The sequence below is a fragment of the Haloferax prahovense DSM 18310 genome, from assembly GCF_000336815.1.
Lineage (GTDB): Archaea > Halobacteriota > Halobacteria > Halobacteriales > Haloferacaceae > Haloferax > Haloferax prahovense.
Window position 1 is genome coordinate 1 of sequence record NZ_AOLG01000046.1, and the last position, 54,314, is coordinate 54,314.

A 54,314-nucleotide genomic window follows, 5' to 3' on the forward strand; every position below is an offset into this window, starting at 1 on the left:
CCGTTGACGTAGCCCTGATGGTGGGTGTCGTGATGCCACGTCAGCACCTGCTCGGAGATGTGCGGTTCGAGGGCGTCGTACTCGTACGGAAGCGGGTCGAGTTCGTAGCTCATACTGTGTAACCTCCGTATCACGGGTCGGGCGGAATCCTGTTAAAACTTGAGGAGAGGTATGCTAGCACAAACCACGCCGTGCGGGTCGCTGTCGGTCGATTTCCCCGATTCGAGAAACTCCGTTTCGCGCGAGCGTGTCAGCCGTCGAACGGGTCAGCTCGGCGCTCGTACTCGATTTCGGTCGAGACGGCGTCGGCGATGTCCGACCCGAACTCCCGTTCGACGACGTGTAACGACAGGTCCAGTCCGGAGGTGACGCCGCCCGCGGTGAGCACGTCGCCGTCGTCGACGACGCGGGCGGAGACGACTTCCGCGGCCGTCTTGCGGAGGTCCGAGAGCGCGCCGCCGTGGGTGACCGCGGGGCGGCCGTCGAGGATGCCGGCGCGGGCGAGGAGCATGCCGCCGGTACAGACGCCGGCGACGGTGGTTCCGGCCTCGTGGAGCGCCGCGATGGCGTCCGGAATCTCGCCTTTCTCGGCTTCGGCCCACGCGCTCTGTGCGGCCCGAGAGTTCCAGCCGCCGCCGGGGACGACGAGGAGGTCCGGGCGGTCGGTCTCGGGGTCGAGGACGCCGTCGACGCCGACGCGCATCCCGTGGCTCGCGGTCACGAACTCGCGGTCGGAGAGCGCGACGAGTTGGGCCTCGCAGTCGGCCCCGGCCGCGCCGGCGTTCTGGAACACTTCGAACGGCGCGACGGCGTCGAGTTCGTCGAAGCCGTCGTAGAGGATGATAGCGACCTGCATGCTTGCGGAGTCGGTTTCCGGGGAGAAAGTCGTTCGCGCCGCGGCGACCGAGGGTGGAGAACAGCGGACGGGCTCGGTCGTCGGTCAGTCGTCGCCGCGGGCGGCCTCGAACATCGAAATCGCCCGCTCGCGGCGCTCGGAGTGGTCCACGATGGGTTCCGGATAGTCGGGCGCGAGGCGCTCGCGTTCGAGGTCGGTCAGCTCGTGCCACTCGTGGATGGTGTTGGCCGTCACGTCCGATAGCTCGGGGACGTACCGCGTGATGTACTCGCCGTCGGGGTCGTAGCGCTCGCCCTGCGTCATCGGGTTGAAGATGCGGAAGTACGGTTGGGCGTCGGTCCCGGTCGAGGAGGCCCACTGCCAGCCGCCGTTGTCGTTTGCGGTGTCGTGGTCCGCGAGGTGCTCGCGGAAGTGCGCGTAGCCGTGTCGCCAGTCGCACAGGAGGTCCTTCGTGAGGAACGACGCGACGATCATCCGGACGCGGTTGTGCATGTACGCCTCTTCGCGGAGCTGTCGCATCCCGGCGTCGACGATGGGGTAGCCGGTCTTCCCCTCCTTCCACGCCGCGAGTTCATCGGCGTCGTCGCGCCACGCGATGTCGTTTTCGTACTCCTTGTAGTTCTCCGTGACGACGTTCGGATGCTCCCGGAGGACGTGGGCGTAGAACTCCCGCCACGCCAACTGCGACTGGAACTCCTCGACCGACTCGTCTCGCTCCCCGCCGACGCCCTCGCGGGCCGCCGCGGTCGCCGCGTACACCTCGCGGATGCCGATGGTCCCGAACTTGAGGTCCGTCGAGAGCCGCGACGTGGCGTCCCGCGTCGGGTAGTCGCGGTCGTCGGCGTAGCGGTAGATGGCGTCCGAACAGAACGCCGAGAGGCGCTCGCGGGCCGCCTCGGTCCCCGCCGGCTGGACCGATGCCGACGGCTCCTCGAAGCCGAGGTCCGAGATGGTCGGCAGGTCGCCGGCGGCGACGTCGAACTCGGCGTCAGCGAGCGCTTCCGCCGCGGTTTCGAGCGTGTTGGCGTCGGCGAGGTCGTCGGCGTCCGGTTCCGGATAGGGGTCGGGTTTGTCGCGGTCGCGCCACTTCTTCCAGAAGTAGGTGTAGACGGAGTAGGTGTCGCCCGCGTTTGTCGTAATGCTCCCCGGCGGGTGGAAGATGGCGTCGTGGACCGGCTCGCGGGCGACGCCGGCGTCGTCGAGGGCGAGTCGCACGTCGGCGTCGCGCTCGCGGGCGAGTCCGGAGTAATCGATTGCCCAGGTGGCCCGCTCGGCGTCGAGCGCCGCCGCGACCGCCGGGACGACGGCTCGGGGGTCGCCGCGGGCGACGAGCAGGTCGCTCCCGCGCTCTTGGTACGCGCCGCGGAGTTCGGCGAGCGCGTCGAGTAAGTACCTGACGCGGGGCGCGCCGGCGTGGTCGAGCACGTCCCGGTCGAAGACGAAAAGCGGGGCGACGGGGCCGGCCTCGGCGGCCGTCGCGAGGCCGCGGTTGTCCGCGACTCGCAGGTCCCGGCGGTGCCAGTGCAGTTGCATAGCCGCGCCTCAGGACGGCGGCTATGTCAATGTAGCGGCAGTCCGACCCCCGACGCGAGAGCGAAGCCGCCTAACCCGTCCGTTCGAACGAACTTAATCAGCCTACGGCTCGGGAAACGGTATCCTACCGCGTCTAACGGCCGTCACTGCCCCGTTTTCGGACGCCTGCTGGCATGGATATGGTACGGTGGCCGACCCTCGGGACGGCGCGACTGTCTCGGGTAATATGATGTTATCGACCGAATTCCGGGACGGGAGCACGTTTACGTTCTTGCTATCTGGTGTACCCGGTTCATACCTATACCGCGTCGAACCCACGGTTCTGGTATGTCCGGGCATCGCCTCCTTCCTGACTCCGCGGTCCGACAACCGCGTCTCCGCTCCCCGCTCGTGTTTCCGCTCCTCCTCTTGACGTTCGTCTGCGGAACGCTCGGGTGGCTCGTCTGGGTTCCCTACGGCGTGTTCCTCGGTGTGCTTCCGCCCCTGATCGTCTTCGGCTTCGCGTTCGTCGAACTCTCGTCGGCCTCGCCGTCGCCGCCGATGCTCCCGTCGGCGCGTCCCTCACCGCCGCTCTCGCTCGACGGTCGCGTCGACCTCGCCGCCGCGCTACACGGTGCGGGCGTCTTCGCGACCGACGCGGACGACAACCTCTCGCTGTCGCCGCGGTTCGCTGAGGACTGGCGTGCCCGCATGCTCGAAACCGACGGGCGGGACCACGACCGCGAGGCGCTCGCGGCGCTCCTCGGCGTCGACCCAGACAGAATCGAGATGGGGTGGAACGAGCGGGGACTGTTCGCGCGACTCGACCGCGGAACCGTCGGCCAGTGGACCTCCCGGGCCGCGTTCGTCGCCGACCTCACGGCCGTCGCGACGTTCCGCCGGTACTACCCCGAGTGGTGGCGGTTGCCGACGGCGGACCGGAACCGCGTCCTCGGCGCTCTTCGGTTGTGTCTCCCCACGTGCCCGACCTGCGACGGTGCAGTCGCGGTCGAGAGCGAACGGGTGGCACGGCCCGACAGCGAGCGGACGAAGCGACGCGTCTCGGCGACCTGTCAGGGGTGCGATTCGGACCTGTTCGACGGCGTCGTCGAGCAGTCGGCGGGCGTGCCGTCCGGGTCCGACGAGGGGGCCGGCGTTCACCCGCAGAACACGCGCTGAGCGCGACGCTCCGCCCGACTGAGCCGCGACGGCGGGAACTCGGACTCGCGGCGGACCGCCGCTCTCAGGGGAGCGGGTCGATGCCGTCGCGTCGGCCGTCGAGAACCGAAAGACGCTCTCCGCGGCGTCGTTCGAGCCACCGGAGCAGGCGCTCGGCCCACCGGAGCTTCTGCGCTTTCATCGCCCCCACGCTCGGGTCGTCGAAGTCCCAGCCGACGAAGACGAGCCGTCCCGCGCCGAGTTCGTCGGCGATGAAGGCCGCTCGGTCGCCGTCGGTGAAGCCGCCCCAGTTGACGACGGGGCCGACCGGGGCCGCCTGCGTCGTCCCGAGGACGTTGTCGGCGTCGAACCGCGGCACCCACTCGCGGACCGCGGGGAGGTTGTCGCCGTGGGCGTGGGCCGCGACGGGCACGCCGGATTCCGTTAGCTCGATCGCAGTCTCGGGGTTCTTGTCGAGGTCGGTCACCATCAGGTCGAGGTCGAACCCGGCGGCTCGGACTGCGTCGGCGGCGGTGGAGGCGGCGACGACCACGTCCACGTCGGGGGCGTCGAGCCTGTCGAGTTCGTCGTCGAGCGTCGGGGCCGCCCCGCAGACGGCGACGGTCGCGTCCGCCCAGTCCAGTCGGTCGCGGTCGAAGGGGCTCACGAGGTCCGCGAGCGCGTCTCTGGCGCGCTCGTCCCCGGCTCGGTCGAAGCCGAAATCGTCGAGAATCCGCTCGTAGACGGGTTCCCAAGTGGTGAAATCCATGGTGTAGCTGTCGCTCAGAATGTAACTGTATGGGCCGGAATGGCACTCGTGTACCCCTACCCGCGTGCCCTTCCGGCGTCCACAGGACCGTTTTAGAGTCGGATGGTATAAGTTTTCTCTTAGTAGAACGGTCAACGTCTGCCGAACGTCAGACGGATAGACGGGTCTGGTACGAGATAGCGTACCAGTTAGTTCGTCGCCCGCTCGACGGTCTCTAAGGCGGCTTCGAGGGCGTCTGAGGCATCCGTGACGAGGTCCGAAAGTCGAGTGAGCGCGGCGGGACTTCCGACCAGAAGCGCCCCGGTGTCGCCGGCGGCCAAGACGGCTCCCGCGTCGCCGACGGCGGCGGCGAGAGATTCCCGGTCGTCGGACCCGAGCCCCTCCAGTTCGAAGACGCGCGTGACGCTCTCGGCGGCGACTTCGCGGTTCGCACCGACGCGGTCGAGGTGTCTGGCGGCCTCGCCGGAGGTCGTCACGTCGAGTTCCTCGACCGACACGTCGCCGGGTTCGCGGATGCGGCGGCGCTTGAACTCGTGGCCGATGAGGGCGGCGTCGCGGGTCTCTCTGACGTCGTGAGTCCGGACGACGTGCGCGCCGCGTTCGACCGCCATCGACGTGGCCGCGAGGCTGACGGGCAGCGCCTCCTCGGTCGAGCGGCCGGCCACGTCGCGGAGGAAGTTCTTGCGGTTGATGGAGACCAAGATGGGGTGTCCGTAGCCGCGGAACTCCCGCAGTCGGTCGAACGTCTCGCGGTCGTGTTCGAGCGTCTTCGCCTCCGACCAGCCGCCGAAGGCGGGGTCCACGATGGTCTTGTCGGTGAAGCCGTTCAGTTCGAGGGCGTCGTAGATGTCGTCGACCTCCGCTATCGCGCCGGGGCGGGTGAGGTCCGGCGGGCTCGCCATCTTGGCGACGGCGGCGTCGTGCGCCTCGCAGACGCGGGGCATCTCCGGGTCGGCGAAGCCGCAGATGTCGTTGACCATGTCGAAGCCGCCGTCGAGCGCCGCCTCGGCGACCTCGTGGTAGCGCGTCTCGATGGAGAAGACGGCGTCGCCGGAGACGCTGTCGAGGACCGAAAGCGCCGTGTCGAGCCTGTCGAGTTCGTCTTCGGCCGACAGCACGTCGAGGCGCTTGTTCGCCGATTCGAGGCCGACGTCGACGATGTCGGCCCCCTCGTCGATGAGTTCGCGGTCGACGTACTCGGCGGCCTCGCTCGGGTCGTTGAACACGCTCGGCTTGTACGGGGACTCCTTGGAGACGTTCAGCACACCCATGATTCGCGGCGGGTGGTCGTCGCCGATTTCGAGTCCTGCCGCATCGACGGTTCGCATACCCGCCGGTTGGACCACACGAACATATGCCGACCGGTCGCGGAAGACGCGTCGAGTCGCCCCCGCGGTGGCGGCTCGCCGTCTCTGGCGGACGGCTGACCGGCATCACGCCATTTTTATCCGCCGCTCGGCTATCTCGGATCATGGCGAAGGTCAGCGTCGGACTCCGCGGATGGCGGTTCGAAGAGTCCGAGATATTCACCGACGAGGGCGAGTTCAAACCGCTCGACGAGATTCCCGAGGACCCGCGGGAGCGACTCATGCGCCTCGTCTCGCTCGTCGAGGAACCGTGCGACGCCTGCTATCTGGTCCACGGCGACGAGGGGATACAGCAGTGCCGACAGGCGTCTATCGTCTACGGCGAGCCCCGCGAGGAGGTGCTCCTCTGCGAGCGCCACGAGCCGGACTTCCTCTACTGGTTCCGCGAGGAGGACGGCCGCGACCTCGTCGGCGACGCGGTGTTCGCCGACGCCTTCCACGAGTGGTTCGCGGACGGCGGTCGCGCCCCCGACGGCTACGGCGGACTGGACTACGTCGACACCGACCCCGACGAACTCCCGTCGCCGCCGGACGCCAACGAAATTCAGCGCCGGCTGGAGGAGAACTTCGTCGAGGGCGAGCGCATCAACCTCCGCGACTACGGTCCCGGCGCGGACGACGACGAGGACGTGACGCCCCTGACCGAAGACGACCTCGACGCCGTCGACCTCGACACGGACTACCCGAACAAATGAGCGGCGACCGAGACGCCGGTGCGGGCGGGAACCGCGAGTTCGTCGTCGTCGTCGTCGAACCCGAGACGCCCGGAAACGTCGGCACCATCGCGCGGGCGATGAAGAACTTCGGCATCTACGACCTCCGTCTCGTCGACCCGCCGGAGCTGGACCCCGACGGCGAGGCGTACGGCTTCGCCGGCCACGCTCGCGAGGACGTGCTCCCGAACGCCACCGAGACGACCCTGAAGGAGGTCGTCGAGGAGTTCCACACCATCGGGACGACCGCGGTCTCCCACGAGGACTCCACCCGGCACATCCGCTACCCGTTCAAGACGCCGGTCGAAATCGCCGACTCGCTCGAGTCGGTGGAGACGAAGACCGCGCTCGTCTTCGGCCGCGAGGGGACCGGCCTCGACAACGAGGAGTTGGCGATGCTCGACGAGGTCTGTTGCATCCCCGCCGACGACCGCTACCCCGTGCTCAACCTCGGGCAGGCGGCGACGATTCTCATGTACGAGCTTCGCCGCTTCACCGTCGAGGAGACGCAGCTTCCCGACGTGGAGCGCGAGCGCGCCTCCGAGGCCGAAATCGAGGTCGTCTACCGCTTCTTCGACGAGTTGCTCGACGCCGTGGACTACCGCGAGCACAAGCGGACCAAGACCTCGCGGATGATGCGGCGACTGCTCGGCCGCGCCCACCCGACCGAGCGCGAGGCCGCGACGCTCACGGGCGTGTTCCGCCGCGCCGCCGAGGCCGTCCGCGACCCGGACCGCTTCCGCGACGACGAGAACTGACGCGCCCCGCGCTATTCGCCGCCGTCTCGCCGGGCGAACATCACGTAGCTCACGAACGAACAGACGTCCTCGACTTCTCCGGACTCGCGCTCGGCGCGGGTCGTCGTCCGAATCTCCACGAGCCCTCGGTCGTCGGTCTCGGCGGTCGTCTCCAGCACTTCGGTTTCCACGACGAGCGTGTCGCCCGGGTACACCGGTTTCCACCAGCGGAGTTCGTCGACGCCCTTCGCGCCGAGGGACGCCGAGTCGGCCAGGAAGCCGTCCACGAGCAGGCGCATCGTCATCGCCGTGGTGTGCCAGCCGCTGGCGATGACGCCGCCGTACATCGACTCTGATTCGGCGCGCTCGGGGTCGGTGTGGAACCACTGCGGGTCGTACCGCCCGGCGAACTCCAGAATCTCCGATTCGGTCACGTCGTACTCGCCGAACTCGTGGGTGTCGCCGACCGCGAAATCCTCGAAGAACTGCATGACTCCTCTTCGGCCGCCCCCGTGGAGAAACTAGCGGTGCCGGCGGTCCGGGCGGCGCGGTCGCTCGGCCGCGTTCGACGACTCCGCTCCGCCGGCGCGCCAGACAGCTTTTGCGACCCGACGCCCTAACGTCACGCGAGATGGCATCGCCCCCGCGCCGCTCTCGCCTCCCGATGGTCGTCGTCGGCGTCGTCGTCCTCGCGTTCTACCTCTCGCTCAGCGCGCTCAGCGCGTTCGCGGTGGTGACGCTGTGGCGGCTCCGTCCGGACCCCCTGACCGCCGCCGTGGTCGGCGTCGTCGTCGCCGTCGTCCTCGGCTACCTGAGCTTCCGCTTCGGCACGGTGCGACTGCTCAGCCAACTCGACGCACGCGACATGTCACCCGCAGAGTCGCCGTCGGTCCACCGCCTGCGCGACCGCCTCGCCGAGCGGATGGACCTCGACCCGCCGACGCTGAAGCTCGCGCGTTTCTCCGCGCCGAACGCGATGGCGCTCGACCCGATGGGGCGCGACGTGGTCGTCCTCGACGCCGCGCTGTTTCGCCTCCTCGACGCCGACGAGTTCGAGGCGCTGCTCGCGCACGAACTCGCGCACCTCGAACGGAAAGACGGGTTGGTCCAGTCGCTCGTGGCGAGCGTCCTCCAGACGGTCGTCGGCGTCGGCTACCTGTTCGTCTCGCCGGTGACGTTCCTGACGACGGGCGTCGCCCTCGGCTCGGCGTGGATTCGCGGCCAACCGGGGTCGTGGCACGAGACGCTCGCCGGGCGGCTTCGCCTCCGACTGGACGAGTTCGTCGGCCTGTTCGGCTTCGGACTCACCGTGTTCGTTCGGTCGCAGTCGAGAAAGCGGGAGTTCGCGGCCGACGCGCGGGCCGCCGAGGTGACGGGTAAGCCGATGGCGCTCGCGTCGGCCCTGCGAAAGTTAGAGCGGGCCGCCCGGCCGCAGTTCGGCCTGTCGCCGCTGTGGGTGTACGGCGAGGTCGAGGTCGAAGACCCGGTTTCGGACCTGCTTTCGACCCACCCCTCGACCGACGAGCGCGTCGAGCGACTGGCCACGATAGCCGAGGAGTCGATGACGCGAATCGAGGTGCGGTGAGATGCCCGGTTCGCCCGACCCGGTGCTCGGCGACTGGCTTCTCACCCACGTCGTCGCCGTCGCCGCCGCGCTCGGCACCGTCGGCGTCGTCTACGCGACTCGCGCCCGGAGCGCCCGTGGCTTCCTGATACCCGCGCTCCTCGGCGGCGGCTACGCCGTCGCCACGCTCGCCGTCTGGACCGCGGCGCGACTCGCCACCGACGCGTTCCCCTCGGGCTTCGTCGAGGACTCGCTGGCCGCGGCGGGCTTCTTCGGGTTCTCGTTCCTCCTGCTCGCCGGGTTCGTCGTCGTCGCAGCCCTGCTGTTCGCTCGCCGGGGACTGGTCGCGCCGCTCGTCGGCCTGTTCGGCGTGACGGAACTCGTCTGGTGGGCGTTCCTCCACGTCCGCGGCGAGACGGACGCACTCGGGATGTTCCTCATCGTCGGGCCGGCGCTGTTGGTCCTCCTCTTCGTCGCGGCCGGCGTCGAGTACGCGGGTCGATGGGTCTGGCGGCGGTTCGTCCGCGGTGGCGGGCGCTCGGCGTCGTGAGAACGGAGAGAAAATTGGATGCGGTCCGAAGCCTCGGCGTTCAGGCCCGCTTTTGAATCTCCTCGCGGAGCACGTCGCTGACGACGCCGCCGTCGGCCTTGCCGCGGAGCGCGCCCATCGCCTCGCCCATGAGCGCGGAGAACGCGCCCATGCCCTGTTCTTCGACCTGGTCGGCGTTGCGCTCGACGACCTCCGCGATGGCCTCGCGGACCTCGTCCTCGGAGACGCCGGAGAGGCCGGCCTCCTCGACGGCTTCCTCGGCCGTGAGGCTCGGGTCCTCGGCGATGGTGGCGAGCACGTCGTTGACGCCCTCTTTGGCGAGGTCGCCGTCCTCGACGAGGTGCATGACCGCGAGCAGGTGGTCGTCGGTGAGTTCCGAGACGGCCACGTCGTCGCGGCGGAGTTCGGTCAGCGTCGATTCGAGCAGGCCCGCCGCGAACGTCGCGTCGATGCCGGCGTCCACCGCTTCTTCGAACAGCGGCATCTTCCGGCCGTAGGCGACCTGTTCCGCGAGGCCGGCGTCGAGGCCGAACTCGTCTTGGTAGCGGTCGACCTTCTCGGTCAGGAGTTCGGGCGTCTCCACGTCGCTCGGGTCGAGGTCGACGGTGAGCACGTCCGTCTCGGGGTACATCCGGGCCGCGCCGGGGAGCGGGCGGAGGTAGCGCGTCGTCCCGTCGTCGTTAGCGCCGCGGGTCTCCTCGGGGACCTCCTCGATGGCGACGGCGGCGCGCTCGGCGACCGCGTCGATGGCGAGGTCGGCCGTCTCGGGGTCGTCGGCGACGATGGCGACCGCGTCTTCGGGACCGGCGTCGACCGCCTCGCGGAGCGCTTCGACCTCGGTCTCGGTGACGCCGTACGCCGGGAGTTCGTCGGTGTGGAAGATGCCGCCCGCGCCGTGGCGCTTGGCGTGGTCGGAGAGTTCGGTACCGAGGCGGCGGTCCGGCTGCAGCTCGCGGCCGACGAGGCCGTCGAAGCCGTACAGGGGGACGGCCGTGACCTTTCCGCCCGCGTCCAGCGCGCCGCGGATGACGCCCGAATCGCTGTCCTCGAACACGTCGGTCACGTCGGCCACGTCGCCGACCGAGGCGTCCCGCGACTGGAGTTCGTCGCGAATCTCGACCAGTTCGGCCTGTCGGCCGACCTCGAAGCGGACGATTTCGTCGATTTGGTCGAGCGCCTGCACGCCCTTGATTTCGACGCGCGCGCCGTCGGCGATGGAGACGTTCACGTCCTGCCGGATGGTGCCGAGGCCGCGTTTGACCGTGCCCGTCGAGCGCAGGAGCATGCCGATGGTCTGGGCCGCCTCGCGCGCCTGCTCGGGCGAGGAGATGTCCGGCCCGGTACCGATTTCGACGAGCGGGATGCCGAGGCGGTCGAGGCTGTAGAGGACGCCGTCGTCGCGCTCTTCGACCCGCTGGGCGGACTCCTCTTCGAGCATGAGGTCGACGACGGAGACGGGGCCCTCGCTGGTCTGAATTTCGCCTTCCTGCGCGATGAGCGACGAGCGCTGGAACCCCGAGGTGTTCGAGCCGTCGATGACGAGCTTGCGCATGACGTGCGCCTCGTCGACGACGTTCATGTCGAGCAGTTCGGCGATCTGCATGGCGACCGTGCGCGCCTCGTGGTCGAGTTCGTGCGGCGGCTCGTCGTCCTCTTCGACCAGACAGGTCGAGTCGTAGGCGAGGTACTCGAACTCGCGTTCGACGCGGCTCTCTTCGAGCGCGGCGTCGTCCAGTTCGCCCAGTTCGCTCTTGGTCGGGTGGAGGAAGCGCGTGAACGTGCGCGCCGCCTCGTCGGGCTCGCGGAGGTCGGTCGGACACCCGCAGAACAGCTTCGTCTCGGTGTCGAGTTGCTGGTGAATCTCCAGCCCAGCCACGAGGCCGAGGTCCTCGTAGTCGTAGTCGTAGTCGGTCATTGCTACTCCCTGCGTTCGGGGGGAGTAAAAAAGGATTCAGTCTGCCGTCAGAGGCGACGAAGCCCCTCGCCGATACCTTCGACCTGTTCACACTCGGGACAGACGTACGTCCACCCGTCGTTCGTCGCTCGTCCCTCCGGGAATACGGCCCCACAACCTCGACACTCCAACATGTCTCGCCCGCGGGCCCGCTGCTCTTGCAGTCCGGCCATACTGGTATAATCGTCAAAATCAGGCTTCAAAATACCGATTTTTGAGATTTCGTGACAGTTCTTCACTCGGGGGTGACTGTCACGGCGGTGCCGGAGTGCGATTGCTACCGCGAGCCGAGTAAATATAACGGTCTCTACGACTGAACCGACTGAAATCGTCGAGCGCGCGCCTCGAATCGGGGCGTCCACCCGCCCGCCCCGACGTATCAAAAAGTGGACTGCTTTTTCTCGGCCGGACTCAGTCGTCGCCGAGGATGCCGCGGTGGGTCATCTTCTCGGGGTCGAGCACCTCGTCGGCTTCCGCCTCGGTGAGGTAGCCTTCGTCGACGGCGACCTGCCGGACGCTCTTGCCGTCCGCGAGCGCCTTCTTGGCGACCTTCGAGGCCTTGTCGTAGCCGATTGCGGGGTTGAGCGCCGTCGCCAGCGCCATCGACTGTTCGACCCGCGTCTCGCAGTGTTCCTCGTTGGCTTCGAGCTTGGCGACGAACCGCTCGGCGAACACCTCGGAGGAGTTCGCCAGCAGCTTCGCCGATTCGAGGAAGTTGTGCGCGAGGACGGGCTTATAGAGGTTGAGGTCGATTTGGCCCTCGGCGGCACCGGCGGAGACGGCGGCGTCGTTGCCGACGACCTGCTTGTGGACCTGATTGACGGCCTCCGCGACGACCGGGTTGATTTTGCCGGGCATGATGGAGGAGCCGGGCTGGTTCTCCGGCTGTTCGAGTTCGCCGAGCCCGTTGCGCGGGCCGGACGCGAGCAGGCGGAGGTCGTTGGCGATTTTGTTGAGGGAGCCGGCGACCGTGCGGAGCGCGCCGTGGGCCTCACTCATCGCGTCGTGGGCCGCCTGCGCCTCGAAGTGGTTGTCGGCCTCGCGGAACTCGACGCCGGTCTCCTCGGACATGTACTCTGCGGCCTTCGCCGGGAACTCGGGGTGCGTGTTCAGCCCCGTGCCGACCGCGGTGCCGCCGAGCGCGAGTTCGCCGAGGTGTTCACGGACGTTCTCGACGCGGCGGATGCCCTTTTCGACCTGCGTGCGGTAGCCGCCGAACTCCTGTCCGAGGCGGACGGGCGTGGCGTCCTGCAGGTGGGTGCGACCGGTCTTGACGACGCCGTCGAACTCGTCTTCCTTGTCGCCGAGCGCCTCGGCCAGCGTCTCCAGCGCGGGGAGGAGGTCCTTCTCGACGGCTTCGAGGGACGCGACGTGCATGGCCGTCGGAATCACGTCGTTCGAGGACTGTCCGTAGTTGACGTGGTCGTTCGGGTGGACGACGCGGTCGCCGATGCCCTCGCCCATAATCTCCGCGGCGCGGTTGGCGATGACCTCGTTGGCGTTCATGTTCGAGGAGGTCCCGGAGCCGGTCTGGAACACGTCCACGGGGAACTGGTCGTCGAGTTCGCCGGCGATGACCTCGTCGGCGGCCTCGACGATGGCGGCCGCGACGTCCTCGTCTATCATGCCGAGGTCGCGGTTAGCCTGCGCGGCGGCCTTCTTCACCACGCCGAGCGCGCGGACGAAGCGCCGCCCGAAGGTGATACCGGAGATAGGGAAGTTCTCGACCGCCCGCTGGGTCTGTGCGCCCCAGTAGGCGTCGACAGGAACTTCCATCTCGCCGAGACTGTCCCGCTCGATTCGATAATCATCGTCGCCCATGGTTCGGGGGTCGTTTTGGCAGGGGGNAGACAGCGCTGGGTCTGTGCGCCCCAGTAGGCGTCGACAGGAACTTCCATCTCGCCGAGACTGTCCCGCTCGATTCGATAATCATCGTCGCCCATGGTTCGGGGGTCGTTTTGGCAGGGGGTAAAATCCATTGGTCCGTGTGTCTGCCCCTCGTTCATGAAAATTTACTCATGTTTAAATACTTATTAATTGGTCTCGTGACTGGGTGCAGTCTTCCGATTCTAACCAGACAGTTCCTTGATGACAAAAAAATTTACTCGATTTCGAATTGTTGATTTGGAAAGTCTTAAGTAAATCGTGTAAAATTCATTGTCTGGACTTGTCACGGACCAACAATCATGACTGACACACCTGATTCGGACGACGTTTCCCGACGCACGTATCTCAAACTCGCCGGCGGTGCCGGAACCGCGACGTTCCTCGCGGGCTGTACCGGCGGCGGAGAGTCGACGACGGAGTCCACGGAGAGTTCCGGCGACTCCGAGAGCACCGAGGAGACGAGCGGTGACGACTCCGACTCTTCGACGGAGTACAACGCGCTCGAAGTGCAGCACTGGTGGACCGGCGGCGACGGCGGCGCGGCGGTTCAGGCGCTGTTCGAGGGCTTCGAAGAGCAGCACCCCGACATCGAACTCACGGAGAACCCCGTCGCGGGCGGCGCGGGACAGAACCTCCGCGCGGTCATCAAAAAGCGCATCCTGAACAACGACCCGCCGAGCTCGTGGCAGGCGTGGCCCGGCGCGAACCTCCAGCCCTTCACGGACGCCGACAAACTGGAGGATATCGAGGAGTCCGTCTGGGGACACAACGACATGAAGAACGCCTACCTCGACGGCCCCCAGGAGGCGGCGCAACCGGCGGGCAACTACGTTTCGGTCCCGCTGAACATCCACCGCCTCAACAACCTCTTTTACAACGTCGAGGTCGTCGAGGACGCGGGCGTCGACCCCGCGAGCATCGACTCGCCGAGCGCCCTCGTGGACGCGATGGCGACCGTCGACGAGGCGGGCTACGTCGGGATGGCCCAGCAGACGAACTCCGCGTGGTCGACCGGCCAGCTCTGGGCGCAGGTGCTCCTCGGCGAGTACGGCGCGGACGTGTACGCCGACGTGACCGCGGGTAACGTCGAGGCCAACGCGGACGCCGTCCGCGACTCGCTCGACATCGTCAAGCAGTACTCCGAGTACTACCCGAACGACGCCGGCTCCATCTCGTGGCAGGACGCCAACTCGAAGATTATCGAGGGCGACGCGGCGTTCTTCCACCAGGGCGACTGGGCTGCGGGCATGTACCGCGGGCAGGACGGCTTCGAGTACGAGTCCAACTGGGACCACGTCCCGTTCCCGGGTACCGAGGGACTCTACTCGCTCAACATGGACTCGTTCCCGATGCCGACGAACAACCCGTCGCCCGAGGCGACGAAGGCGTTCCTCCGCTACGTCGGCTCGGTCGACGCCCAAGAGCGGTTCAACCCCAAGAAGGGCTCCATCCCGCCGCGCACCGACGTGCCGCAGGACGCCTTCGGACCGTTCCTCCAGAACCAGATGGACGACTTCTCCAACTCCGAGGCCCAGCCGCTTTCGATTCAGCACGGCCTCGCGGTCGCCCCCGACGCGCTCACCGCGTTCGAGGACGCGATGGCCTCGTTCATCTCCAACTACGACGTGGAGGCGGCCTACAGCGCCGTGCAGTCGGCGTTCCAGTAAGGGAGCACTCCCCCATTTCCGATTATGTCAACTCACATCCTCAAGCGACTCCTGGACCGTCTGCGAGACGGCGGTCCGCCGGTTCGAACCGACGGCGGGACGGCCGCCGCGGGGAGCGAAACGGCCGGGGGCGACTCCGACGTCGGGTCGGCGCTGTCGTCGCTCCGCGAGAGCGACGCGGTCCGCTCCGCGCCGTTTTGGCTCCCGCCGTTCCTGCTGATGGGCTTTTTCGTCTACGGCGCTATCAGCTGGAACATCGTCATCTCCCTCACCGACTTCGGCGGGCTCACACTGCCGACGTACGACCCCTCGACGTTCGACCTGGAGATGTACCGGCGGGCCTTCTCGGACGGCCAGTTCTGGATCGCCACCCGGAACACGTTCGTGCTCCTCATCTCGTTTACCGGCCTCTCGCTGGCCGGGGGGCTCGGCCTCGCCATCCTCGTCGACCGCGGCATCCGGTTCGAAAACTGGTTCCGCACCGTCTACCTCCTGCCGTTCAGCCTGTCGTTCGTCGTGACGGCGGTGTTCTGGCGGTGGATGTACAACTTCGACTCGGGGCTCATCAACGCGTTCCTGCGGGGAATCGGCCTCGACTTCGTCGCGTCGAAGTGGCTCACCGGCAGCATCGACACGGGCGCACTCGGGGCGATACCGCTCGTCCCCGACACGTTCTACTTCAAGCTGTTCGCCGTCATCTTCGCGCTGCTCTGGCAGTTCAGCGGCTACGCGATGGTCGTCTACCTCGCCGGTCTACGCGCGATTCCGAACGACCAGTACGAGGCCGCGCGGGTCGACGGGGCCTCCATCCTCCGGATGTACCGGCGGGTCATCCTGCCGCAACTCCGCGCCTCGACGGTGAGCGCCGCGGTCGTCCTCATGGTGTTCGCGCTCAAGGCGTTCGACTTCCTGTACGTCCTGTTCGGGAGCAACCCGGGCCCGACAGCGGACATCCTCTCGACGATGATGTACCGACAGGCCTTCTCGGCCAACGAGTGGGCCTACGGCTCCGCAATCGCCGTGGTGCTCTTCGTCGTCGCGCTGACCGTGGTCGCGCCGTACCTCTACGGCGAGTACCGGCGGGGTGAACTATGAGCGTCCGCGACGACCTCGCAGAGCGAGTCGGCGTCGACCTCGAAGCCATCGACCCGCTGCGCGTCGCCCTCTACGCGACGCTCGTCGGACTGGTGGTGTTCTACCTGTCGCCCCTCGAATCGGGGCTGATGACCGCGCTGAAGACCGAAGCCGAGTTCGCCACGTCGCCGCCGTTCGTGCCGCCGACGGTCGAGGGCTTCACGCTCGAACCGTTCGGCGTCGCCATCGACACGCTGTCGTCGGCTATCCTCAACAGCATCATGCTGGCCGTGCCGGCGACGGTGCTGTCGGCGCTGTTCGGCAGCTTCGCGGCGTACGGCCTCACGAACTTCGAGTGGCGCGGCCAACTCGGCGTCGTCGCGCTGTTCATCGCGGGTATCTTCATCCCGTACCAGGCGGTGCTCATCCCGCTGTCGCGGCTCTGGGCCATCGTGGACACACAGGAGTTGCTCGCGCCGCTTCTCGACATCACGGTGTTCTCGGCGCAGGTGCCCGTCCTCGGGACGGTCGAACTCGCCACCCACCCGCACTACGCGAGCATCATCAACCTCATCATCACCCACACGGCGTACGGGATTCCCATCACGACGCTGCTGTTCCGAGGCTACTACAAGAAGCTCTCGACGGAGATGCTGGAGGCCGCTCGCCTCGACGGCGCGGGCGCGTTCACCGTCTACCGCCGCATCGTGCTCCCGCTTTCGATGCCGATGTTCGCGGTGACGCTCATCTACCAGTTCACGCAGGTCTGGAACGACCTGCTGTTCGCGCTCATCATCATCCCCTCGGGGTCCGGCCCCGCGGCGGTGGCGACCATCGCGCTCAACGAACTGACCGGCGGCATCATCCAGACGTTCAACACGCAGATGGCCGGCGCGTTCGTCGCCGCCCTGCCGACGTTGCTCGTCTACGTCCTGTTCGGGGACAAGTTCGCGAAGGGGGTCGCGGGCGGCACATGAGCCGACTCGCACGCGGCGCGGTCGGCTTCCGCCGCTCCCGTCGCACCTCCCTCGTCGCATCGCAGACGACCACCACGACACGCACACAGACCCATGGCTGACCTCACGCTCGACCACGTATCGAAGTTCTTCGACGACGGCGGCTCCAAAGTCGTCGCCGTCGACGACGCCTCCGTGACCATCGAGGACGGCGAGTTCCTCGTCCTCGTCGGTCCCTCGGGGTGCGGGAAATCGACCACGCTCCGCATGATTGCGGGGCTGGAAACCGTCTCCGAGGGCGAGATTCGACTCGGCGACGACCGGATGGACAACCGCCCGCCGCGCGACCGGGACATCGCGATGGTGTTCCAGTCGTACGCGCTGTACCCGCACATGACCGTCCGCGGGAACATGCGCTTCGGGCTGGAGGAGTCGACTGACATGGGCGACGCCGACATCGACGAACTCGTCGAGGAGACGTCGTCCATGCTCGGCATCGCCGACCTGCTCGACCGCAAGCCCGGCGAACTCTCCGGCGGCCAGCAACAGCGGGTCGCCCTCGGGCGCGCCATCGTGCGCGACCCCGAGGTGTTCCTGATGGACGAGCCGCTGTCCAACCTGGACGCCAAACTTCGCTCGCAGATGCGGACGGAGCTCCAGCGCCTGCAGGAGGACCTCGGCGTCACCACCGTCTACGTCACTCACGACCAGACGGAGGCGATGACGATGGGCGACCGAATCGCCATCCTCAACGACGGCGAACTCCAGCAGGTCGCCACGCCGCTGGAGGCGTACCACCGTCCGGCGAACCGCTTCGTCGCGGGCTTCATCGGCGAGCCGTCGATGAACTTCTTCGAGATGGACGTCCAGGGCGACGAACTCGTCGGCGACGCCTTTTCGTACGAACTCTCGGCGAAGTCCGCGGAGGCGGTCGAGGGCTCGGAGCGCGTCACCCTCGGTATCCGCCCCGAGGACGTCGAAGTCATCGACGACGCGGCCGCGGACCACGCCTACGAGACGACCGTCGACGTGGTCGAACCGATGGGTAACGAGAACGCTGTCTACCTCGAACTCGGCGGCGAGCGCCGCTTCGTCGCCACCGTCGGCGGCATGCGCCGAGTCGAAGCCGGCGAGTCGGTCGTCGCCCGCATCCCCGAGGACGCGGTTCACCTGTTCGACGCGACCACCGGCGAGACGCTCCAGAACCGGTCGTTAGAATCGGCCGACCTCGACGCGCCGGAAGCGAACCTCTGAGCGGGCCGTTCGGGTTCAGTCGGGTTCAGGCGGGTCGGTCTCTTTTCGGTCCGGTCGCCGTTCTCAGTACGTCGGTCGCGGTGGTTCGTTCACTCCTCCAGCGCTGCGTACTCCTCGGGCGTGTACGTCTTCAGTTCCATCGCGTGGATGTCCGTCGTCATGTGGTCGCCGAGGGCGTCGTAGACGAGTTGGTGCTGCTTGACCAACGACTTCCCCTCGAAGGCGGGCGAGACGACGACGGCGGCGTAGTGGTCGTCCTCGTGGTTCTCGTCGACCGTTCGCGGCCGCGAGACTGTCGCGTCGGCGTCCTCGATGTTCGATTCGATGAGTTCCTCGATGGCGGCGAGTTCCATGTGCGTACTGGCGGCCCGCGCCGGCAAAAAGCGTCCGGGAAGTGACGGGCGTACTCGCGGAGGTTTTTATACGGCGACGACCCACCACGGCTCGTGACTGACGTGACATCTCACGACGGACTCGCCGAGGAGGCCGCTCGCGTGCTCCGCGACGAACACGAGCGACTGTTGACCGTCGTCGGCCAGTGCGCCACCGCCGTCGCCGCGGAGTGGGACGGCGATTCGGTGGCGGACCGCGAGCGCGTCATGCCGCCGTTCAGGCGCGCGCTCGACGGCTCCGGCGCGCTCTCTCGACTGCCGCGGGCGCTCGCCGACGCGGTGACGGCCACCGGCCGACCGATGGCCGCGCCGCCCGTCGCGTCTCCGCCGTACGTGGTCGTCACCGGTGAGGGCGTCGTCCTCCGCGCCAACCTCGGCGAGGAGCGACTGGTGGTGCTCCTCCGGGCGTTCGAGGTCGTCCGCGACGGCGACGACGGCTCCCACCGCTACCGCCGCATCGACGGCGTCGAAATCGAGGCCGAAATCGTCTGAGTCGAGCCGTCCCGTCTCGACCGCGGTTACATCTGGTAGCGGCGCACGTCGTCCCGCGGCGGGGCCTGCGACTGCCCGGTCATCTCCTCGTAGGTCATCCCCGCGAGGTACTCGTCGTAGGTCACGTCGTAGCCCTGCCGGAGGTGGAAGTCGAGCTGTCCGCGGTCGAGTTCCGACTGGAACAGCGCGTGGACCGCCCGGCGGACGAGTTCGTCGGCGTCGTCGGGGTCGAACAGGGCGACGAGCATGGCGAGTTCGTGTCGCGTCTCGCGGTCGAGCGACACGTCGAGGCTGTCGCCGAGGTCTCCGTAGGCCGCGTCAACGTCGTCTGTGAGTTCGTCGAGCGTCATCGCCCGGCGATGGGGTCGTCACGGGGATACGCGTTTCGACCGCGGTAGCTGTTCGCTGTGCGTCCCGCCGGTCGGTCGGCGGTCCCCGACAGAAGACACTTACTGGTGATTCGGCAATTTCCGCGCATGTCCCCGGAACTCTCTCGACGGTCCTTCCTCGGCGGCCTCGTGGCCGGTTCGGCCCTTCTCTCGGGCTGTCTCGGCGGTGGATTAGCCGGCAGTAGCTGTCCCTCCAGTTACTCGCTCGAAGCGACGGCACTCTCCGACCCCGAACTGGTCGATACCGTGACGCAGGACTTCCACGAGCACGCAGACACGGTGTCGAATCTCGTCGCAACTGCGGCCAACGAGGGGGAAGCTACGTACAGTACGTACCGCCATCTCCCGCTCGATTCGGGCGACTACGTCGAACACGACGGCGCGTACTACCGCGTCGAACGCGAGCGAACCGAGACGCGAGAACGCACCGCCCGCGAGGTCGGAATCGAATACGACCGAAACGAGTCGCCGCCGACCGGGGCGACCGTCTTCGACTTCGCCGAACTCCCGAAGGCCGACCGCGAGGCGTTCCTCGCCGCGTATCCGAGCGAGAATTTCGAGAACGGCGACGGCCCGCGAGGATTCTCGGTCGGCGGATACGCGTACGTCTATCCCGACGGTGCCGACTCTCGACTCATCGACGCCGGAACCGTCTGGGTACGCTACGATGGGCGACCGTTCGAGGTGACCGTCGGCGAGACGCGAACCGTCGAAGAGGAGACCTTCAGATACACGCTCGAACAGGTCGGCGAAGACCGGGCGACGTTCGCCGCCTTCGTTCACGAGGAACTCGTCGTTCCGCTCGACGACCTCTCCGACGCCGAGCGCGCGGTGTTCGAACGCGCAATCGAGGGAGAGGTAGACGAGTGCGAACCGCTCTCCGACGACTTCGCCGCGCTCAAAGACCGGCTATACGAGATATCGGAGAATCGGGCGACCGGCCACGGTCCCCCGCTCGTCGAGTACGAGGGAACCACGTACGAAGTGGACCTCGTAAACGCGGTCGTCTGATAACCGTTCGGCATCGCCACGGCTAAACGCGGGCCGTCCCAAGCCGGGGCGATGAGCGACGCGCCGTCCGAACTCCCCGCCGACCTCGACCGCGAAGCAGTCCAGTCCGCGCTCACCGAGTGGTACGAGGCCGACCACCGGGACTTCCCGTGGCGGCGCACCGACGACCCCTACGAGATTCTCGTCTCCGAGGTGATGAGCCAGCAGACCCAACTCGGCCGCGTGGTCGAGGCGTGGGAGGCGTTCCTCGACGAGTGGCCGACGACGGCCGACCTCGCGGCGGCCGACCGCGCCGACGTGGTGGGCTTCTGGACGAACCACCGACTGGGGTACAACAACCGCGCGAAGTACCTCCACGAGGCCGCCCGGCAGGTCGAAGAAGACCACGGCGGCGAGTTCCCACGGACGCCCGACGGCCTCTCGGAGCTGATGGGCGTCGGCCCCTACACCGCCAACGCGGTCGCCTCCTTCGCGTTCAACAACGGCGACGCGGTGGTCGATACCAACGTCAAGCGGGTGCTGCACCGCGCCTTCGCGGTCCCCGACGACGACGCGGCCTTCGAGGCCGCCGCCTCGGAACTCATGCCCGACGGCGAGTCCCGCGTCTGGAACAACGCCATCATGGAACTCGGCGGGGTCGCCTGCGGGAAGACGCCGTCCTGCGACGAGTCCGGCTGTCCGTGGCGGCGGTTCTGTCACGCCTACGAGACGGGCGACTTCACCGCGCCCGACGTGCCGACCCAGCCGAGTTTCGAAGGGAGTCGGCGGCAGTTCCGCGGTCGGGTCGTCAGAGTGCTCGGCGAGTACGACGAACTCGGCCTCTCGGAGTTGGGGCCGCGGGTCCGCGTCGACTACGGCGGCGACACGGGTACGGAGTGGCTCCGCGGCCTCGTGGACGACCTCGAATCCGACGGGTTAGTCGATGTCGCGGAGAGCGACGACGGCGTCCGCGTCTCGCTGGCGAAGTAGTTCGCGCTCCGCCGGTGGTTCTCGCCGCGCTTGTTTCGCCGCTCGTAGTTATCCCACCGCACTAGTCCGGCACCAGTCGCACTCCTCGTCTCCGACTACGTACAGTCGATGGCAACACGCGACGCGTCGTCGTTCGACCCTCGCGAAGCCGCGGAGTCCGCCGAAGCAAAGACCCTCACGCTGGACGGCGGGCGGCGACTCGCCTACGCCGAGTACGGCGATTCCGACGGCATCCCGGTCGTGTTTCTCCACGGCGCGCCGGGGTCGCGCCTGCTCGGGGCACTGTTCGACGCGTCGGCCGAGGAACGCGGAATCAGAGTCCTCGCGCCCGATAGACCCGGCTACGGGTTGTCGTCGCCGCGCCCGACACCCGAAGAATCGGACGGCCCGAGCCAGCGACCCGCGACACCTGCACCCGCGGAGTTCTTCGACGCGCTTCTCGACGACATCGGCGCGCAGTCGGCGGGGCTGGTCGCGTTCTCCGGCGGGAGCCGCGACGCGCTGGCTGTCGCGGCGGCGCGGCCGGACAGGGTTCGGCACGTAAGCGTCGTCGCGGGGGCGGTTCCACCGGCAGCGAGCGAGGAGACGCCCCGAACGCAACGGCTCCTGTCGTGGCTGGCGACGAACGCGCCGGCGCTCCTCAGCTATCTCTTCCGCGGGCAGGCGTGGCTCGCCGGGAGGCTCGACCCCTCGCTCGTCGTCGCGCAGTACACGGCCGACGACGCGACCGGAGCAGTTCCAGACGGGGTCGCCGCGGTGGTTCGAGACGACTTCGCGGCGTCGGTCAGTCGCTCGCGGCGGGGCGTACTCTGCGACTTCCGGGCCGCGGCCGCGCCGTGGGGGATTCCTTTCGACGACATCGAGGCCGGCGTGTCTCTGTGGCACGGCGACGCCGACACGAACGTCTCGATAGCCGGCGCGAGACGCCTCGAACCGGAGGTACCAGGCGCGCGGCTTCGAGAGGTGCGCGGCGCAGACCACCTCCGGACGCTCCTCCGGAGCGCCCCCGGCGTGCTGGACGAACAACGCCGCGCCGCGGGGTCGCTCGACCCGGACGCTTCGGACGGCTCGTCGGAGCCGACCGCCGCCGCCGAATCGCACCACTGCGTTTGATATACCGGACCGAAAAACGGTCGTTCGAAACGGAATGAAACACGCCCAGTTCTCGGTCGACTACCCGGACCGGCTGGTCCACCCGCTCCAGCGCGGGATGATGCGCGACTCGCCGGTCGACCGGGCGGAGCTGTTGATGTGGAGTCCGACGGCCGACGCGACGACGCTGTTCTGGTTCGACGGCGACCGAGACGCGGCCGACGCGCTCGTTTCGGACGTCGATTCGCTCGTTCGGGCGCACTTCGTCGAGGGAGCTGAGGGGACCTACGGCTTCCTCCACCAGCGCGACTACGAGTTCGCGGACCCGCTTCTCGGGGTCATCGCCGACGCTCGAGTGATATTCCTCCCGCCGGTGGTGTTCCACGCCACCGGCTCCGTCCGGTTCGAGGCTGTCGGCGAGGTGTCGGCGCTCAGCGCGTTTTACGACGACATCGCGGCGCTCGGCGACCTCACGGTCGAGCGCGTGAAGCCCTTCGACCGGCGGCGGGCCCCCTCGCAGCTCACCGACCGACAGCGGGCCGCGCTGGAGACCGCGGTGTCGGCCGGCTACTACGAAATCCCTCGCGAGGGGTCGGTCGCGGACGTGGCGAACGCGCTCGACTGCTCGACGAGCACGGCCGGCGAGCTACTCCGAAAGGCCGAGGCGACGGTGCTCCGGGAGTTCGTCGGTTCGGGGTGACGCGCGCCGACGCCTACGGTACCTTCAGGTAGGCGTCGCCCGCCGCCTGTCGCGCCACGAGCTCGCCGACGCCCGAGGGAACGACCTCGACGCCGTCGGCCAGTTGGTCGGCGTCAAACCCGCGGCCGTCGAGCGAGTTTCGACAGGCGCAACAGCGAACGCCGGCCTCGAACAGCGGGTCGAGGCGGTCGCGGACGGGCGAGTCGGCGAGGAACAACAGCGCCGCGTCGCCGTTTGCGAGAAGCGTGACCTCGTCTGTCTCGACCGTCTCGTCGTCGAGCAGGTTTCGGACGTTGCGGATGGCGTGCCGCCAGTCGCCGAGGTCGGCGCTGGAGACGTGGAAGACGACGTTCACGGTTGGTTTTCGCGGTCCGGGTTCCTGTGTGTTGTGCCCGTCCGACACGCTCGACTGCGGCCGACGAGATTTTCACGGCGCTCTCGGAGATACAGGGTATGACGCAGCCACACGTGGTCGCCATCTGCGGCAGTCTCCGCGACCACAGCTACACCCGGTTGGCGCTCGAACATGCCCTCGCCGGCGCGTCGGCCGCCGGCGGTACGACGGAACTCGTGGACCTCCGCGAGTACGACCTCCCGCCGCTCGACGCCGATTACGACGAGCAGGGCGATTCGGCCGAACTCGTCCGCGTCGTCGACGGCGCGGACGCGGTCATCCTCGGCACGCCGGTCTACCACGGCTCGTACTCCGGCGTCCTCAAGAACGCCCTCGACTACTGCGGCTTCGACGAGTTCGGCGAGAAGACCGTGGGCCTCCTCGCCGTCGCCGGCGGGTCGTTTCCCGTGACCGCCCTCGAACACCTCCGGTCGGTCTGCCGGTCGCTGAACTCGTGGGTGCTCCCCCATCAGGTCGCCATCCCTCGCGTCTCCTCGTCGTTCGACGGCGACGACCTCGTGAGCGAGGACCTGCGCGAGCGGGTCGAGCGACTCGGCCGCGACGCGGTCGTCTACGCCAACATCGAGCCCGAGCCGCCGACGTTCGAAAGCGGCGAGAACGTCGGCGCGGACGACTGAGCAGTCGCCACGCGCTGTTTCGAACGCGGCGTGGGTTCGGTCGACCGACCCGTCTCGACTCCCGACCGTCGCGGCAGATGAACAATCGTTTTGACCCTCCTCGTCCCCCAGTCAGGATATGCACGCCATCACGCAGAGCGGATGGATAGAGGTCATCTCCGGCTCTATGTTCTCGGGGAAGACGGAGGAGCTCCTCCGACGCCTCCGCCGGGCCGAAATCGCGGGTCAGGAGATTTCGGTGTTCAAACCCCAGCTCGACGACCGCTACGGCGAGACGACGGTCGGCTCTCACGCCGGTCGTTCGTGGGAGGCGAGCGTCGTCCCCTCCGAGGGCGAGGGCGTCTGGCAAATCGCCGAGGAACTCAACGGCGAGGACGTGGTGGCCATCGACGAGGCCAACTTCTTCTCGGCCGAACTGGTCGACGTGTGCGAGGCGCTGGCCGCCGACGGCAAGCGCGTCGTCGTCTCCGGGACCGACCAGACGTTCCGCGCCGAACCGTTCGACCCGCTTCCCCAACTGATGGCGCTCGCCGAGTACGTCGACAAGCTGCAGGCCATCTGCACCGTCTGCGGCGAGCCGGCCACACGGAACCAGCGACTCATCGACGGCGAGCCCGCGCACGTAGACGACCCCACTATCCTCGTCGGCGCGGAGGAGTCCTACGAGGCGCGGTGCCGGAACTGTCATACCCTCCGGCGGGACTAGAGGCTAGCGTGACTACTTGGGTCGAAACCCCACGCGAGGGCCGCGACCGCGGGCTGACCGGCATCCTCCGCGCGTGGGTCGCTGTGGTCGTTCGCCCCCGCCAGTTCTTCCGCGACGGCGTCGCCCCCGGCGACCAAGCGCCCGGCCTCGTGTTCGCCATCGCGGTGGCACTCGCCTATCAGGGCCTCGGGTTCGCCTTCGAGCCGGCGACGATTCCGGCCATCGAGGGCGGCCCGCTCGTCTCGGCGCTCGTCGCCCTGCTCGTCGTCGCGCTGTTCGTCGCGCCGGCGCTCCTCCACCTGACGGCGGCCATCCAGACGGCCCTTCTCATCCCGCTTTTGTCCCGCCGCGCGGGGGTGAGCGAGACGGTGCAGGTCATCGCCTACGCCGCCGCGCCGTGCGCCTTCGCCAGCCTCCCGATTCCCGGCGTCCGCGCGCTGTGCGCCGTCTACGGCGCGGTGCTCCTCGTCGTCGGCATCAGCGAGGTCCATCAGACGACGGTTCCGAAGGCGGCGCTCGCCGCGGCCGTCCCCGCCGGCGTGGTCTTCGGCTACGCCTTCGGCGGCTTCCGCGCCCTCTCGGAACTCGCCGCGGCGCTCGCGCTCGTCTGAGCCGAACCTCGCCTCGAATTCCCGCGTTTCGACCGACGGAGCGGCGGTTTCCCGCCCGCACACGAGCCACTCTCCCCTGAGCGTTTTTCGACAATCGTTTTAGTTAGGGGTTGTTTGCTCAACGCAATGGATTGGATTACGCACGAGGAGGACGTCTGGTTCGAATTCCGGGGCAATAGCCCCCACCAGCTCGTCCCCGGCCGATTTTACAAAGGCACCGTCGACGGGTACGCCGACTTCGGTGTCTTCGTCGACCTCGCTTCGAACGTGACCGGATTACTGCACCGCAGCGAACTCGACCGCCGCCTCGAATCCCTCGAATGGGAGCCGGGCGACGAGGTGTTCGTTCAGGTGAAGAACGTCCGTGACAACGGCAACATCGACCTCGGCTGGTCGATTCGCCAGTCCGACTCGGAGTTCCGCGGCGCTCGCATCCACGACCCCGACGGCGACGCCGACGGCCAGCCCGTCGAGCAGGAAGCCGAAAGCGACGGCCCGACGGCCGTCAAGACGCGCCCGAAGACGGGCAAGACCGCGAAGCCAGCCGGCGCGAGCACGTCGTCCGAGACGGTCGAAACCGAACCGGAGCCAGAACAGGAAGCCGAACCCGAGCCCGAGCCCGAACAGGACGCCGCGTCCGAGTCCGAGTCCGACGCCGGAGACGAGGACCGCGCGCCGACCGCCGGGGACGTCGTCGACGACATCGCCGCCAACGGCGAGTCCGAGCAGGACGTCGAAGCGGAACCGGCGGAACCGGAGAGCGAACCCGAGTCCGAGTCGGAGCCCGAGCAGGACGACACCGACGCCGAGCAGGAAGCCGAGACCGAGGTTGACGCCGACGCCGACGAGGCGGAGCGCGTGACCCTCGGCAGCATCGACGACCGCGTCGGCGACGTGATTCGCGTCGAGGGCGAAATCGCCAGCGTCCGCCAGACCGGCGGCCCGACGGTGTTCGAACTCCGCGACGAGACGGCTATCGCCGACTGCGCGGCCTTCGTCGAGGCCGGCGTCCGTGCGTACCCCGAAGTCGAAGTGGGCGACTACGTCCGCATCGACGGCGAGGTCGAGCGCCGCCGCGGCGAACTGCAGATAGAGACCGAGGAGCTGACGATTCTCGACGGCGACGAGGCCGACACCGTCGCCCAGCGCCTCGCGGACGCCCTCTCGGACGAGGCCCGACCGGACGCCGTCGCGCCGCTCGCGGCCCACGAGCCGGTCGCCGCCGTCGGCAAGTCGCTGCTCGACGCCGCGGAGGCCATCCGCCGCGCCGTCCTCGAATCGCGCCCCATCGTCGTCCGCCACACGGCCACCGCCGACGGCTACGTCGCCGGCGCCGCCGTCGAGCGCGCCGTGCTCCCGCTCATCCGCGACGAGCACCCCCGTGACGACGCCGAGTACCACTACTTCACCCGTCGCCCGCTCGAGGAGGCCGTCTACGGCATGGACGCCGCCACGAACGACGTGACGCGGATGCTCGAAGACCGCGACCGCCACGACGAGAAGCTCCCGCTCGTGCTTCTCCTCGGTGCCGGCTCGACCGCCGAGTCCCTCGACGGCCTCGGCCTGCTCGGCGTCTACGGCTCCGAGCGCGTCGTCGTCGACGCCGCGCCCGCCGACGACGAGGTCGCCGAGGAAGTCGACGTGCTCGTCAACCCCGCCCGCGAGGGAGCCGACGCCCGCGACCTCTCGGTCGGCGCGCTCGCGTCGACGCTTTCTGTCGCCGTAAACGAGGACATCCGCGACGACGTGTCGCACCTCCCCGCCGTCAGCTACTGGGAGAACTGCCCGCAACAGTACCTCGACCTCGCCGAGTCCCACGGCTTCGACGCCGACCGCGTCCGCGAACTCCGCGAGGCCGTCGCGCTGGAAGCCTACTACCAGTCCTATCAGGACAAACGCGAACTCATCGCCGACCTGCTGTTCGACGCCGACGAGGGCCTCGCCGGCCACGTCTCCGAGCAGTTCCGCATCAAGCTCGAAGACGAAATCGAGACGGCGCAGGCGAACCTCGAACGCCGCGACGTCGGCGCAATCTCCGTGGCCGTCCTCGATTCCGACGCCTACAGTCACCGCTTCGACTTCCCGCCGACGGGCCTGCTCGTGGACGAACTCCACCGCCGCACCCGCGAGGGTGACGCCTTCGTGACCGTCGCGCTCGGCATGGACGAACTCTACCTGCGCTCGACGGGCGACCTCGACCTCCGCGCGGTCGTCGAGTCGGCCGCCGAGAAAGCGCCCGCCGCCGGCCTCGCCGCCGCGGGCATCCGCGAAGGTCGCATCGAGTTCCTGACCGGCGCGCGCGACGAGGCGCTCGAAGCCGTCCTCGACGCCGCCGCCGAGCAGTTCTAAGCCGCAATCCAGACTCCTCCTCGCGCGGTTCGACGGAGGGCTGTATTCCAGCCTCCCGAGCGACACGCTTATCCACGAAACGACCCGATTCGCGCCCATGAACCGCCACCACGTCGCCGAACGGGAGGTGTGTCCGTGAGCGCCGAGACCGAGACGGAGTCCGAGGCGTTCGAGCGGACCTGCGAGGCGCTCGTCGACCGCATCCTCGCGGGCGACGTCGACCGCGACGACCTCGAATCGGCAAAGCTCGACGCCTGTTCGGAACACTCCTCGCCGAAAGTTCCGAAGAACGCCGAGATTCTGCAGTACGCGCCCGAGGACCGACGCGAGGAGGTCAAAGAGGTCGTCCAGCGCAAGCCCGTCCGCACCGCCTCCGGCGTCTCGCCGGTCGCCATCATGACCTCGCCGCACATGTGCCCCCACGGGAAGTGCCTCTACTGTCCCGGCGGCCCCGCGAGCGAGTTCTCCTCGTCGCAGTCGTACACGGGCCACGAGCCCGCGGCCGCCCGCGGCGTCCAGAACGACTACGACCCCTACGGGCAGGTCACGCTCCGCCTCGAACAGCTTCGACACATCGGCCACCCCGTGGACAAGGTCGAACTCATCTTGATGGGCGGGACGATGACCGCCCGGAGCCACGACTACCAGGAGTGGTTCGTCAAGCGGGCGCTCGAAGCCATGAACGACTACGACCTCGACAAGGAGCCCGAACCGGCGGAAGACCGGTCGTTCAAGCCCGACCCCGAGGATGTCGAGTTCGAGTACATCGAGGACGTCATCGCCGAGAACGAGACGAACGACATCCGTAACATCGGGACGACCTTCGAGACGAAGCCGGATTGGTGCGACCCCGAGCAGATAGACCGGATGCTCGACTTGGGCGCGACGAAGGTCGAAGTCGGCGTCCAGACGACCTACGAGCGAATCAACCGCGAGATGCACCGCGGTCACGGCGTGCAGGCCTCCATCGACGCCAACCGCCGCCTCCGCGACTCGGCGTTCAAGGTCGGCTTCCACATGATGCCCGGCCAGCCGGGCATGACCAAGGAGATGTGTCTGGAGGACTTCCGCCAGCTGTTCGAAAACAGCGACTGGCGGCCCGACTACCTCAAAATCTACCCGACGCTCATCGTCCGCGACACCATCACCTACGACATGTGGCGTCGCGACGAGTACGAGCCGCTGAACAACGAGGAGGCCGCCGACATCGTCGCGGAGGTCATGGGCATGATTCCGAAGTACACCCGCCTCCAGCGCGTCCAGCGGGACATCCCCGCGGACTTCATCGACGCCGGCGTCTGGAAGTCGAACCTCCGACAACTGGCCGCCCAGCGCGCCGAGGAACGAGGTATCGTCCAGCGGGACATCCGCGCCCGCGAGGTCGGCATGAACGAGGCCGACCCGGACCCAGAGCGAATCGAACTCGACGTGATGACCTACGAGGTCGCCGGCGGCACGGAGCACTTCATCTCGTTCGAGGACCCCGTCGAGGACCTGCTCGTCGGCTTCTGTCGCCTCCGGTTCCCCGGCAACCCGGTCCGCCGCGAACTGCAGGACGCGGCGCTCGTCCGCGAACTCCACGTCTACGGCTCCGAGGCGGGCATCGGTGCCGACGGCGACTGGCAGCACAAGGGCTACGGGAAGAAGCTCCTCGCGCACGCCGAGGAACTGTCCCGCGACGCCGGATACGACAAGATTTCGGTCATTTCGGGCATCGGCGTCCGGCAGTACTACAAGGAGAAACTCGGCTACCACCAGGACGGTCCGTACGTGTCGAAGCGGCTGTAGGGAATAGTCGGATTTTTGGTCCACCGTGAGGCCGTGCCTCACGAGCCTTCGGTCGCAGTCGCTCCCGAAGACAGATTTTTGCGAGACGAGCGTAGCGAGTCCCGGAAAAAGTGGGCGCTACGTGTCGAAGCGGCTGTAGCCGACGAAAACACCCTCACCGGCCGATTCTCACCCCTGATTGTCGCTCCGCCACGTTTTTACTTTTCGGCCGACCGCAGTCGATAGAATGGCACCACAGGGGGGTGCGGCGGTTCAGGGGCAGGCGACGACGTGGCTTCAGGACCTCCGCTCGGCGCTCGCACAGTTCGTTTCGACCGAAGAACGGCTCGGCATCTCGGCGGCGCTCGTGGCGCTCGCGCTCGGAATCGCGGTCTTCCTCGCGCCGCGACTCGTCTCGCGGGCGACCGCCGAGTTCCGAACGCGAGTGTTGGACCACCCGCGGGTTCCCGACGCCGTCACCGACGCGGCGTGGCTGTTTCCCGCGACGGTCGTCGTCCGGACGCTCCAACTCGCGGTCTTCGTCGGCGCGGCGCTGTCACTGTTGCTTCTCTGGGGCTTTACGGGCCTCGCCGCGGATTTCGCCGAGGTGCTCGCCGTCGCGGTTCCGAACGCCGTCAAACTCGGGGCCACGGTCGCGCTGTTCGCCGGCGCGCTCGTCGGGACGAACGTCCTCGAAGAGCGATTGGACTCGTACGCGACCGCCTCGGACAACATCAACGCCCACCAGCAGGGCATCGTCTTCCGCGTCCTCCAACTGGTCGTCCTCCTCGCGGTCGGGATGGCGGCGCTCACGGTCTGGCAGGTCCGAATCGGCGGCCTGCTCGTCGGCGCGGGCTTCCTCGGTATCGTGGTCGGGATGGCCGCGAGACAGACCCTCGGGTCGCTCATCGCGGGCTTCGTGCTGATGTTCTCCCGGCCGTTCGAACTCGGCGACTGGGTGGAGATAGACGACGCCGAGGGCATCGTCACCGACATCACCATCATCAACACCCGGCTGAGCAACGCCGACGGCGAGACGGTCGTCTTCCCCAACGACCGCGTGACGAACGCGAAAATAACCAACCGGACGAAGCGCAACCGACTCCGACTTCGCCTCGATGTGGGCATCGACTACGAGGCCGATATCGAACACGCCGAGTCGGTGGCCGAGGAGGCGCTCACCGACCTCAAGTTCGTCGAGGACGTGCCGAAACCGCAGGTGATGCCGACGACGTTCGGCGACTCGTCAATCGGGCTCCAACTCCGCTTTTGGATTACGAACCCCTCGGCCCCGCGTCGGGCGCAGGCGAAAGCCGAGGTGCTTCGGAGCGTGAAACTCGCGTTCGACCGCGAGGGAATCAAGATACCCTACCCGCAGCGCGAACTGCTCGCCCGCGAGGAGTCGGACGGCTTCCAGCTCCGAGAGGCCCGTCGCAGTCGGCCGGTGGAGAAGTCGGTCTCGAAGGAGTAGGTGTCCCGGCTACAGCGATTTTCGCATCTCGACGTGCGGGATGCTGGCCTCGTCGAACTCGTCGCTCGTCGTCTCGTAGTCGAGGCCGTGGTAGAATCCCTCCGCGGTCGTCTGGCCGTGGAGCAGAAGCGAGTCGAACCCGCGCTCGCGCGCCTCGGCTTCGAGCGCGTCCATGAGTCGTCGCCCCCAGCCCTCGCCGCGAGCCGATTCGAGGACGGCGACGCGTTCGACCTTGCCGACGCCGGGTTCGTACTCGCGCAGGCGGGCCGCGCCCACCGGGTCGCCGCCGCGGTAGGCGACGAAGTGGACCGCCTCGGCGTCCGGGTCGTCGTGTTCGTCCCACTCTAGTTCCTCGTCGACGCCCTGTTCGTCCACGAAGACGGCCTTTCGGACGGCGAAGGCGTCGTCGCGCTCGCCTTCGCTGACCGCGACGCGGACCTCGGTTTCGCTCATGGAAGCAGTTCCGCGGGCGGCCACCTGACGGTTGCGGAGCGGGTTTTATCATGTCGTTCCACTGACTAACGTCCGTGAGTACGCTCGACAGGTTCTTCCTCGGACGCGAGGACGCGCCCGTCCGACAGCATCAACTGGGCGGCGTCGTCCTCTTCGCGGTCGTCTTCGTCACGCACCTCCCGCCGGACGCGGTCGGTCCGCTTTCGTACCCGTTCGGGCTCCGGCTGTGGCCCGTGGTCGCGCTCGGCCTCGGTGGCGGCGCGGTCGGTGCGCTCCGCGGCGACGGCGTCTTCGGGGCGCTCCCACTCGGCGCTGGTCCGGTACTCGGCTTCTTCGCGGCGCTCGGCGCGGCCGAGTTGACGACGCCGAGCATGGGGCTCTGGCAGGGAGTCGCGACCGGCCTCGTCGCCGGCGGACTCCTCGCGGCCGTCGGATTCGCGCTCGGTTTCGGCGGACGCTACGCCGCCGCTCGCGTACTGTCGTCGGCGTGACCCCGCGCCGACTCGCCGCCGAGCGCCCAGCCGAGCCGGTAGACGAGCGACCCGGTCGCGAGCGTCACTAGCACCCAGACGACGAGCAGTATCCCGACGAACAGGACGCCGTAGCCGCCGAAGGGGACCAGTGGAAGTGCGAAGGTCACGGGTGCGGCGACGATGGCGAGCGACAGCGGGCGCGTGCTCCCGCCGCGCCGGGCCGCGTAGCCGAGGGGGAGAAACAGCACGACGGCGGCCTCTAACGCGAGCGCGCTGAGCGAGAACCACGGATTCGGTCCCGGCATCGCGACCGCGGTGGCGACCGCGAGCGCGACCTGCGGCCCGACGGTCGCGGCGACGAGACGACGGAATCCGAGCGCTTTGGGGCGAACCGCCGAGACGACGCCGAGCGCGAGGAGTTGGAGTGCGAGGAGCCACGCCATCGCGGCGACGCTCCCGGAGAACGCCCGGACGACGAGGAGGCAGAGGCCCCACAGGACGCCGAGTCCCGCGACGACGGGGCCGAACCGCCGCGCCCCCCGGTCGCCGTCGAACCGGCGGTCGAAGTGCCGGATGAGGAGGACGCCGATGGTGAGCACGAGCGTCGGGACGAACGCGACCCACGCGACGTTCGTGAGGACGCCGGGGCCCGAGTCAGCGGCGAGGCTCGCGTAGGCCGCGGCCGTGGTCGCCAGCCCCGCGTCGGGGCCGAACGTGAGGTACGTCTGGCTTCCGACGCTGGACGGATCCCCGTCGTCGGCGCTCCAGACGGCGGCCGTCTCGTTGGTCCGCGTCCCGGGGGGCGCGGTGAGGAGCGCCGACTCCTCGGGGCCGGTGACGACGAATCGGTCAGCATCGACGTAGACGGTTCCGCTGACCTCGTCGTCGTGGAAGTAATCCACGACCAGCACGTCCCCGTAGCCGCGATACGCCATCCCGGGCACCTCGAAGGTCACGACCGCGGTGTCGCCGTCCATCCGGGTTTCGAGGCGTCTGCGGTCGTCGGTGAACACGCGGTGTTCTTCGAAGGTTCGGCGGACGACGCGTTCGAGTTGTTCGGGGTTCTCGCGGAACGTCGCGGCCGACTCGTCGTCGAGTTCGACGCGGGCGGTCCACGTGCCGACGCCGTCGTCGCCGACGCGGACTCGAAGCGCGCTCGATTCGACGGTGAGCGGGACGCCTGCGGCGTCTCCTGCCTCCTCGAACGTCTCGCCGCAGACGCCGCAGACGGCCTCGGGCGGCGGTCGCCCTTCGGCGGGGACGCTCCCGGCGGGGGGTGCGGCCAGCGCGACGAGGAGGGAGAGGGCGGCGAGAGCGAGGGTGCGGGGACGCATTCACCGAATACATTCTGGCTGGCTGATAAGTATCTTCTCCCCGATTCGGGCGGTCGCAGAACCCGCGGAAACGACACCCCTTTTCGTTCGCCGCCAAAAAGCGAGTCCATGGACCCGAAGCGGGAACTCACGAGCGTCGACCTCGCGGCCCTCGTCACCGAGTTGAACCGGTACGAGGGCGCGAAGGTCGACAAGGCGTACCTCTACGGCGACGACCTGCTTCGCCTCAAGATGCGGGACTTCGACCGCGGTCGGCTCGAACTCCTCCTCGAAGTGGGCGAGATAAAGCGCGCGCACCTCGCCGCACAGGAGCACGTGCCGGACGCTCCCGGTCGGCCGCCGAACTTCGCGATGATGCTCAGAAACCGGCTCAACGGGGCCGACTTCGCGGGCGTCGAGCAGTACGAGTTCGACCGCATCCTCACGTTCACGTTCGAGCGCGGCGACGAGAACACGAAAATCGTCGTCGAGCTGTTCGGACAGGGCAACATCGCGGTGCTCGACGAGACGGGCGAAGTCGTCCGCAGTCTGGAGACGGTGCGGCTCAAGTCGCGGACGGTCGCTCCGGGGTCGCAGTACGAGTACCCCGCCTCGCGGCTCGACCCCCTCACCGTCAGCCGCGACGCCCTCGGCCGGAATATGGAGCAGTCCGATACCGACGTGGTGCGGACGCTCGCCACCCAGTTGAACCTCGGCGGCCTCTACGCCGAAGAGCTGTGTACCCGCGCGGGCGTGGAGAAGACGCTCGATATCGCCGACGCGACCGCCGACGACTACGACGCCGTCTACGATGCCATCGTCGACCTCCGCCAGCAGGTGCGCTCCGGGGAGTTCGACCCGCGGCTCTATCTCGACGAGGACGGCGAGGTCGTGGACGTGACGCCCTTCCCCCTGCGCGAACACCAGAACGCCGGGCTCGACGAGGAGGCCTACGACACGTTCAACGACGCACTCGACGAGTACTTCTTCCGGCTCGATTTGACCGCCGACGAGCAGGAGGCGACCTCTGACCGCCCGGACTTCGAGGAGCAAATCGCCAAGCAACAGCGCATCATCGACCAGCAGGAGGGCGCAATCGAGGGCTTCGAACAGCAGGCCCAAGACGAGCGCGAGCGCGCCGAACTGCTGTACGCCAACTACGACCTCGTCGACGACGTGCTGTCGACCGTCCGCGGCGCGCGCGAGGAGGGCGTCCCGTGGGACGACATCGGCGAGACGCTTGCGGAGGGAGCCGAACAGGGTATCCCCGAGGCCGAGGCCGTCACGAACGTCGACGGCGCGAACGGCACGGTCACCGTCGACCTCGACGACGCGACCGTCACCCTCGAGGTGTCGATGGGCGTCGAGAAGAACGCCGACCGCCTCTACACCGAGGCCAAGCGCATCGAGGAGAAAAAGGAGGGCGCGCTGGCCGCCATCGAGGACACTCGCGAGGAGCTCGCGGCCGTGAAGAAGCGCCGCGACGAGTGGGAGGCCGACGACGACGAGGACGACGAGGACGACGAGGACGAAGAGCCGGAGGAGACAGACTGGCTCGCGCTCGATTCGGTCCCCGTCAAGTCCACGGAACACTGGTTCGAGCGGTTCCGTTGGTTCCACACCTCCAGCGGCTACCTCGTCGTCGGCGGCCGCAACGCCGACCAAAACGAGGAGTTGGTGAAGAAGTACATGAGCAAGCACGACCGCTTTTTCCACACGCAGGCCCACGGCGGGCCGGTGACGCTCCTGAAGGCGACGGGGCCCAGCGAGCCCGCGCAGGCGGTCGATTTCTCCGAGGAGACGCTCCGCGAGGCCGCGCAGTTCGCCGTCTCGTACTCCTCCATCTGGAAGGAGGGCCGCTTCGCCGACGACGCCTACATGGTCGAGCCCTCGCAGGTGTCGAAGACGCCCGAGTCGGGCGAGTACATCGAGAAGGGGAGCTTCGTCATCCGCGGCGACCGCGAGTACTTCGAGGACGTGGCCGCGAAAGTCGCGGTCGGCATCCAGTGCGAGGACGAGACGCGCGTCATCGGCGGTCCGCCGTCGGCAATCGAGGCGCGCGCGGAGACGACGCTGACGCTCACGCCGGGGCAGTACGCCCAGAACGACGCCGCGAAACTGTGTTATCGCCGGCTCCGCGAGCGCTTCGCCGACAAGTCGTTCGTCAGAAAAATCGCATCACCCGACCAGATTCAGGAGTTCCTCCCGCCGGGCGGCAGCGACATCGTCGACGAGTGAACGTCGACGCCGTCCCCCGGTAATCAGACGCTAGACGGCTTAATATTCAATTATTCGGTTGCGTCGGGTACAAGATTATATACTTTCTCGTCGTAATGTTGCTTCGAGCGCGCGTGTCAACCCGCGAATCTCACATTCGGCCGAACGGCCGGTGGGTGGGTGGGTGGTGGCGCTCGGTGAATCCCAATGCTTTCAGAATCACTCAATTACCTTCGAAACGGCGAGGACTGGGTAAAGACGGTCCTCATCGGCGGCGTCCTCGGCCTGTTGAGCTTCCTCATCGTCCCGACGTTCCTCGTCATCGGCTATCTCCTTCGGGTCGTTCGCGCGACCATGAAGGGCGACGAGGTTCCCCCGGTGTTCGACGACTGGGGCGACATGGCGATAGACGGCGTGAAAGGCTTCGCTATCGTGTTCGTCTACGCGCTCGTCCCGGCCATCATCGCGGGCGTGTTCGGCTTCGCCGGCATCGTCGGCGCGGCGGCCGGCGGCTCCGACGCCGCGGGCGCGCTGGGCGGCATCGTGGCGCTCGTGGGCCTCCTGCTCGCGTTCGTCCTCGGCCTGCTCGCCGCGTACCTCATCCCGGCGGCGCTGTCGAACTACGCCGAGACCGACCGCATGGGCGCGGCGTTCGACTTCGGCACGCTCCGGCCCATCCTGACCTCGGGCAAGTACGCCACCGCGTGGCTCACGGCCTTCGCGGTGCTGTTCGCGTCGTCCATCGTGGTCGGCGTCCTGAACGTCATCCCGCTTCTCGGCTTCGTCGTCGGGGCGTTCGTGACGTTCTACGCGGCCGTCGCAGCCTACTACATCATCGGCAAGACGTGGGGCGAACTCCACGACATCGAGATGATGGACGAGGGCGAGACGCCGGGCGAACAGCCCGCCGTCTGAACTGTCAGCGAAAACCCGAATTTTCGACGGAATATCTAAGCCGCTAGCGGCGCGACACCCCAACGGTATGCTCTCCGACGCGCTGTGGTTTCTCAAGCGAAGCGACGACTGGGTTGCGACGACGATTATCGGCGGGGTTCTCTCGCTGCTCTCTGTTCTGATACTCCCGGGGATTATCCTGCAGGGCTACTTCGTCAGGGCGATGCAGGCGGCCGCGAACGGCGAGCGGGCCGCGCCCTCGTTCACCGACTGGGGCGGCCTGTTCGTCGACGGCCTGAAGCTGTTCGTGGTGACGTTCGTCTGGGCGTTAGTGGCCATCGTCCCGTCGATGCTGCTCTCGGTCATCATCGGCATCGGCACCTTCACCGTCTCCGAGGCGGCGACGGGGAGCGCGGCGGCGTCCTCCGCGGGCGGCGTCGGGCTCGGTATCGTCTCGGTCGTCCTCGGCCTCCTCGTGTTCGTGCTCAGCCTGCTCGCGGCCTACCTCGGGCCGGCCGCAGGGGCGAACTTCGCCATCGAGGGGAATCTCGCTGCCGGCTTCGACGTGCGTACTATCCTCTCGGGCGCGTTCACCGGCGAGTACGCCGTCGCGTGGTTGCTCGCGCTCGTCGTCGCGGTCGTGCTCGGCTTCATCGGGGGTCTCCTTTCGGTCATCGTCGTCGGGCTCTTCGTCCTGTTCTACGTGCAGGTGATTACGTACTACCTGTGGGCCCGCGGCTTCGCCGACGCCACCGGCAAGAGCCAGCAGCCGACGCAGTCGACTGGCTGGTGAGCGGCGCAGGGCGGCAGGCGGCGGCCGGGTTGGCGTCCGCGACGCCGACTCGCGACGGGTGACCGCGATAGCAGGACTCTTTTCCGTTCCCCGACGACCGGACGTGTATGCGCATTTCGAGCCGCGGTCGCGGCGAGGAGGGGCGCGAGCGAATCACGCTCGTCCCCGAGAACGTCGACGACCTCTGGCACCTCTCGTACGTCCTCGAACCGGGTGACCTCGTCTCCGGCGACACCACCCGCCGCATCCAGCGCGACGACGAGCAGATGCGGGACACCGGCGGCGAGCGCGAGCACCTCAACGTCACCATCGAGGTCGACGACGTGGAGTTCGCGCGCTTCGCCAACCGCCTCCGCGTCGGCGGCGTCATCGTCTCCTGTTCCCGCGAGGACCAACTCGGCCACCACCACACGCTCAACGTCGAGGAGCGCGCCGAGATAACCATCGAGAAGCACTTCAAGGCCGACCAGATAGACCGCATCGAGACGGCCGAACAGGCCGCCGAGAACCCCGACGTGGCCATCGCGACCGTCGAGGAGGGCGCGGCCTACATCCACACCGTCGCCCAGTACGGCACCGACGAGTACGCCTCGCTCACGAAGCCGACGGGGAAAGGCGAGTACGCCCGCCCGCGGTCCGAACTGTTCGACGAACTCGGGTCCGCGCTGTCACATCTCGACGTGGACGCCATCATCCTCGCCGGACCGGGCTTCACGAAGAACGACGCGATGGACTACTTCGAGAACAACTTCCCCGAGGTCGCAGAGACAATCGTCACGACCGTCGACACCGCCGGCGTCGGCGACCGCGGCGTCCACGAGGTGCTCAAGCGCGGCGCGGTCGACGACGTGCAGAAACAGACCCGCATCGCCGAGGAGGCTAACCTCATCGACGAACTGATGGAGAACATCTCGACGGGCGCGAAGGCGGCCTACGGCGTCGAACAGGTCGCGGAGGCCGCGGAGTTCGGCGCGGTCGAACACCTGCTTCTCCTCGACTCTCGACTCCGAGCCGAGCGACAGGGCGACGGCGACTGGGACGTGGACGTGAACGACATCATCGACTCGGTCGAACAGAAAGGTGGCGAGGTCACCGTGTTCTCGGCGGAGTTCCAGCCCGGCGAGCAGTTGAAGAATCTCGGCGGCATCGCCGCGGTCCTCCGGTACCGGCTCCAGTAGACCGCCTTCGCCGCCATCGCCGGAGAAACCGTTTAGCCGCCGGAAACCAACGTCTAGTCGTGATTCGGAGGGGGCTCTCGGAGGCGACGAGGCGGGTCGACCGCTGGCTCGACCAGGTGTTTTTCGCCGCGTGGGAGGTGTCGGTACTGGCGATTCCGACGCTCTGGCTCCTGCTTTTCGCGACCCCGAGAGCCGCGGTATCGCTGTCCGGTCTCACCGCCCTCGCAGTGAGCGCCGTCGCCGTCGGCACCTTCCGCGGCGGCTACGTCGGAACCGGGTCGTGGCCGCGGCCCGGCCACCTGCCGACGCTCCCGATTCGCTCGGCGTACTACAGCCTCGTCGTCGGTGGCACGGCCCTGCTCGGCGCGTTCGCGCAGACCGAACTGGGGGCGTTCTGGCCGGGCATCGTCGTCCCGGCGGTCGTCGGGGTCAGCGCGCTGGCGCTCGTTCCGGTCGTCCTCGTCGGGACCGAGCGGGTCGCGCGACTGACGATTTGACCGGCCGGCGGACGCTTACTGGCCGGTGAGTGACTCGCTCGCCGGCGAGAAGTCGATGGTCGTTCCGAGTCCCTCGTCGCGTGCCTTCTCGTAGAGCATGTGCGCCGCGGCGACCGTCTCGATGCCCGTGCCGCCGCTGTCGAAGACGGTTATCTCCTCGTCGTCCTCGCGCCCGGCGGCGACGCCCGCAACGACCTCGCCGAGTTCGGCGTGGATGTGGTCCTCGTCGACGACGCCGGCCTCGACGGCGGCGAGGAACGACCCGGCGTCCATCGTGGCGCGCTCGCGGAGGTCGGGGACGTACGTCGCGCGCTCGATGGTCGTCTCGTCGAGTTCGCGCTTTTCGGGGTGGTACTGACCCATCGCGGTGACGTGCGTGCCGGGTTCGAGCAGGTCGCCGTCGAACACCGGCTCCGCGGCGGTCGTGGCGGTGACGACGATGTCGGCACCCTCGACGGCCGCGGCGCTGGAGGCGACGGCGGCAACGCTGGCGTCGAGGGTGCGGTCCAGCTCGCCCGCGAACGACTCGCGGCTCTCCTTCGTCGGCGAGTAGACCCAGACGGTGTCGAGGTCGCGGACGGTCGCGGCGGCCCGGAGCTGTCCGCGGGCCTGCGCGCCGCTCCCGATGAGCGCGAGCGTCGAGGCGTCGTCGCGGGCGAGGGCGTCGATGGCGACTCCGCCCGCCGCCCCGGTCTTGAAGGGATTCATACTCGCGCCGTCGAGGAGCGCCAGCGGCTCGCCGCTCTCGGCGTCGAAAAGCGGCGTCATGAACCACGCGTCCTCCGCGCCGAAGCCGGCGGAGTACATGTAGCCGCCCATCGCGCCCGTCTCGGGGAGCACGGCCGCGTAGGAGGTGAGCATGCCCGGCGGCTCGCGGTTGAACAGTTTCGTCCGCGGCTCGGCCGGCGCGCCCTCGCCGCGCTGTCTGTAGCCCTCGCGGACGGCCTCGACGTACTCGGAAGGGGTCGCCAATCCGCTAACCTCGTCGCTCGTGAGGAACAAGGTCGCTGTCATGGTCGGAAAAACGAGACCTGCGGTCAAAACCCTGCGGGCCGGCGAACCGACCGGACGGGCGCGGGTTGGGGGTTAGTCTGCGTCGAGGACCGAAGGAGAGGGTGCGTCAGCGGCGTTGGGACCGGCGTGTTCGTCGAGGCGGGCGGGGGACGGCGACGAGGGCCCGTTCACGAAGAGCGCGTGGCCGGTGAGGAGCGCGGCCATGCCCGCTGCCATCGGCACTGCCGTGGTCAACTGCAACCCGGCGACGGTAAGCGTGCCGGTGATGCCGAGGAGTGTGAGCGGAATGAGCCCAAGAATGTAGTCGTAATATCCGGTCATAATATATAGCATACTACGGACGTAAGTGGTATAATTCTTTCCCATAGATGACCGATACTGTTTTTGTGACCTTCTGATACCTTTCTCATAACTTATGGCGAGATAATCGCAAGACGACGGAGGGTTTGTAGCCCCACGAGAACATCACAAATTCGATACTGTGGATTGTGCCTCTCGCCCGAACAGTCGGGCCGGCGCTCGCGTCGTCTGCCGGAACTCCACACGATTATGGGAGTCGGTGCCGTGGCCGGAGACGTGAACCGCAACGACCGCTCAATCGTCGCGTTGGTGATGCTCGCCCACGGGATGGTCCACACGTACGAACTGTCCATCCCCATCTTCGTGGCCATCTGGCTCGGGGAGTTCGCGAGTATCGACCTCGGCCTCGCGACGGTTCCCGTCACGACCGCCTCGCTGGGCGTGATGACCGGCCTCGGATTCGCGCTGTTCGGCCTCGGGGCGCTGCCCGGCGGCATCCTCGTCGACCGCGTTGGTTCCAAGCGTCTCATCGTCGCCTGTCTCCTCGGCATGGCCGGGTCGTTCGTCCTGCTCGCGCTGTCGCCGAACCTCGTCGTCGTCGCCCTCGCGCTCGTCGTCTGGGGTGCGGCGGCCAGCGTCTACCACCCCGCCGGACTCCGGCTCATCAGCACCGGCGTCGAGGAACGCGGAACCGGTTTCGCCTACCACGGCATCGCCGGGAACCTCGGCATCGGCTTCGGCCCCTTCCTCACCGCGCTCCTCTTATTGTTCTTCGACTGGCACCTCGTCGCCGGCGTGCTCGCGCTCCCGGCGCTCGTGGCCGCCGCGCTCGCTACCCGCGCCAACTTCGAAGAGCAGGCCGCGGTCGCCGCGACCGACGGCGGTGAGACGGGCGACACCGACGACGACAGCGACACCGGCGGCGACGGTAAAGCCGGCGCGGGCGTCTCCTCGTTCGCGGAACTGGTCTCGCAGTCGAAGCACCTCTTCGCCGGCGGGTTCGCGCTCGTCTTCGCGCTCGTGATGTTCTCGGGGCTCTACTACCGCGGCGTCACGACGTTCCTGCCGGACCTCCTCGGTTCGGTCATCGGCATCGAGCCGATACCCGTCTCCGAACTCCTCCCCGCCGCCCTCGCGTCCGGGTCGGCCGGTGGTGCGCCGACGCTCGACGTGGAACTGTTCGTCTACGCCGGTCTCCTGACGGTCGGCGTCTTCGGGCAGTACGTCGGTGGGAAGCTCACCGACCGCATCAGGACCGAACGCGGTATCGTCGCCGGCTTCGGCGCGCTCGCCGTCATCGCCGTCGCCTTTCTCCCCGTGGCGAGCCTCGGCGTCGGCCCGCTCCTCGCAATCTGTGCGCTCCTCGGCTTCTTCCTGTTCATGGTCCAGCCGTTCTATCAGGCGACCGTCGCGGAGTACACGCCCGCCGGGCTCCGCGGGCTCTCGTACGGGTTCACCTACCTCGGCGTGTTCGGCGTCGGCGCGCTCGGCGGTGCCATCGCCGGCTACATCCTCACCGTCGCCGACTCGACGGCGCTGTTCGTGGTCCTCGCCGGGTTCGCGACGGCCGCGACGCTCCTCGGCGTGACGTTGTTGCGACGACGGCCGACGCCCGCCTGAGGGCGGTCGATCGGCCGAAAAACAGTTTTTGACGGACGGATTCGGTCCGGTCTCCGCGCCTCAGACGAGTTTGAAGTACAGCGTCCGCCAGACGCCGAGCGCGACGGAGCCGAGCACCAGCATGACCGCGACGAACGTGAGTTCGACGCCGCCTTCGAAAAGCGGCGTCCAGCGAATCGCCATGCCGATGACGGTCGCCGCGAGCCAGGAGCGAATGCCGAGCGGGACGGCCGACTTCGCCGACTCGGCCGCGCCCGGCGAGTACGCGCCCAACAGCGGGGCGGTGACGAGCCATCCGATGAGGAACGGGACCGAGGTGAGTACCCAGCCGACCGGGTCGGCCGAGAGGTACGACACCCCGTTGTGCTGAACCACGCCGACGGTGACGAGGAGGAAGATGGCGAGCACGTCGCCCACCGCGATGGGTAACGCCCCGGCATCGAGTCGCTCCTCTAAGAACGAAGTCGAGGTTGCCATAGGCGAGGATTCGTCGCCCCCCTAATGGCTTTCCCGCTTTTTTCCGACCACCGTGTACTCGAAGCCCCGTTCGACCACGTCGGCCTCGAACCCGACGCGTTCGAGAAAGCGCACGAGCTCGTCGGGCGTGGCGAACGCCGAGCCGAAGCCGACGACCCGCTCGGCGGCGACGAGCCCCCGTCCGAGGAGCGTCTCGGGGTCGAACTCGTTGACGGCGAACACCCCACCGGGCGCGAGCACGCGGAAGACCTCCTCGGCGACGCCCCGCTGGTTCGGCATGTGGTGGAAGGCGTCCACGACGGTCACGGCGTCGAGTGAGTCGGCGGCGAAGGGAAGCCCTCGGGCGTCGCCGCGGACGCAGTCGAGGCCTCGTTCGCGCGCCCGACGGAGCATCCCGGCCGAGCGGTCGAGGACGACTCGCTCGGGAACGTCGAGCGCGAGAGTCGCCCGCCCGGAGCCGCCGCCGATGTCGACGACGCGCTCGACGGGGCGGTCGGCGCGGTCGAGCGCGGTCCCGAGCGCGCCGGGGTCGGCGGGCGGCATCACGAGGTCGTAAACGGGTGCGAAGCGGTCGAAGAACCGAACGTCGCCAGCGCCGTGCATGCCCGACTCCACGGCCCCGTCGGGGAAGGTTCTTGCGCGCGGCGGTCCCATCTCGGCCATGGAGTTCGACCTGCTCGGATGGCCCGAAGACGGGCCGCGACTCCGCCTCGACTACCGGCGGTTCGCCTACGCGGGGAAGTTCGTCACCGCGGGGACGGGCAAGACGGTGTTTCGCGACCCCGACGCGCCCCTGACGGCGCTCGACGACGACCGACCCGCGCCGACCGGCGGCCCCGATTCCCTGCCGCCGCTGGCCGAGGGCGTGGTCGCCGCCGTCGCGTTCAACGAGGACCGAACGGACCCGACGACGCTCTGGCTCCGGTACGTCACGGTCCGGCGGGACCGCCGGGGCGACGGACTCGGTCCCGATCTCCTCCGGCGGACCTGCGAAGCCGCCGCGGACCGCGGCTACGAGACGGTCCGCATCGCCGCGAACAACCCCTTCGCCTACGAGGCGTGCCACAAGGCCGGGTTCGGATTCACGGGCCGCGAGACGGGCGTCGCCGAGTTGGTCTTGGAGCGCCCCGCCGACGTGCCCGTCGCGGTCTCACGCGAGACGTACCAGTCCGGCCTCGACCGTTACCGCGCCCGCGACCTCGGCGACCCGGAGCGGTCGTTTCTCGCGGCGCGCGAGGGGGCGGAGCCGCCCGGAGTCGGCGGACTTCACTCGGACGATTGAAACCCTCGGCCCCCGAAGGCCGAGCAAATGGGAAACGCAGACCTGCGGACGCTCGCCGCGCTCTCCGAGGTGTCGTTCGACGAGGTGGCCGGGAGCGTCGTCGCTGTCGACGCCCACAACTGGCTGTACCGGTATCTCACGACGACGGTCAAGTGGACGAGTTCGGAGAAGTACACGACCGACGCGGGAGAAGAAGTCGCCAACCTCGTCGGCATCGTCCAGGGGCTCCCCAAGTTCTTCGAACACGACCTGACGCCCGTCTTCGTCTTCGACGGCGGCGTCACGGAGATGAAAGACGACGAGGTTGCGAAGCGCCGCGAACAGCGCGAGAAGGCCGAAGCGCGGCTCGAAGAGGCCCGCGAGGCCGGCGACGCGGTCGAGGCAGCCCGGATGGAAGCGCGCACCCAGCGGCTCACCGAGACGATTCAGGACACCAGCCGCGAACTCCTCTCGCTGCTCGACGTGCCGGTGGTCGAAGCGCCCGCGGAAGGCGAGGCGCAGGCGTCCTACATGGCCCGCAAGGGCGACGCTGACTACGTGGGCAGCGAGGACTACGACCCCCTCCTGTTCGGCGCGCCCTACACGCTCCGACAGCTCACGAGCAAGGGCGACCCCGAGCTGATGGACCTCGACGCGACGCTCGACAAACACGACATCACCTACGAGCAACTCGTCGATATCGCCATGCTCTGCGGGACCGACTTCAACGAGGGCATCACGGGAATCGGCCCGAAGACGGCCGTGAAAGTCGTCACGGAACACGGCGACCTCTGGTCGGTCCTCGAAGCCCGCGGCGACACCATCCCCAACGCCGACCGGGTGCGCGAGTTCTTTTTGGACCCGCCGGTCACCGACGACTACGACTACGACACCGACATCGACCCCGACGTGGCCGCCGCCCGCGAGTTCGTCACCGAGACGTGGGAGGTCGACCCCGAGGAAGTCCGCCGCGGCTTCGAGCGAATCGAGGAGTCGGTCACGCAGACCGGCCTCGACCGCTGGACGTAGGCCGCGCTCGCGCCGAGCCAACAGCCCGCCGACACGTTTACACGGGCCGGTTCGGAACTCCGGCGTGTGTCCCCCGACGACGCTCCTCCCGCGGACGACGGATTCGACTCCTCTTCCGACTCTCCCTCCGACGCGCCCCGCCCCGACGACCGCTCTTCGCTCTCGCGTCGTCAACTGCTCGGCCTCGTCGGCGGCGCGGGCGCGGTCGGCGGTATCGGTTGGTTCAGGCCGACGTGGCTTCCCGACCCGATTACGGACTGGCTGACGACGGTGTATCCGGACCCGTCGAGTAACTACGTCTGGCAGCCGCCGGTGAGCGACGCGCACGCCGACGCGGCGGTGCAGCGACTCGAAGAGACTGTCGAGCAAGCGACGGAACTGCGTTCGCGAATCGACCTCGATTCGGTGGGCGAGGAGATGCGGTTTCACCTCCGCGGGTCGCCGGCGGGGGGTCACCTCGAATCTGCGAAGGACTGGGGAAGCGCTCGCGACCGACTCAGGTCTGCGACCTCCGGGCTTCAGTACGCCGGTGAGACGGTCGGCTACGCGACTGTTGCGCTCGGAGACGACGACCCCGAGTTCCTCGTCGAGCGCGGCCGCGAACTGGACCGGGCGGCCGACGACCTCGCGTCGTCACTCTCCGAGTACCGCGTCTCCGACCCCGGCCGCGACCTCGCGTTTCCCTACGCCGTCGAGCGACTCCTCTCGTTCGCGCGCATCGAGATAAGCTGGGACGGTGTCGACGACGGCGGCGAGTCGATGGACTACTCGGCACACGACTTCGCCGGCGAGTGGGGCTCGCAGTTGCAGGCACAACAGCGCCTCCGGACCGCCCGCCATCATCGCGAGCAGTACCGAGCGAATCTCGGAGACGACGCGACCCCGTACCGGGACCGACTCACTGACGCTATCGAGTCGTTCCGCGCTCAACTCGACGAGTACCCGCGCCGAAGCGAGGTGCGGACCACAATCGAAGAGGAGCGCGACCTGGACCAATCCACGCCCTACGGGGCCGCCCGGTGGGAACTGTTCACGCTCTGCTTCGACAACGACGCCAGATACGTCGGCGACTACGAGCGCGGGCTGACCGCGAAGCAGTTCGTCGACACCGCCCGTGCCCTCCTCGCGCGACAGGCCCACGACTTCGCGCTCGACGCCCTCGACGTGGAACCCGGCGATACCGACTACGACTCCGGCCGGTCGTTCCGAGCGAAACGCCGTGCAATGCGCGACTTTCGGGCGACGCGCGACGAGTACGACTCGAACTTCGCGGGCGTCGTCGCGAACGAGGCGGCGAGCATTATCCGCGCCGGCGACGTGAGTCTCGAAATGGGCGACGGTCCCGCGTGGAAAGAGCGCGTCGAGTCGGCGGTGTACTACCTCGTCGGTGCTGGAATGATGCGCGAACTCGGGAACGTGGTCGAACCCGTCGTCAGCCTCGACACGAACTGACCGACCACGTTACGACACGTCTTCGATGGCGTCCAGTAGCATCGTCGCGCCGAGGTCGATTTCGCGGGCGGTCACGTCGAGCGGCGGGAGGATTCGAAGCACCTTGTAGCCGCACGAGAGAGTGAGGAGACCGCGCTTGAGGGCGGCTTCCTGCACGGCGTCGCGGCGTTCTTTGGTATCGAACTCGACGGCGAGCAGCAGGCCCTTGCCGCGCACGTCGACGACGGTGTCGGGCGCGTCGTCGCGCATCCGCTCGATGAACTGGCGGCCGCGGGCGACGGTGTTGTCGAGTAGGTCGTACTCCTCGATGGCTTCGAGGGTGAACACGCCCTGCATCGAGGAGACGATGTCGCCCGCGCCCCACGTCGAGGAGAGCCGCGAGGTCTCGTCGGGGAATATCTCGTCGTTCGAGATGGTCGCGCCGACGCGGAGGCCCTTCGCGCCGGTGATGATGTCGGGCTCGATGGGGTAGTGGTCGGAGCCCCACAGCTCGCCGGTTCGGCCGACACCGGTCTGAATCTCGTCGGCGATGAGCGTCAGGTCGTAGTCGTCGACGACGGCGGCGAGTTCTTCTGCGAAGGCGTCCGACGGGAAGCGGTAGCCGCCCTCGCCCTGAATCGGTTCGACGATGACGTAGGAGACCTCGTCGGCGTCGATGTGGCCCTTCTTCGGGTGGAGCTTCTGCCGGAGTTTGGAGACCGCGGAGTCGGCGTCGGGAAAGAAGCCGCAGGAACACGTCTCGGGCGAGCAGGTCCGGTCGTCGCAGAACGGCACGTCGAGGACGCCCGAAATCTCGGGAAACTTGCGCCGGTAGACGGACTTCGAGCGGTTGAGCGAGAGCGCGCCGAGGGTGCGGCCGTGGAACGCGCCCTCGAAGGTGACGCCGTACTTCGCGCCGTCGGCGTGGTCGTAGGCGATTTTGATGGCGTTCTCGACGGCCTCGGCTCCGGAGTTCGACAGGAACACCGTGTCCATCCCGTAGTGGCTCGTGAGTTCGGTCAGTTTGTCCATGAGCGCGGCGGGGCCGGGAAGCCGCTCCTCGCCGGGCGCGGAGCCGTCGCTGACGTAGAAGTCCTGCCCGGCGATTTTCGTCGGGTCGACGAGGTCGAACTCGGCCATGCGGTCCAGTATCTTCGGGTTGTTGTAGCCGAGCGGGGCGGCCGCGACGTGGCTCGTGAAATCGAGGAGGACGTTGCCGTCGACGTCGGTGCAGAAGGGCCCCTCGGACTCCGCCGTGATGTCCCAGACGAAATCGTAGACGTACGTGCTCGGCGCGGCGTGCTCGTGGTGGTACTCGACCCACTGGCGCGCTTTCTCGCCGGGCATCGAATCGACGCGTGGCACCGCCGTCTCTCGGTCCATGCGGCTCGGTACGAAGACACGTGTGTTAAGATATTCGTTATTAATGGTGCAATATCGGCCGGGGCGCGGTCCAGTCGGTCGGTTTCGCCGCACGAGAGGACGCCTTCGACGGCGGAACGTGACGGTGTGACGTCGTGACCTGTCGCTCCCGCGATAGGCTTTTGACGCCTCCGCGTCCGTGTTGGGTATGGCTCTCCCCGACATCCAGCGTTCCCGCGCGATGTGGTGGTCGCTCGCGTTGGTCCTCGCGGGCGCGCTCACCTACGTCGTCTACTCTTTTATCGGAACGTTCGTCTTCGGTCTCTTCATCTACTACGCCACGCGACCCATCTACCGGCGGATTCGGAGGCGGGTGAAGCCCCCGAGCCTCGCGGCGGCCGTGGCGCTTTTCGCCCTCGCGCTCCCCGCGCTCGGACTCGTCGTCTACGCCGCGACCATCGCCCTCCGCGAGTTCCTGAAATACGCCGACCAACTCTCTTCCGACGAGGTGCCCATCGACCTCGAAGCCTACGGCATCGACCCCACGCTGTTGGAGGGAATCGCCAGCCCGCAGGCGCTGTTGGAGTACGACTTCCGGTCGGTGTTGACTCCCGAGGCGATCAGCTCGGTGTTCGACTCGCTGAGCGTCGCCGCCAACACCTTCGCGTTCCTCGGTATCGGCGCGATTCACCTGTTCGTCATGATCGCGTTCGCGTTCTATCTCCTCCGCGACGGGCACCGACTCCGCCGGTGGGGCCAGTCGATGTTCGCCGACGACCACGGCATCCTCGAAGCCTACATGCGCGGCGTGGACCGTGATTTCAACAATATCTTCTTCGGCAACATCCTGAACGCCATCCTCACGGGCACTATCGGAGTCATCGCGTACTCGCTTTTGAACGTCATCGCGCCCGTGGGCGTCAACATCCCCGCACCGGCGCTTATCGGCCTGCTCGCCGGCGTCGCGAGCCTCATCCCCGTCGTCGGGATGAAGCTCGTCTACGTCCCCGTCGCTGCCTACATGGCTCTCGAAGCGACGATTGCCAACCCGCCCGGGTTCTGGTTCGTCCTGCTTTTCGCCGCCGTCTCGTTCGTCATCGTGGACACGATTCCCGACCTCGTGCTCCGGCCGTACGTCTCCGGACGGAGCCTCCACGTCGGGGCCGTGATGCTCGCCTACACGTTCGGTCCGCTCCTGTTCGGTTGGTACGGCATCTTCCTCATGCCGATGATACTCGTGCTGTTCGTGAACTTCGTCCGGCTCGTTCTGCCGGAGCTCCTGGCGGGGAAGCCGATTCGGCCGTACATGGTCGACCCCGGACATCTGGTCGACGGCCCGCCGGTCGAGGAGTTGACGGCCGACGAGGCGGACGACGAACCGCGAGAACCAGCCGCGACCGACCGACCGGAAGAGAGCGAATCGGACGGGCTAGAGACGTTTACCGACCGAGATGAGAAATCGAGTCGTGACTCACGGTCGCCGTCCGACGCCGGTGTGGACGGGTAGTCCGAGTCGCCCGCTCACGCTTCGAAGTCTTCGGGGACGTACTCCGCTTCCCACTCGTCGCGGGCCTTTATCTCGCGGCGACCGCGGCGGGTGAGCGTGTAGTAGTTGGTCCGGCGGTCGCGCTGGCCCTTGTCGACTAGCCCCTTCTCGACGAGCGTGTCGAGGTTGGGGTAGAGCCGCCCGTGGTGAATCTCCTTTTCGTAGTAGGCTTCGAGTTCTTCTTTGATGGCGAGTCCGTGCGGCTCTTCGAGACCCGCGATGACGTACAGCAGGTCTCGCTGGAATCCTGTCAGGTCGTACATCGGTAAATTCGACTCGTATGTTACTGTCTAATTCAGATAAGCATATCGGCCTCGACCGACGATTCTCCCTCGAAAACCCGCTAGTCTCCGAGATACTCCATCAGCAATTATGTAGTCCAAATTACTAATTCCCCGAAATTGCCGTTTCGATGTCCGGATATGTCCACAAATGGACGGCTCGGGCGCATTAAGGGAGTAGATTGTTAAGTGTTATCAATGGACAATCACTCGACTATCCAAAACGGAAATCCGAGGCGAGGTGGTGGCGTCACCACTCTCTCGGAACGACTGGCGGCGGGTCGAACACGTAGCCTGTGTGATAAGAACGAGCTGACGACTCGGATGACCACCGAGAACGGCCGGAGCCGGAGCTCGGGTGTACTCGAACGCGGCGCGAATGAAACAGTCGCTCTCGGGTCGTAGCTTCGCGCAGAAGGAAAGCAAGCCGTGCCGGAAATCTCCGGCACGGCATGCCGCCCTGAATTGGTCCCCGCTGACGCTTCGGCCCTCCAAAGCGAAGCGTCACTATCGGCTACTGTTCGGTTTCACTTAAAGATAACGACGCGTGCCAAACATTGACAATTCGGCCAACTGTCCCTGAGTGGCACGCACGCGCCGAATTCCGGAAACGATGCGGTTCCGCTCTGCTCGAAGATTTATGTTATGAAATTCACATGTGTTCCTCTTCCAGGACCCAGCCGAGTGCCCGCTTATAATGGGTCATGAGCTTTCTGACCCCCTCGTGTCGCATCTCGTCGGAGTCGAGTTCGTCCTTCAGGAACTCGTACTGCTCTCGGACCTCGGATTCGCTTCGCATATGCCGACGGTAGGCCGCCGGACGTATGTAGCCCGGCGGTCGTCTCGGCTGGCGACCGCTCGCGGCCGCGTCGACTCGCCTCGCACTTGATGCCCCGGCGTCGGGTCGCCGTGCTTTTGCGCCGCCGGGTCGAACCCAGTCGCATGGAGATACGCGGCGAGCGCGAGTGCAAGGAGTGCGACCACCGGTGGTCGTACTACGAGACGGGAAGCGTATCGTGCCCGCAGTGCGGGAGCCTCCGGAGCGTCGGCGTCGGCGACAGGGAACGCCACACCGCCATGCAGATCGACCTCGACCTCTCGGCGCACCGATCGGCCGTCGGCGACGGGTCGATTCGCGACGCCGCCCCGGCGTTGAAGTCCGACCTCCGCGACTACATCCGGCAGACGGGCTACATCCGCGGGGGCGAACTGCTCCCCCTCGGCGACACCCCGCTGGCGGCTCACGAACTGCTCCACGCAGTCGATGTGGTCGCCCGGTCGAACCGGCCCACGGACGACGAACAGCTGTACGTCATCACCCTGCTCCGCCGCGCCGACGAGGGAGAGCGCCCCGACCCCGACGCCGTGCCCAAGTCGATGGCCGACTCCCGCGGTCTCGCCTACGCCGAGGCCATCGACGACTACTGCCGCGACCTCTCGACGTGGCTCGACGACAACCCGAACCCCGAGGTCAGGACGACGCTCGAAACCCTCTCGAACCATCGCAAGCGCGTCGAAGCGCTCGACGGGGCCGTCTCGTTTTCGGAGTCCGAGGCGCTCGTCGAGGCCGCCCGCGAGATACACACCGCGCTCGTCGACGACGACCTCGACGCGCTCGCGTCGGCCCGCGACACGCTCGCGGCGCTGTTCTGACGCTTCCGAACGTTTTTCCTCCACGACGACCCTTCGCCGACGATGACTGCCGGATTCGACATCCACGACGTGCGCCACCGGGTGAAACTGCTTCGCGACGACGGCGACACGATGCTCGTCGAGAACCGCGACGGCGTGGCCTGTCCGGCCTGCGGCGACGACTTCTCGCAACTGCTCATCTCCGACCGAGCGGCCCACAGCTTCGACGTGGACGCCGACACCCGGTTCTGTGTTCGGCGGGGCGACGACCAGTTGCTCGTGGCGACGCACGAGTGAGAACAAGTTGCGGTCGGACGCGCGTCAGCGCCCGAGCAGGAACCGAATCAGCCCGCGGTCCAGCGTGTCGTCGGGGAGCGTCTCGAACCACGCTACGTCGGCGATGGCCTCGTCTTGGAGGCCGGGGTCGTCGGTGAGGTCGCCCGCGACGGTCGCCTCGTAAATCGCGAATCGAAAGCTTGCGGCGTCCTCACCGTAGTGGAGCGACTGCTCCGTGACGACTCGAAGCGCGCCCGCGTCGGCGTCGAGGCCGGTCTCCTCGGCGACCTCGCGGACCAGCGCCTCGCGTCTCGTCTCGCCGGCTTCGACCCCGCCGCCGGGGAGGACCCACTGGCCGTCCTGCCGGACGAGAAGCACCGCGCCGTCGCGCTCGCAGAGCGCGCCGACGCCCCACTCGAGGCCGTCTTCGATACGCTCGACGGCGCGGGCGAACGCCTCGGCGTCGAGGTCGTGGCGGTTCCGACGCCGGACGACGCCGTCCACGTCGTACGTCCACTCGCCGTCGATGTCGGCGTCTGACGGGGGGTTCACGTCCCGAACTCAGGGAAGGTCCACGTCGACGCCCTCGGCCTCGGCGGCGGCCTTCACGGTGTTCCAGAGGAGCATCGCGCGGGTCATCGGGCCGACGCCGCCGGGGACGGGCGTGATGGCGCTGGCCTTCTCCTTCGCGGACTCGAACTCCACGTCGCCGACGAGTTCGTAGCCTTTCTCATTGTCTGCATCGACGCGGTTGACGCCCACGTCGATGACGACGACGTCCTCGGAGAGCATGTCGCCGGTGACGAGTTCGGGGACGCCCGCGGCGGCGACGACGATGTCGGCCTCGCGGGTCTTCGCTGCGAGGTCGTCCGTGCGCGAGTGGCAGACCGTGACCGTGGCGTTGCCGCCCTCGGCCTTCTGGATGAGCAGGTTCGCCATGGGCTTGCCGACGATGTCCGAGCGGCCGACGACGACCACGTCAGCGCCCTCGGTCTCCACGTCGGCGGCGGCGAGGAGCTTCTGGACGCCGTGGGGCGTACAGGGCTTGAAGCGGGCGTCGCCGGCGACGAGGCGGCCCACGTTTTCGGGGTGGAAGCCGTCGACGTCCTTGGCGGGATCGATGCGACGGAGGACGGTCCGGTCGTCGACGTGGTCGGGGACGGGCATCTGGACGAGGATGCCGTGGACCTCGTCGTCGTCGTTGAGGTCGTCGACGAGCGAGTAGAGTTCGTCGGCGGGCGTCTCGGGGTCGAGTTCGTAGTCGAACGCCTCGATGCCGACCTCCTCGCAGTCGCGCTGTTTCATCGAGACGTACGTCTCGCTGGCGGGGTCGTCGCTCATCAGCACGGTCGCGAGCCCCGGCTTCACGCCGGCCTCGTCGAGCGCGTCGATAGCATCGGACAGCCCGTCGCGAATCTCCTCGGCGACGGCGTTGCCGTCGATGATGGTCGTCATTGTCTCAGACAGCGCGCCCCGCCCATTTCAAAGATTCGGATTCGTGCGTATTATCGGCCTCAATGAGTTCAAAATATACACGAATGTGGTCACAAACAGTCACCCGAACAGCAGGTTCACCGCGGCCACCGCGACGCCCGCGAGCGCCATCCGCAGGCCGGCGACGTACCACCGCTGGTCCGATATCGACCCCATGTACGCGCCGAACGAAAAGAGGATGCCCGTCCCGAGGCCGACCGAGGCGAGCGTCGCCCACGTCATCGACAACAGCGTGCCGACCGCGAGAAACGGGAGCAGCGGGACGACGATGCCGACGAGCGGTCCGAGTCCGCTAGCGGCCGCGTTGATTCCCCGCGCCGCGACCTTGTCGCGTTCGACCGCGGTCCCGCCGAGGTCGGTCAGCATGGCCTCTTCGATGCGGCCCAGTTCGGCCCGCTTCTCGGCGCGCTCTATCTCCCAGACGCTCCAGACGCCGGAGGTCGTCAGGCCCACCGCCGCGCCGACGCCGATTTTCACGACCGTCAGCCCCTCCGTGACGCCGGTGAGGTACGCGCCGATGACGAGACCGATGCAGGTCAGCGCGCCGTCGAAGCCGTTCGAGACGAAGTACCGGCGGGAGATGGCGCGGACGCGGTCGTCGCGCAGGAGCGAAGCGAGGCGAGCCGACATCACGACGACGACGGGTCCTGCGGCTGGTCCCGGTACGCAACCAGCGTCTCGCCCGCAACCACCTCGTCGACGGAGTGGACCGTCCCGCCGAGGTCGCGAATCCGCCGTTCCACCTCGTCGTCGTCGACGGCCTCTCCCTCCACGACGAGTCTGAGGTTCTGGACCTCGCGGTCGGTTTCGAGGAGCGTCGCGTTCACGCCGGCCACGCCGGCCGCGTCGGCGACCTCGCGGGCGAACTCGACCGTCGACGGCGAGTGCGGTTTCAACACGTCGAGAACGAGCCGACGAATCGGAGCCATATCGAGTGGTGATACGGCGGCCCGGGTAATAGTGTTACTCGGGTGAAGGGTTAGAAAAACCGGGCGGGTGCGACCGCGACGGTCGCCTGCGAGCGTCGCTTACTCGTACAGCGGGTTCGCGTCGCAGAGTTCCTGCACGCGCTCGGAGACTTCCGCGAGCACGTCGTCGTCTTCGGGGGCGTTGACGACTTTCACGATGAGTTCGCCGACTTCGCGCATCTCATCCTCACCGAAGCCGCGGGTGGTGAGCGCGGGCGTGCCGGCACGGATGCCGCTGGGGTTGAACGCCGAGCGCGTCTCGCCGGGGACGGTGTTCGCGTTCAGCACGACACCCGTCGATTCGAGCGCCTCCTCGGCGGTGCCGCCGGTGAGGTCGGGGTGCGAGTCGCGGAGGTCGACGAGCACGAGATGCGTGTCGGTGCCGCCGGAGACGACGCTGAGGCCGTGGTCCTGGAACGTCTCAGCGAGGACCTTCGCGTTGTCGACGACCTGCTGAGCGTACTCCTCGAAGGCGGGTTCGAGCGCCTCTTTGAAGCCGACCGCCTTGCCGGCGATGTTGTGCATGAGGGGGCCGCCCTGACCGCCGGGGAAGACGGCGCTGTCGATGTCGGAGGCGTACTCCTCGTCGCACATGATGATGCCGCCGCGACCGGCACGGATGGTCTTGTGGGTCGAGCCGGTGACGAAGTCGGCGACGCCGACCGGCGAGGGGTGGACGCCGGCGGCGACGAGGCCCGTGATGTGGGCGATGTCGGCGAGGTGGAGCGCGTCTACGTCGTCGGCGACCGCCTGAATCGTCTCCCACTCGACGGCGCGCGGGTACGCGGAGTAGCCGGAGACGATGA

At 67.8% G+C, this 54,314-nt stretch carries 58 protein-coding genes and 1 pseudogene (1 of these 59 running past the window's edge); 33 read left to right on the plus strand and 26 right to left on the minus strand.

The genetic code is table 11. From position 1 onward, the window contains the following. The 3 genes and pseudogenes from C457_RS11380 to C457_RS11390 form a co-directional block, all read right to left on the minus strand. A pseudogene (locus C457_RS11380) lies at window positions 1–113 on the minus strand (superoxide dismutase); the annotation flags it as partial. A 137-nt stretch (window positions 114–250) separates the two neighbouring features. Next, window positions 251–856 (minus strand): DJ-1/PfpI family protein, encoded by a 606-nt coding sequence (locus tag C457_RS11385; protein ID WP_008094777.1) that lies wholly within the window; start codon window positions 854–856, stop codon window positions 251–253. Between the two features lie 84 nt (window positions 857–940). Next, window positions 941–2,389 (minus strand): cryptochrome/photolyase family protein, encoded by a 1,449-nt coding sequence (locus tag C457_RS11390; protein ID WP_008094779.1) that lies wholly within the window; start codon window positions 2,387–2,389, stop codon window positions 941–943. A gap of 390 nt (window positions 2,390–2,779) precedes the next feature. On the opposite strand from C457_RS11390, the gene C457_RS11395 reads away from it, so the two are divergent. Beyond that, window positions 2,780–3,547, plus strand: coding sequence for a hypothetical protein (locus C457_RS11395; protein ID WP_083864294.1), 768 nt, complete (start codon window positions 2,780–2,782; stop codon window positions 3,545–3,547). A 64-nt stretch (window positions 3,548–3,611) separates the two neighbouring features. On the opposite strand, the gene C457_RS11400 is transcribed toward C457_RS11395, so the two are convergent. Together C457_RS11400 and C457_RS11405 are read right to left on the minus strand one after the other, a co-directional pair. Next, window positions 3,612–4,295 (minus strand): 6-hydroxymethylpterin diphosphokinase MptE-like protein, encoded by a 684-nt coding sequence (locus tag C457_RS11400; protein WP_008094781.1) that lies wholly within the window; start codon window positions 4,293–4,295, stop codon window positions 3,612–3,614. Between the two features lie 188 nt (window positions 4,296–4,483). Then, window positions 4,484–5,623 carry a dihydropteroate synthase gene (locus C457_RS11405; RefSeq protein ID WP_008094782.1) on the minus strand — a complete coding sequence of 380 codons (1,140 nt, stop codon included), beginning with the start codon at window positions 5,621–5,623 and terminating at the stop codon, window positions 4,484–4,486. A 143-nt stretch (window positions 5,624–5,766) separates the two neighbouring features. Between C457_RS11405 and C457_RS11410 the strand changes: the two genes are divergently transcribed. Further along, complete coding sequence (locus tag C457_RS11410; protein ID WP_008094783.1) at window positions 5,767–6,357, plus strand: hypothetical protein; 591 nt, start codon at window positions 5,767–5,769, stop codon at window positions 6,355–6,357. Then, entirely contained in the window at window positions 6,354–7,133 is a 780-nt protein-coding gene (locus C457_RS11415; protein WP_008094784.1) for an RNA methyltransferase, read from the plus strand. The genes C457_RS11410 and C457_RS11415 overlap by 4 nt, the downstream gene beginning before the upstream one ends. Before the next feature lie 11 nt (window positions 7,134–7,144). Here the strand turns inward: C457_RS11415 and C457_RS11420 are convergent, their stop codons facing one another. After that, the gene (locus C457_RS11420; protein ID WP_008094785.1) at window positions 7,145–7,603 is read right to left on the minus strand and encodes a MaoC family dehydratase; all 459 of its coding nucleotides are present in this window, start codon (window positions 7,601–7,603) and stop codon (window positions 7,145–7,147) included. Window positions 7,604–7,776: 173 nt separating this feature from the next. Between C457_RS11420 and C457_RS11425 the strand changes: the two genes are divergently transcribed. Both C457_RS11425 and C457_RS11430 read left to right on the plus strand, forming a co-directional pair. After that, a complete protein-coding gene (locus C457_RS11425) occupies window positions 7,777–8,697 on the plus strand; it encodes a M48 family metallopeptidase (RefSeq protein ID WP_008094786.1) in 921 nt (306 codons plus the stop codon). A 1-nt stretch (window position 8,698) separates the two neighbouring features. Beyond that, on the plus strand, window positions 8,699–9,226 hold the full coding sequence (locus C457_RS11430) for a hypothetical protein (RefSeq protein ID WP_008094788.1): 528 nt from the start codon (window positions 8,699–8,701) through the stop codon (window positions 9,224–9,226). 40 nt (window positions 9,227–9,266) lie between these two features. On the opposite strand, the gene gatE is transcribed toward C457_RS11430, so the two are convergent. From gatE to C457_RS11440, 3 genes are all read right to left on the minus strand, one after another. Continuing rightward, a complete protein-coding gene (gene gatE, locus C457_RS11435; RefSeq protein WP_008094789.1) occupies window positions 9,267–11,141 on the minus strand; it encodes a Glu-tRNA(Gln) amidotransferase subunit GatE in 1,875 nt (624 codons plus the stop codon). Window positions 11,142–11,188: 47 nt separating this feature from the next. Continuing rightward, window positions 11,189–11,353: an HVO_2901 family zinc finger protein gene (locus C457_RS21100; RefSeq protein ID WP_191965854.1), complete on the minus strand. Its 165-nt coding sequence runs from the start codon at window positions 11,351–11,353 to the stop codon at window positions 11,189–11,191. A gap of 238 nt (window positions 11,354–11,591) precedes the next feature. Next, window positions 11,592–13,001, minus strand: a complete 1,410-nt coding sequence (locus tag C457_RS11440; RefSeq protein WP_008094790.1) for a class II fumarate hydratase — start codon at window positions 12,999–13,001, stop codon at window positions 11,592–11,594. Between the two features lie 365 nt (window positions 13,002–13,366). Here C457_RS11440 and C457_RS11445 point away from each other — a divergent pair, with 365 nt between their 5' ends. From C457_RS11445 to C457_RS11460, 4 genes are all read left to right on the plus strand, one after another. Then, entirely contained in the window at window positions 13,367–14,734 is a 1,368-nt protein-coding gene (locus C457_RS11445; protein ID WP_008094791.1) for an ABC transporter substrate-binding protein, read from the plus strand. 24 nt (window positions 14,735–14,758) lie between these two features. After that, window positions 14,759–15,829 (plus strand): carbohydrate ABC transporter permease, encoded by a 1,071-nt coding sequence (locus C457_RS11450; protein WP_008094792.1) that lies wholly within the window; start codon window positions 14,759–14,761, stop codon window positions 15,827–15,829. Further along, window positions 15,826–16,785, plus strand: a complete 960-nt coding sequence (locus tag C457_RS11455; RefSeq protein WP_049913559.1) for a carbohydrate ABC transporter permease — start codon at window positions 15,826–15,828, stop codon at window positions 16,783–16,785. The genes C457_RS11450 and C457_RS11455 overlap by 4 nt, the downstream gene beginning before the upstream one ends. A gap of 93 nt (window positions 16,786–16,878) precedes the next feature. Continuing rightward, the gene (locus C457_RS11460; RefSeq protein ID WP_008094794.1) at window positions 16,879–18,018 is read left to right on the plus strand and encodes an ABC transporter ATP-binding protein; all 1,140 of its coding nucleotides are present in this window, start codon (window positions 16,879–16,881) and stop codon (window positions 18,016–18,018) included. 89 nt (window positions 18,019–18,107) lie between these two features. Here C457_RS11460 and C457_RS11465 read toward each other — a convergent pair whose 3' ends face one another. Then, complete coding sequence (locus tag C457_RS11465; protein WP_008094795.1) at window positions 18,108–18,371, minus strand: BolA family protein; 264 nt, start codon at window positions 18,369–18,371, stop codon at window positions 18,108–18,110. Window positions 18,372–18,464: 93 nt separating this feature from the next. Here C457_RS11465 and C457_RS11470 point away from each other — a divergent pair, with 93 nt between their 5' ends. Next, on the plus strand, window positions 18,465–18,902 hold the full coding sequence (locus C457_RS11470) for a hypothetical protein (protein ID WP_008094797.1): 438 nt from the start codon (window positions 18,465–18,467) through the stop codon (window positions 18,900–18,902). A 26-nt stretch (window positions 18,903–18,928) separates the two neighbouring features. Here C457_RS11470 and C457_RS11475 read toward each other — a convergent pair whose 3' ends face one another. Next, complete coding sequence (locus C457_RS11475; RefSeq protein WP_004969267.1) at window positions 18,929–19,252, minus strand: hypothetical protein; 324 nt, start codon at window positions 19,250–19,252, stop codon at window positions 18,929–18,931. Window positions 19,253–19,378: 126 nt separating this feature from the next. Here C457_RS11475 and C457_RS11480 point away from each other — a divergent pair, with 126 nt between their 5' ends. From C457_RS11480 to C457_RS11495, 4 genes are all read left to right on the plus strand, one after another. Then, window positions 19,379–20,302, plus strand: a complete 924-nt coding sequence (locus C457_RS11480) for a hypothetical protein (RefSeq protein ID WP_008094803.1) — start codon at window positions 19,379–19,381, stop codon at window positions 20,300–20,302. 51 nt (window positions 20,303–20,353) lie between these two features. Next, window positions 20,354–21,271, plus strand: coding sequence for an A/G-specific adenine glycosylase (locus C457_RS11485; protein WP_008094805.1), 918 nt, complete (start codon window positions 20,354–20,356; stop codon window positions 21,269–21,271). Between the two features lie 108 nt (window positions 21,272–21,379). Then, window positions 21,380–22,384, plus strand: a complete 1,005-nt coding sequence (locus C457_RS11490; protein WP_008094807.1) for an alpha/beta fold hydrolase — start codon at window positions 21,380–21,382, stop codon at window positions 22,382–22,384. Window positions 22,385–22,418: 34 nt separating this feature from the next. Next, the gene (locus C457_RS11495) at window positions 22,419–23,063 is read left to right on the plus strand and encodes a helix-turn-helix domain-containing protein (protein ID WP_008094809.1); all 645 of its coding nucleotides are present in this window, start codon (window positions 22,419–22,421) and stop codon (window positions 23,061–23,063) included. Window positions 23,064–23,076: 13 nt separating this feature from the next. On the opposite strand, the gene C457_RS11500 is transcribed toward C457_RS11495, so the two are convergent. Continuing rightward, window positions 23,077–23,418, minus strand: a complete 342-nt coding sequence (locus C457_RS11500) for a DsrE family protein (protein ID WP_049913560.1) — start codon at window positions 23,416–23,418, stop codon at window positions 23,077–23,079. 98 nt (window positions 23,419–23,516) lie between these two features. Here C457_RS11500 and C457_RS11505 point away from each other — a divergent pair, with 98 nt between their 5' ends. The 6 genes from C457_RS11505 to C457_RS11530 all read left to right on the plus strand — a co-directional run bounded on the left by C457_RS11505 (window position 23,517) and on the right by C457_RS11530 (window position 30,999). Further along, window positions 23,517–24,095 carry an NADPH-dependent FMN reductase gene (locus C457_RS11505; protein ID WP_008094813.1) on the plus strand — a complete coding sequence of 193 codons (579 nt, stop codon included), beginning with the start codon at window positions 23,517–23,519 and terminating at the stop codon, window positions 24,093–24,095. Window positions 24,096–24,213: 118 nt separating this feature from the next. After that, window positions 24,214–24,801 (plus strand): thymidine kinase, encoded by a 588-nt coding sequence (locus C457_RS11510; protein ID WP_004061202.1) that lies wholly within the window; start codon window positions 24,214–24,216, stop codon window positions 24,799–24,801. Between the two features lie 83 nt (window positions 24,802–24,884). After that, on the plus strand, window positions 24,885–25,412 hold the full coding sequence (locus tag C457_RS11515; protein ID WP_008094818.1) for a YIP1 family protein: 528 nt from the start codon (window positions 24,885–24,887) through the stop codon (window positions 25,410–25,412). Window positions 25,413–25,538: 126 nt separating this feature from the next. Continuing rightward, window positions 25,539–27,761: a DHH family phosphoesterase gene (locus C457_RS11520; protein ID WP_008094819.1), complete on the plus strand. Its 2,223-nt coding sequence runs from the start codon at window positions 25,539–25,541 to the stop codon at window positions 27,759–27,761. A 129-nt stretch (window positions 27,762–27,890) separates the two neighbouring features. Continuing rightward, complete coding sequence (locus tag C457_RS11525) at window positions 27,891–29,549, plus strand: tRNA uridine(34) 5-carboxymethylaminomethyl modification radical SAM/GNAT enzyme Elp3 (protein ID WP_008094820.1); 1,659 nt, start codon at window positions 27,891–27,893, stop codon at window positions 29,547–29,549. Window positions 29,550–29,775: 226 nt separating this feature from the next. Then, window positions 29,776–30,999, plus strand: a complete 1,224-nt coding sequence (locus C457_RS11530) for a mechanosensitive ion channel family protein (protein WP_008094823.1) — start codon at window positions 29,776–29,778, stop codon at window positions 30,997–30,999. Between the two features lie 9 nt (window positions 31,000–31,008). Here C457_RS11530 and C457_RS11535 read toward each other — a convergent pair whose 3' ends face one another. After that, window positions 31,009–31,452: a GNAT family N-acetyltransferase gene (locus C457_RS11535; protein ID WP_008094824.1), complete on the minus strand. Its 444-nt coding sequence runs from the start codon at window positions 31,450–31,452 to the stop codon at window positions 31,009–31,011. 74 nt (window positions 31,453–31,526) lie between these two features. Between C457_RS11535 and C457_RS11540 the strand changes: the two genes are divergently transcribed. Further along, entirely contained in the window at window positions 31,527–31,943 is a 417-nt protein-coding gene (locus tag C457_RS11540; RefSeq protein WP_008094825.1) for a hypothetical protein, read from the plus strand. Here the strand turns inward: C457_RS11540 and C457_RS11545 are convergent. After that, on the minus strand, window positions 31,910–33,259 hold the full coding sequence (locus C457_RS11545) for a hypothetical protein (protein ID WP_008094826.1): 1,350 nt from the start codon (window positions 33,257–33,259) through the stop codon (window positions 31,910–31,912). The genes C457_RS11540 and C457_RS11545 overlap by 34 nt on opposite strands. Before the next feature lie 108 nt (window positions 33,260–33,367). On the opposite strand from C457_RS11545, the gene rqcH reads away from it, so the two are divergent. The 5 genes from rqcH to C457_RS11570 all read left to right on the plus strand — a co-directional run bounded on the left by rqcH (window position 33,368) and on the right by C457_RS11570 (window position 38,817). Continuing rightward, a complete protein-coding gene (rqcH, locus tag C457_RS11550; RefSeq protein ID WP_008094827.1) occupies window positions 33,368–35,476 on the plus strand; it encodes a ribosome rescue protein RqcH in 2,109 nt (702 codons plus the stop codon). 186 nt (window positions 35,477–35,662) lie between these two features. Then, the gene (locus C457_RS11555) at window positions 35,663–36,370 is read left to right on the plus strand and encodes a DUF4013 domain-containing protein (protein WP_008094828.1); all 708 of its coding nucleotides are present in this window, start codon (window positions 35,663–35,665) and stop codon (window positions 36,368–36,370) included. Window positions 36,371–36,437: 67 nt separating this feature from the next. After that, window positions 36,438–37,142, plus strand: a complete 705-nt coding sequence (locus tag C457_RS11560; RefSeq protein ID WP_008094830.1) for a DUF4013 domain-containing protein — start codon at window positions 36,438–36,440, stop codon at window positions 37,140–37,142. A 107-nt stretch (window positions 37,143–37,249) separates the two neighbouring features. Further along, the gene (locus tag C457_RS11565; RefSeq protein WP_008094832.1) at window positions 37,250–38,320 is read left to right on the plus strand and encodes an mRNA surveillance protein pelota; all 1,071 of its coding nucleotides are present in this window, start codon (window positions 37,250–37,252) and stop codon (window positions 38,318–38,320) included. Between the two features lie 62 nt (window positions 38,321–38,382). Next, window positions 38,383–38,817 (plus strand): hypothetical protein, encoded by a 435-nt coding sequence (locus C457_RS11570; protein WP_049913564.1) that lies wholly within the window; start codon window positions 38,383–38,385, stop codon window positions 38,815–38,817. 15 nt (window positions 38,818–38,832) lie between these two features. Here the strand turns inward: C457_RS11570 and C457_RS11575 are convergent, their stop codons facing one another. Next, window positions 38,833–39,831 carry an ornithine cyclodeaminase family protein gene (locus C457_RS11575; RefSeq protein WP_008094836.1) on the minus strand — a complete coding sequence of 333 codons (999 nt, stop codon included), beginning with the start codon at window positions 39,829–39,831 and terminating at the stop codon, window positions 38,833–38,835. Window positions 39,832–39,903: 72 nt separating this feature from the next. Further along, on the minus strand, window positions 39,904–40,152 hold the full coding sequence (locus C457_RS11580; protein ID WP_049905039.1) for a hypothetical protein: 249 nt from the start codon (window positions 40,150–40,152) through the stop codon (window positions 39,904–39,906). Window positions 40,153–40,380: 228 nt separating this feature from the next. Between C457_RS11580 and C457_RS11585 the strand changes: the two genes are divergently transcribed. Beyond that, window positions 40,381–41,751: an MFS transporter gene (locus C457_RS11585; RefSeq protein ID WP_008094839.1), complete on the plus strand. Its 1,371-nt coding sequence runs from the start codon at window positions 40,381–40,383 to the stop codon at window positions 41,749–41,751. A 60-nt stretch (window positions 41,752–41,811) separates the two neighbouring features. Here the strand turns inward: C457_RS11585 and C457_RS11590 are convergent, their stop codons facing one another. Next, window positions 41,812–42,228 carry a DUF3054 domain-containing protein gene (locus tag C457_RS11590; RefSeq protein ID WP_008094841.1) on the minus strand — a complete coding sequence of 139 codons (417 nt, stop codon included), beginning with the start codon at window positions 42,226–42,228 and terminating at the stop codon, window positions 41,812–41,814. Window positions 42,229–42,249: 21 nt separating this feature from the next. Continuing rightward, window positions 42,250–42,831 (minus strand): class I SAM-dependent methyltransferase, encoded by a 582-nt coding sequence (locus C457_RS11595; protein ID WP_049913565.1) that lies wholly within the window; start codon window positions 42,829–42,831, stop codon window positions 42,250–42,252. Window positions 42,832–42,889: 58 nt separating this feature from the next. On the opposite strand from C457_RS11595, the gene C457_RS11600 reads away from it, so the two are divergent. The 3 genes from C457_RS11600 to C457_RS11610 all read left to right on the plus strand — a co-directional run bounded on the left by C457_RS11600 (window position 42,890) and on the right by C457_RS11610 (window position 45,970). Continuing rightward, the gene (locus tag C457_RS11600; RefSeq protein WP_008094843.1) at window positions 42,890–43,510 is read left to right on the plus strand and encodes a GNAT family N-acetyltransferase; all 621 of its coding nucleotides are present in this window, start codon (window positions 42,890–42,892) and stop codon (window positions 43,508–43,510) included. 27 nt (window positions 43,511–43,537) lie between these two features. Beyond that, complete coding sequence (gene fen, locus C457_RS11605) at window positions 43,538–44,518, plus strand: flap endonuclease-1 (protein WP_008094844.1); 981 nt, start codon at window positions 43,538–43,540, stop codon at window positions 44,516–44,518. Between the two features lie 66 nt (window positions 44,519–44,584). After that, a complete protein-coding gene (locus C457_RS11610) occupies window positions 44,585–45,970 on the plus strand; it encodes a hypothetical protein (protein WP_008094845.1) in 1,386 nt (461 codons plus the stop codon). 9 nt (window positions 45,971–45,979) lie between these two features. Here C457_RS11610 and C457_RS11615 read toward each other — a convergent pair whose 3' ends face one another. Then, complete coding sequence (locus C457_RS11615; protein WP_008094846.1) at window positions 45,980–47,332, minus strand: class-III pyridoxal-phosphate-dependent aminotransferase; 1,353 nt, start codon at window positions 47,330–47,332, stop codon at window positions 45,980–45,982. A gap of 220 nt (window positions 47,333–47,552) precedes the next feature. On the opposite strand from C457_RS11615, the gene C457_RS11620 reads away from it, so the two are divergent. Next, entirely contained in the window at window positions 47,553–48,818 is a 1,266-nt protein-coding gene (locus C457_RS11620; protein ID WP_008094847.1) for an AI-2E family transporter, read from the plus strand. Between the two features lie 14 nt (window positions 48,819–48,832). On the opposite strand, the gene C457_RS11625 is transcribed toward C457_RS11620, so the two are convergent. Together C457_RS11625 and C457_RS20640 are read right to left on the minus strand one after the other, a co-directional pair. Continuing rightward, a complete protein-coding gene (locus tag C457_RS11625) occupies window positions 48,833–49,120 on the minus strand; it encodes a PadR family transcriptional regulator (protein WP_004044685.1) in 288 nt (95 codons plus the stop codon). A gap of 670 nt (window positions 49,121–49,790) precedes the next feature. Continuing rightward, on the minus strand, window positions 49,791–49,937 hold the full coding sequence (locus C457_RS20640; protein WP_004974390.1) for a hypothetical protein: 147 nt from the start codon (window positions 49,935–49,937) through the stop codon (window positions 49,791–49,793). 143 nt (window positions 49,938–50,080) lie between these two features. On the opposite strand from C457_RS20640, the gene C457_RS11630 reads away from it, so the two are divergent. Further along, the gene (locus C457_RS11630; RefSeq protein WP_008094859.1) at window positions 50,081–50,791 is read left to right on the plus strand and encodes a DUF7117 family protein; all 711 of its coding nucleotides are present in this window, start codon (window positions 50,081–50,083) and stop codon (window positions 50,789–50,791) included. Between the two features lie 42 nt (window positions 50,792–50,833). Then, window positions 50,834–51,067, plus strand: coding sequence for a DUF7385 family protein (locus C457_RS11635; protein ID WP_008094860.1), 234 nt, complete (start codon window positions 50,834–50,836; stop codon window positions 51,065–51,067). A 24-nt stretch (window positions 51,068–51,091) separates the two neighbouring features. On the opposite strand, the gene C457_RS11640 is transcribed toward C457_RS11635, so the two are convergent. From C457_RS11640 to glyA, 5 genes are all read right to left on the minus strand, one after another. Continuing rightward, on the minus strand, window positions 51,092–51,598 hold the full coding sequence (locus C457_RS11640) for an NUDIX domain-containing protein (protein ID WP_008094862.1): 507 nt from the start codon (window positions 51,596–51,598) through the stop codon (window positions 51,092–51,094). 9 nt (window positions 51,599–51,607) lie between these two features. Next, the gene (folD, locus tag C457_RS11645) at window positions 51,608–52,501 is read right to left on the minus strand and encodes a bifunctional methylenetetrahydrofolate dehydrogenase/methenyltetrahydrofolate cyclohydrolase FolD (protein WP_008094863.1); all 894 of its coding nucleotides are present in this window, start codon (window positions 52,499–52,501) and stop codon (window positions 51,608–51,610) included. Window positions 52,502–52,600: 99 nt separating this feature from the next. Next, on the minus strand, window positions 52,601–53,170 hold the full coding sequence (locus C457_RS11650; protein ID WP_008094864.1) for a VIT1/CCC1 transporter family protein: 570 nt from the start codon (window positions 53,168–53,170) through the stop codon (window positions 52,601–52,603). Next, window positions 53,170–53,469 carry a DUF211 domain-containing protein gene (locus C457_RS11655; protein WP_008094865.1) on the minus strand — a complete coding sequence of 100 codons (300 nt, stop codon included), beginning with the start codon at window positions 53,467–53,469 and terminating at the stop codon, window positions 53,170–53,172. The genes C457_RS11650 and C457_RS11655 overlap by 1 nt, the downstream gene beginning before the upstream one ends. Window positions 53,470–53,568: 99 nt before the next feature. Then, window positions 53,569–54,314: the 3' portion of a serine hydroxymethyltransferase gene (gene glyA / locus C457_RS11660; protein WP_008094866.1), read on the minus strand. The gene runs 502 nt beyond the window's last position; 746 of the gene's 1,248 nt are visible here — the last part of the coding sequence; the start codon falls outside the window, past its right edge — the gene reads right to left on this strand; it ends in the stop codon at window positions 53,569–53,571.

What these genes read in the sequence shown, in the direction of transcription:
- C457_RS11600 (WP_008094843.1), top strand. Translation starts at nt 42,890, where the DNA reads ATGGAGTTCGACCTGCTCGGATGGCCCGAAGACGGGCCGCGACTCCGC.
- C457_RS11420 (WP_008094785.1), bottom strand. Translation starts at nt 7,603, where the DNA reads ATGCAGTTCTTCGAGGATTTCGCGGTCGGCGACACCCACGAGTTCGGC.
- C457_RS11635 (WP_008094860.1), top strand. Translation starts at nt 50,834, where the DNA reads ATGACTGCCGGATTCGACATCCACGACGTGCGCCACCGGGTGAAACTG.
- C457_RS11560 (WP_008094830.1), top strand. Translation starts at nt 36,438, where the DNA reads ATGCTCTCCGACGCGCTGTGGTTTCTCAAGCGAAGCGACGACTGGGTT.
- C457_RS11615 (WP_008094846.1), bottom strand. Translation starts at nt 47,332, where the DNA reads ATGGACCGAGAGACGGCGGTGCCACGCGTCGATTCGATGCCCGGCGAG.
- C457_RS11405 (WP_008094782.1), bottom strand. Translation starts at nt 5,623, where the DNA reads ATGCGAACCGTCGATGCGGCAGGACTCGAAATCGGCGACGACCACCCG.
- C457_RS11580 (WP_049905039.1), bottom strand. Translation starts at nt 40,152, where the DNA reads ATGACCGGATATTACGACTACATTCTTGGGCTCATTCCGCTCACACTC.
- C457_RS11385 (WP_008094777.1), bottom strand. Translation starts at nt 856, where the DNA reads ATGCAGGTCGCTATCATCCTCTACGACGGCTTCGACGAACTCGACGCC.
- C457_RS11465 (WP_008094795.1), bottom strand. Translation starts at nt 18,371, where the DNA reads ATGGAACTCGCCGCCATCGAGGAACTCATCGAATCGAACATCGAGGAC.
- C457_RS11595 (WP_049913565.1), bottom strand. Translation starts at nt 42,831, where the DNA reads ATGCACGGCGCTGGCGACGTTCGGTTCTTCGACCGCTTCGCACCCGTT.
- C457_RS11505 (WP_008094813.1), top strand. Translation starts at nt 23,517, where the DNA reads ATGACGCAGCCACACGTGGTCGCCATCTGCGGCAGTCTCCGCGACCAC.
- gatE (WP_008094789.1), bottom strand. Translation starts at nt 11,141, where the DNA reads ATGACCGACTACGACTACGACTACGAGGACCTCGGCCTCGTGGCTGGG.
- C457_RS11400 (WP_008094781.1), bottom strand. Translation starts at nt 4,295, where the DNA reads ATGGATTTCACCACTTGGGAACCCGTCTACGAGCGGATTCTCGACGAT.
- C457_RS11495 (WP_008094809.1), top strand. Translation starts at nt 22,419, where the DNA reads ATGAAACACGCCCAGTTCTCGGTCGACTACCCGGACCGGCTGGTCCAC.
- fen (WP_008094844.1), top strand. Translation starts at nt 43,538, where the DNA reads ATGGGAAACGCAGACCTGCGGACGCTCGCCGCGCTCTCCGAGGTGTCG.
- C457_RS11480 (WP_008094803.1), top strand. Translation starts at nt 19,379, where the DNA reads ATGTCCCCGGAACTCTCTCGACGGTCCTTCCTCGGCGGCCTCGTGGCC.
- C457_RS11625 (WP_004044685.1), bottom strand. Translation starts at nt 49,120, where the DNA reads ATGTACGACCTGACAGGATTCCAGCGAGACCTGCTGTACGTCATCGCG.
- C457_RS11655 (WP_008094865.1), bottom strand. Translation starts at nt 53,469, where the DNA reads ATGGCTCCGATTCGTCGGCTCGTTCTCGACGTGTTGAAACCGCACTCG.
- C457_RS11460 (WP_008094794.1), top strand. Translation starts at nt 16,879, where the DNA reads ATGGCTGACCTCACGCTCGACCACGTATCGAAGTTCTTCGACGACGGC.
- C457_RS11410 (WP_008094783.1), top strand. Translation starts at nt 5,767, where the DNA reads ATGGCGAAGGTCAGCGTCGGACTCCGCGGATGGCGGTTCGAAGAGTCC.
- C457_RS11535 (WP_008094824.1), bottom strand. Translation starts at nt 31,452, where the DNA reads ATGAGCGAAACCGAGGTCCGCGTCGCGGTCAGCGAAGGCGAGCGCGAC.
- C457_RS11475 (WP_004969267.1), bottom strand. Translation starts at nt 19,252, where the DNA reads ATGACGCTCGACGAACTCACAGACGACGTTGACGCGGCCTACGGAGAC.
- C457_RS11630 (WP_008094859.1), top strand. Translation starts at nt 50,081, where the DNA reads ATGGAGATACGCGGCGAGCGCGAGTGCAAGGAGTGCGACCACCGGTGG.
- C457_RS11530 (WP_008094823.1), top strand. Translation starts at nt 29,776, where the DNA reads ATGGCACCACAGGGGGGTGCGGCGGTTCAGGGGCAGGCGACGACGTGG.
- C457_RS11450 (WP_008094792.1), top strand. Translation starts at nt 14,759, where the DNA reads ATGTCAACTCACATCCTCAAGCGACTCCTGGACCGTCTGCGAGACGGC.
- C457_RS11510 (WP_004061202.1), top strand. Translation starts at nt 24,214, where the DNA reads ATGCACGCCATCACGCAGAGCGGATGGATAGAGGTCATCTCCGGCTCT.
- C457_RS11590 (WP_008094841.1), bottom strand. Translation starts at nt 42,228, where the DNA reads ATGGCAACCTCGACTTCGTTCTTAGAGGAGCGACTCGATGCCGGGGCG.
- C457_RS11650 (WP_008094864.1), bottom strand. Translation starts at nt 53,170, where the DNA reads ATGTCGGCTCGCCTCGCTTCGCTCCTGCGCGACGACCGCGTCCGCGCC.
- C457_RS11520 (WP_008094819.1), top strand. Translation starts at nt 25,539, where the DNA reads ATGGATTGGATTACGCACGAGGAGGACGTCTGGTTCGAATTCCGGGGC.
- folD (WP_008094863.1), bottom strand. Translation starts at nt 52,501, where the DNA reads ATGACGACCATCATCGACGGCAACGCCGTCGCCGAGGAGATTCGCGAC.
- C457_RS11620 (WP_008094847.1), top strand. Translation starts at nt 47,553, where the DNA reads ATGTGGTGGTCGCTCGCGTTGGTCCTCGCGGGCGCGCTCACCTACGTC.
- rqcH (WP_008094827.1), top strand. Translation starts at nt 33,368, where the DNA reads ATGGACCCGAAGCGGGAACTCACGAGCGTCGACCTCGCGGCCCTCGTC.
- C457_RS11390 (WP_008094779.1), bottom strand. Translation starts at nt 2,389, where the DNA reads ATGCAACTGCACTGGCACCGCCGGGACCTGCGAGTCGCGGACAACCGC.
- C457_RS11585 (WP_008094839.1), top strand. Translation starts at nt 40,381, where the DNA reads ATGGGAGTCGGTGCCGTGGCCGGAGACGTGAACCGCAACGACCGCTCA.
- C457_RS20640 (WP_004974390.1), bottom strand. Translation starts at nt 49,937, where the DNA reads ATGCGAAGCGAATCCGAGGTCCGAGAGCAGTACGAGTTCCTGAAGGAC.
- C457_RS11545 (WP_008094826.1), bottom strand. Translation starts at nt 33,259, where the DNA reads ATGCGTCCCCGCACCCTCGCTCTCGCCGCCCTCTCCCTCCTCGTCGCG.
- C457_RS11485 (WP_008094805.1), top strand. Translation starts at nt 20,354, where the DNA reads ATGAGCGACGCGCCGTCCGAACTCCCCGCCGACCTCGACCGCGAAGCA.
- C457_RS11445 (WP_008094791.1), top strand. Translation starts at nt 13,367, where the DNA reads ATGACTGACACACCTGATTCGGACGACGTTTCCCGACGCACGTATCTC.
- C457_RS11565 (WP_008094832.1), top strand. Translation starts at nt 37,250, where the DNA reads ATGCGCATTTCGAGCCGCGGTCGCGGCGAGGAGGGGCGCGAGCGAATC.
- C457_RS11440 (WP_008094790.1), bottom strand. Translation starts at nt 13,001, where the DNA reads ATGGGCGACGATGATTATCGAATCGAGCGGGACAGTCTCGGCGAGATG.
- C457_RS11455 (WP_049913559.1), top strand. Translation starts at nt 15,826, where the DNA reads ATGAGCGTCCGCGACGACCTCGCAGAGCGAGTCGGCGTCGACCTCGAA.
- C457_RS11555 (WP_008094828.1), top strand. Translation starts at nt 35,663, where the DNA reads ATGCTTTCAGAATCACTCAATTACCTTCGAAACGGCGAGGACTGGGTA.
- C457_RS11415 (WP_008094784.1), top strand. Translation starts at nt 6,354, where the DNA reads ATGAGCGGCGACCGAGACGCCGGTGCGGGCGGGAACCGCGAGTTCGTC.
- C457_RS11575 (WP_008094836.1), bottom strand. Translation starts at nt 39,831, where the DNA reads ATGACAGCGACCTTGTTCCTCACGAGCGACGAGGTTAGCGGATTGGCG.
- C457_RS11425 (WP_008094786.1), top strand. Translation starts at nt 7,777, where the DNA reads ATGGTCGTCGTCGGCGTCGTCGTCCTCGCGTTCTACCTCTCGCTCAGC.
- C457_RS11430 (WP_008094788.1), top strand. Translation starts at nt 8,699, where the DNA reads ATGCCCGGTTCGCCCGACCCGGTGCTCGGCGACTGGCTTCTCACCCAC.
- C457_RS21100 (WP_191965854.1), bottom strand. Translation starts at nt 11,353, where the DNA reads ATGGCCGGACTGCAAGAGCAGCGGGCCCGCGGGCGAGACATGTTGGAG.
- C457_RS11490 (WP_008094807.1), top strand. Translation starts at nt 21,380, where the DNA reads ATGGCAACACGCGACGCGTCGTCGTTCGACCCTCGCGAAGCCGCGGAG.